Source organism: Exiguobacterium sp. s6 (assembly GCF_018618155.1).
GTDB lineage: Bacteria > Bacillota > Bacilli > Exiguobacteriales > Exiguobacteriaceae > Exiguobacterium > Exiguobacterium mexicanum_A.
In genome coordinates, this window is the sequence record NZ_JACSLN010000003.1 from 1 (window position 1) to 57,671 (window position 57,671).

At 52.4% G+C, this 57,671-nt stretch carries 59 protein-coding genes (1 of these 59 running past the window's edge); 27 read left to right on the plus strand and 32 right to left on the minus strand.

What is annotated here, in order from left to right; genetic code table 11:
- Positions 1-318: 318 nt before the first annotated feature.
- Together KNP75_RS12730 and KNP75_RS12735 are read right to left on the minus strand one after the other, a co-directional pair.
- On the minus strand, positions 319-1,419 hold the full coding sequence (locus KNP75_RS12730) for a PstS family phosphate ABC transporter substrate-binding protein (RefSeq protein ID WP_251128356.1): 1,101 nt from the start codon (positions 1,417-1,419) through the stop codon (positions 319-321).
- A 117-nt stretch (positions 1,420-1,536) separates the two neighbouring features.
- A complete protein-coding gene (locus tag KNP75_RS12735) occupies positions 1,537-2,403 on the minus strand; it encodes a nucleotidyltransferase-like protein (protein WP_214797643.1) in 867 nt (288 codons plus the stop codon).
- Between the two features lie 168 nt (positions 2,404-2,571).
- Here KNP75_RS12735 and KNP75_RS12740 point away from each other — a divergent pair, with 168 nt between their 5' ends.
- Positions 2,572-2,931, plus strand: a complete 360-nt coding sequence (locus tag KNP75_RS12740; RefSeq protein ID WP_034780966.1) for a YgzB family protein — start codon at positions 2,572-2,574, stop codon at positions 2,929-2,931.
- A 28-nt stretch (positions 2,932-2,959) separates the two neighbouring features.
- On the opposite strand, the gene perR is transcribed toward KNP75_RS12740, so the two are convergent.
- Positions 2,960-3,391 carry a peroxide-responsive transcriptional repressor PerR gene (gene perR, locus KNP75_RS12745; protein WP_029596002.1) on the minus strand — a complete coding sequence of 144 codons (432 nt, stop codon included), beginning with the start codon at positions 3,389-3,391 and terminating at the stop codon, positions 2,960-2,962.
- Positions 3,392-3,582: 191 nt separating this feature from the next.
- On the opposite strand from perR, the gene KNP75_RS12750 reads away from it, so the two are divergent.
- Complete coding sequence (locus KNP75_RS12750) at positions 3,583-4,881, plus strand: glutamate-1-semialdehyde 2,1-aminomutase (RefSeq protein ID WP_215190586.1); 1,299 nt, start codon at positions 3,583-3,585, stop codon at positions 4,879-4,881.
- 33 nt (positions 4,882-4,914) lie between these two features.
- On the opposite strand, the gene KNP75_RS12755 is transcribed toward KNP75_RS12750, so the two are convergent.
- Entirely contained in the window at positions 4,915-6,552 is a 1,638-nt protein-coding gene (locus KNP75_RS12755; RefSeq protein ID WP_215190587.1) for an ABC transporter substrate-binding protein, read from the minus strand.
- Positions 6,553-6,644: 92 nt separating this feature from the next.
- Between KNP75_RS12755 and KNP75_RS12760 the strand changes: the two genes are divergently transcribed.
- Together KNP75_RS12760 and KNP75_RS12765 are read left to right on the plus strand one after the other, a co-directional pair.
- Positions 6,645-7,877: an MFS transporter gene (locus KNP75_RS12760; protein WP_214754203.1), complete on the plus strand. Its 1,233-nt coding sequence runs from the start codon at positions 6,645-6,647 to the stop codon at positions 7,875-7,877.
- A gap of 53 nt (positions 7,878-7,930) precedes the next feature.
- Positions 7,931-8,347: a thiol-disulfide oxidoreductase DCC family protein gene (locus KNP75_RS12765; RefSeq protein ID WP_138859904.1), complete on the plus strand. Its 417-nt coding sequence runs from the start codon at positions 7,931-7,933 to the stop codon at positions 8,345-8,347.
- Between the two features lie 13 nt (positions 8,348-8,360).
- Here the strand turns inward: KNP75_RS12765 and KNP75_RS12770 are convergent, their stop codons facing one another.
- The 5 genes from KNP75_RS12770 to mutY all read right to left on the minus strand — a co-directional run bounded on the left by KNP75_RS12770 (position 8,361) and on the right by mutY (position 13,464).
- Entirely contained in the window at positions 8,361-9,509 is a 1,149-nt protein-coding gene (locus tag KNP75_RS12770; RefSeq protein WP_034780975.1) for a DUF3238 domain-containing protein, read from the minus strand.
- Between the two features lie 91 nt (positions 9,510-9,600).
- Complete coding sequence (locus KNP75_RS12775) at positions 9,601-11,349, minus strand: ABC transporter ATP-binding protein (protein WP_214797566.1); 1,749 nt, start codon at positions 11,347-11,349, stop codon at positions 9,601-9,603.
- 36 nt (positions 11,350-11,385) lie between these two features.
- Positions 11,386-11,928: a nucleoside tri-diphosphate phosphatase gene (gene ntdP, locus KNP75_RS12780; protein WP_021067741.1), complete on the minus strand. Its 543-nt coding sequence runs from the start codon at positions 11,926-11,928 to the stop codon at positions 11,386-11,388.
- 89 nt (positions 11,929-12,017) lie between these two features.
- On the minus strand, positions 12,018-12,443 hold the full coding sequence (locus tag KNP75_RS12785) for an SRPBCC family protein (RefSeq protein ID WP_034780979.1): 426 nt from the start codon (positions 12,441-12,443) through the stop codon (positions 12,018-12,020).
- A complete protein-coding gene (gene mutY / locus KNP75_RS12790; RefSeq protein WP_214797567.1) occupies positions 12,430-13,464 on the minus strand; it encodes an A/G-specific adenine glycosylase in 1,035 nt (344 codons plus the stop codon). Before mutY ends, KNP75_RS12785 begins: the two co-directional genes overlap by 14 nt.
- An 86-nt stretch (positions 13,465-13,550) precedes the next feature.
- Between mutY and KNP75_RS12795 the strand changes: the two genes are divergently transcribed.
- Entirely contained in the window at positions 13,551-14,534 is a 984-nt protein-coding gene (locus KNP75_RS12795; RefSeq protein ID WP_034780983.1) for a metal-dependent hydrolase, read from the plus strand.
- A 25-nt stretch (positions 14,535-14,559) separates the two neighbouring features.
- On the opposite strand, the gene KNP75_RS12800 is transcribed toward KNP75_RS12795, so the two are convergent.
- On the minus strand, positions 14,560-15,093 hold the full coding sequence (locus tag KNP75_RS12800) for a YceI family protein (RefSeq protein WP_034780985.1): 534 nt from the start codon (positions 15,091-15,093) through the stop codon (positions 14,560-14,562).
- Positions 15,094-15,314: 221 nt separating this feature from the next.
- Here KNP75_RS12800 and exaC point away from each other — a divergent pair, with 221 nt between their 5' ends.
- The 3 genes from exaC to KNP75_RS12815 all read left to right on the plus strand — a co-directional run bounded on the left by exaC (position 15,315) and on the right by KNP75_RS12815 (position 18,065).
- Positions 15,315-16,835 carry an acetaldehyde dehydrogenase ExaC gene (gene exaC / locus KNP75_RS12805; RefSeq protein ID WP_215190588.1) on the plus strand — a complete coding sequence of 507 codons (1,521 nt, stop codon included), beginning with the start codon at positions 15,315-15,317 and terminating at the stop codon, positions 16,833-16,835.
- Position 16,836: 1 nt separating this feature from the next.
- Positions 16,837-17,196, plus strand: a complete 360-nt coding sequence (locus tag KNP75_RS12810; RefSeq protein ID WP_214793294.1) for a DUF779 domain-containing protein — start codon at positions 16,837-16,839, stop codon at positions 17,194-17,196.
- 149 nt (positions 17,197-17,345) lie between these two features.
- Complete coding sequence (locus KNP75_RS12815) at positions 17,346-18,065, plus strand: nuclease-related domain-containing protein (protein WP_215190589.1); 720 nt, start codon at positions 17,346-17,348, stop codon at positions 18,063-18,065.
- 49 nt (positions 18,066-18,114) lie between these two features.
- Here KNP75_RS12815 and KNP75_RS12820 read toward each other — a convergent pair whose 3' ends face one another.
- From KNP75_RS12820 to recX, 12 genes are all read right to left on the minus strand, one after another.
- Positions 18,115-19,185, minus strand: coding sequence for an ABC transporter substrate-binding protein (locus KNP75_RS12820; protein ID WP_138859911.1), 1,071 nt, complete (start codon positions 19,183-19,185; stop codon positions 18,115-18,117).
- Entirely contained in the window at positions 19,182-19,982 is an 801-nt protein-coding gene (locus tag KNP75_RS12825) for an ABC transporter permease (RefSeq protein ID WP_034780992.1), read from the minus strand. Before KNP75_RS12825 ends, KNP75_RS12820 begins: the two co-directional genes overlap by 4 nt.
- Complete coding sequence (locus KNP75_RS12830) at positions 19,979-20,800, minus strand: ABC transporter permease (RefSeq protein WP_034780994.1); 822 nt, start codon at positions 20,798-20,800, stop codon at positions 19,979-19,981. The genes KNP75_RS12825 and KNP75_RS12830 overlap by 4 nt, the downstream gene beginning before the upstream one ends.
- Positions 20,787-21,893 (minus strand): ABC transporter ATP-binding protein, encoded by a 1,107-nt coding sequence (locus KNP75_RS12835; RefSeq protein ID WP_034780995.1) that lies wholly within the window; start codon positions 21,891-21,893, stop codon positions 20,787-20,789. Before KNP75_RS12835 ends, KNP75_RS12830 begins: the two co-directional genes overlap by 14 nt.
- Positions 21,894-21,906: 13 nt before the next feature.
- On the minus strand, positions 21,907-22,446 hold the full coding sequence (locus KNP75_RS12840; RefSeq protein ID WP_215190590.1) for a helix-turn-helix domain-containing protein: 540 nt from the start codon (positions 22,444-22,446) through the stop codon (positions 21,907-21,909).
- Positions 22,447-22,611: 165 nt separating this feature from the next.
- Complete coding sequence (locus tag KNP75_RS12845) at positions 22,612-22,881, minus strand: YfhJ family protein (RefSeq protein WP_034780997.1); 270 nt, start codon at positions 22,879-22,881, stop codon at positions 22,612-22,614.
- Positions 22,878-23,192, minus strand: a complete 315-nt coding sequence (locus KNP75_RS12850; RefSeq protein ID WP_034780998.1) for a YfhH family protein — start codon at positions 23,190-23,192, stop codon at positions 22,878-22,880. The genes KNP75_RS12845 and KNP75_RS12850 overlap by 4 nt, the downstream gene beginning before the upstream one ends.
- Positions 23,193-23,262: 70 nt before the next feature.
- Positions 23,263-24,441, minus strand: coding sequence for an RtcB family protein (locus KNP75_RS12855; protein WP_215190591.1), 1,179 nt, complete (start codon positions 24,439-24,441; stop codon positions 23,263-23,265).
- A 9-nt stretch (positions 24,442-24,450) separates the two neighbouring features.
- On the minus strand, positions 24,451-26,496 hold the full coding sequence (locus KNP75_RS12860) for an ABC transporter ATP-binding protein (RefSeq protein WP_215190592.1): 2,046 nt from the start codon (positions 26,494-26,496) through the stop codon (positions 24,451-24,453).
- A gap of 22 nt (positions 26,497-26,518) precedes the next feature.
- Complete coding sequence (locus tag KNP75_RS12865; protein ID WP_034781002.1) at positions 26,519-28,243, minus strand: ABC transporter ATP-binding protein; 1,725 nt, start codon at positions 28,241-28,243, stop codon at positions 26,519-26,521.
- A gap of 316 nt (positions 28,244-28,559) precedes the next feature.
- On the minus strand, positions 28,560-30,197 hold the full coding sequence (locus tag KNP75_RS12870) for an L-lactate permease (RefSeq protein WP_052090274.1): 1,638 nt from the start codon (positions 30,195-30,197) through the stop codon (positions 28,560-28,562).
- A 49-nt stretch (positions 30,198-30,246) separates the two neighbouring features.
- A complete protein-coding gene (gene recX / locus KNP75_RS12875) occupies positions 30,247-31,059 on the minus strand; it encodes a recombination regulator RecX (protein WP_034781003.1) in 813 nt (270 codons plus the stop codon).
- Between the two features lie 158 nt (positions 31,060-31,217).
- Here recX and KNP75_RS12880 point away from each other — a divergent pair, with 158 nt between their 5' ends.
- From KNP75_RS12880 to KNP75_RS12900, 5 genes are all read left to right on the plus strand, one after another.
- On the plus strand, positions 31,218-32,126 hold the full coding sequence (locus KNP75_RS12880; RefSeq protein ID WP_215190593.1) for a TIGR01777 family oxidoreductase: 909 nt from the start codon (positions 31,218-31,220) through the stop codon (positions 32,124-32,126).
- A gap of 13 nt (positions 32,127-32,139) precedes the next feature.
- A complete protein-coding gene (locus KNP75_RS12885) occupies positions 32,140-33,291 on the plus strand; it encodes an amidohydrolase (RefSeq protein WP_034781007.1) in 1,152 nt (383 codons plus the stop codon).
- Positions 33,292-33,492: 201 nt separating this feature from the next.
- On the plus strand, positions 33,493-34,059 hold the full coding sequence (locus KNP75_RS12890) for a GNAT family N-acetyltransferase (RefSeq protein ID WP_034781009.1): 567 nt from the start codon (positions 33,493-33,495) through the stop codon (positions 34,057-34,059).
- Positions 34,060-34,228: 169 nt separating this feature from the next.
- Positions 34,229-34,918 carry a response regulator transcription factor gene (locus tag KNP75_RS12895; RefSeq protein WP_021067764.1) on the plus strand — a complete coding sequence of 230 codons (690 nt, stop codon included), beginning with the start codon at positions 34,229-34,231 and terminating at the stop codon, positions 34,916-34,918.
- Positions 34,915-36,300, plus strand: a complete 1,386-nt coding sequence (locus KNP75_RS12900; RefSeq protein WP_034781011.1) for a sensor histidine kinase — start codon at positions 34,915-34,917, stop codon at positions 36,298-36,300. Before KNP75_RS12895 ends, KNP75_RS12900 begins: the two co-directional genes overlap by 4 nt.
- Positions 36,301-36,324: 24 nt before the next feature.
- On the opposite strand, the gene KNP75_RS12905 is transcribed toward KNP75_RS12900, so the two are convergent.
- Entirely contained in the window at positions 36,325-36,612 is a 288-nt protein-coding gene (locus tag KNP75_RS12905; RefSeq protein ID WP_034781013.1) for a hypothetical protein, read from the minus strand.
- A gap of 127 nt (positions 36,613-36,739) precedes the next feature.
- On the opposite strand from KNP75_RS12905, the gene KNP75_RS12910 reads away from it, so the two are divergent.
- Positions 36,740-36,949 carry a hypothetical protein gene (locus tag KNP75_RS12910; protein ID WP_034781015.1) on the plus strand — a complete coding sequence of 70 codons (210 nt, stop codon included), beginning with the start codon at positions 36,740-36,742 and terminating at the stop codon, positions 36,947-36,949.
- 27 nt (positions 36,950-36,976) lie between these two features.
- On the opposite strand, the gene KNP75_RS12915 is transcribed toward KNP75_RS12910, so the two are convergent.
- The 3 genes from KNP75_RS12915 to KNP75_RS12925 form a co-directional block, all read right to left on the minus strand.
- Positions 36,977-37,384 carry a cytidine deaminase gene (locus KNP75_RS12915; protein WP_215190594.1) on the minus strand — a complete coding sequence of 136 codons (408 nt, stop codon included), beginning with the start codon at positions 37,382-37,384 and terminating at the stop codon, positions 36,977-36,979.
- Between the two features lie 95 nt (positions 37,385-37,479).
- The gene (rlmD, locus tag KNP75_RS12920; protein WP_215190595.1) at positions 37,480-38,856 is read right to left on the minus strand and encodes a 23S rRNA (uracil(1939)-C(5))-methyltransferase RlmD; all 1,377 of its coding nucleotides are present in this window, start codon (positions 38,854-38,856) and stop codon (positions 37,480-37,482) included.
- Positions 38,853-39,062 carry a hypothetical protein gene (locus tag KNP75_RS12925; RefSeq protein ID WP_016510454.1) on the minus strand — a complete coding sequence of 70 codons (210 nt, stop codon included), beginning with the start codon at positions 39,060-39,062 and terminating at the stop codon, positions 38,853-38,855. Before KNP75_RS12925 ends, rlmD begins: the two co-directional genes overlap by 4 nt.
- 85 nt (positions 39,063-39,147) lie before the next feature.
- Between KNP75_RS12925 and yfkAB the strand changes: the two genes are divergently transcribed.
- From yfkAB to KNP75_RS12940, 3 genes are read left to right on the plus strand one after another with little or no spacing between them, the layout of a single operon-like run.
- Positions 39,148-40,254, plus strand: a complete 1,107-nt coding sequence (yfkAB, locus tag KNP75_RS12930) for a radical SAM/CxCxxxxC motif protein YfkAB (RefSeq protein ID WP_215190596.1) — start codon at positions 39,148-39,150, stop codon at positions 40,252-40,254.
- 53 nt (positions 40,255-40,307) lie between these two features.
- A complete protein-coding gene (locus KNP75_RS12935; protein WP_021067771.1) occupies positions 40,308-40,502 on the plus strand; it encodes a hypothetical protein in 195 nt (64 codons plus the stop codon).
- Between the two features lie 45 nt (positions 40,503-40,547).
- Positions 40,548-41,690 (plus strand): MFS transporter, encoded by a 1,143-nt coding sequence (locus KNP75_RS12940; RefSeq protein WP_034781020.1) that lies wholly within the window; start codon positions 40,548-40,550, stop codon positions 41,688-41,690.
- Positions 41,691-41,731: 41 nt separating this feature from the next.
- Here KNP75_RS12940 and KNP75_RS12945 read toward each other — a convergent pair whose 3' ends face one another.
- Both KNP75_RS12945 and KNP75_RS12950 read right to left on the minus strand, forming a co-directional pair.
- The gene (locus KNP75_RS12945) at positions 41,732-42,034 is read right to left on the minus strand and encodes a hypothetical protein (RefSeq protein ID WP_128123764.1); all 303 of its coding nucleotides are present in this window, start codon (positions 42,032-42,034) and stop codon (positions 41,732-41,734) included.
- A gap of 138 nt (positions 42,035-42,172) precedes the next feature.
- Positions 42,173-43,108, minus strand: coding sequence for a DMT family transporter (locus KNP75_RS12950; protein WP_034781029.1), 936 nt, complete (start codon positions 43,106-43,108; stop codon positions 42,173-42,175).
- Positions 43,109-43,307: 199 nt separating this feature from the next.
- On the opposite strand from KNP75_RS12950, the gene KNP75_RS12955 reads away from it, so the two are divergent.
- The 4 genes from KNP75_RS12955 to KNP75_RS12970 all read left to right on the plus strand — a co-directional run bounded on the left by KNP75_RS12955 (position 43,308) and on the right by KNP75_RS12970 (position 47,781).
- A complete protein-coding gene (locus tag KNP75_RS12955) occupies positions 43,308-45,215 on the plus strand; it encodes a heavy metal translocating P-type ATPase (RefSeq protein ID WP_215190597.1) in 1,908 nt (635 codons plus the stop codon).
- A gap of 119 nt (positions 45,216-45,334) precedes the next feature.
- Positions 45,335-46,261: a carbohydrate kinase family protein gene (locus tag KNP75_RS12960; RefSeq protein ID WP_034781033.1), complete on the plus strand. Its 927-nt coding sequence runs from the start codon at positions 45,335-45,337 to the stop codon at positions 46,259-46,261.
- A 66-nt stretch (positions 46,262-46,327) separates the two neighbouring features.
- The gene (locus KNP75_RS12965) at positions 46,328-46,765 is read left to right on the plus strand and encodes an NUDIX domain-containing protein (protein ID WP_034781346.1); all 438 of its coding nucleotides are present in this window, start codon (positions 46,328-46,330) and stop codon (positions 46,763-46,765) included.
- Positions 46,766-46,833: 68 nt separating this feature from the next.
- Positions 46,834-47,781, plus strand: coding sequence for a YihY/virulence factor BrkB family protein (locus tag KNP75_RS12970; RefSeq protein WP_138859927.1), 948 nt, complete (start codon positions 46,834-46,836; stop codon positions 47,779-47,781).
- Positions 47,782-47,822: 41 nt separating this feature from the next.
- Here the strand turns inward: KNP75_RS12970 and KNP75_RS12975 are convergent, their stop codons facing one another.
- Together KNP75_RS12975 and KNP75_RS12980 are read right to left on the minus strand one after the other, a co-directional pair.
- Complete coding sequence (locus KNP75_RS12975; protein WP_034781037.1) at positions 47,823-48,374, minus strand: beta-class carbonic anhydrase; 552 nt, start codon at positions 48,372-48,374, stop codon at positions 47,823-47,825.
- A gap of 19 nt (positions 48,375-48,393) precedes the next feature.
- Positions 48,394-49,293 carry a 1,4-dihydroxy-2-naphthoate polyprenyltransferase gene (locus KNP75_RS12980; RefSeq protein ID WP_138859928.1) on the minus strand — a complete coding sequence of 300 codons (900 nt, stop codon included), beginning with the start codon at positions 49,291-49,293 and terminating at the stop codon, positions 48,394-48,396.
- Between the two features lie 166 nt (positions 49,294-49,459).
- Between KNP75_RS12980 and KNP75_RS12985 the strand changes: the two genes are divergently transcribed.
- Genes KNP75_RS12985 through menC form a run of 6 tightly spaced genes read left to right on the plus strand, consistent with a single transcriptional unit; the run spans position 49,460 to position 56,563 of the window.
- Complete coding sequence (locus KNP75_RS12985; RefSeq protein ID WP_034781040.1) at positions 49,460-50,845, plus strand: isochorismate synthase; 1,386 nt, start codon at positions 49,460-49,462, stop codon at positions 50,843-50,845.
- Positions 50,842-52,491, plus strand: a complete 1,650-nt coding sequence (gene menD / locus KNP75_RS12990; protein ID WP_215190598.1) for a 2-succinyl-5-enolpyruvyl-6-hydroxy-3-cyclohexene-1-carboxylic-acid synthase — start codon at positions 50,842-50,844, stop codon at positions 52,489-52,491. Before KNP75_RS12985 ends, menD begins: the two co-directional genes overlap by 4 nt.
- Positions 52,491-53,267, plus strand: coding sequence for an alpha/beta fold hydrolase (locus tag KNP75_RS12995; RefSeq protein ID WP_215190657.1), 777 nt, complete (start codon positions 52,491-52,493; stop codon positions 53,265-53,267). The genes menD and KNP75_RS12995 overlap by 1 nt, the downstream gene beginning before the upstream one ends.
- A complete protein-coding gene (gene menB / locus KNP75_RS13000; protein WP_021067784.1) occupies positions 53,268-54,092 on the plus strand; it encodes a 1,4-dihydroxy-2-naphthoyl-CoA synthase in 825 nt (274 codons plus the stop codon).
- A 49-nt stretch (positions 54,093-54,141) separates the two neighbouring features.
- On the plus strand, positions 54,142-55,512 hold the full coding sequence (menE, locus tag KNP75_RS13005) for an o-succinylbenzoate--CoA ligase (protein WP_215190599.1): 1,371 nt from the start codon (positions 54,142-54,144) through the stop codon (positions 55,510-55,512).
- On the plus strand, positions 55,496-56,563 hold the full coding sequence (gene menC, locus KNP75_RS13010) for an o-succinylbenzoate synthase (protein WP_215190600.1): 1,068 nt from the start codon (positions 55,496-55,498) through the stop codon (positions 56,561-56,563). Before menE ends, menC begins: the two co-directional genes overlap by 17 nt.
- Before the next feature lie 49 nt (positions 56,564-56,612).
- Here menC and map read toward each other — a convergent pair whose 3' ends face one another.
- Both map and KNP75_RS13020 read right to left on the minus strand, forming a co-directional pair.
- Positions 56,613-57,362 carry a type I methionyl aminopeptidase gene (gene map / locus KNP75_RS13015; protein ID WP_215190601.1) on the minus strand — a complete coding sequence of 250 codons (750 nt, stop codon included), beginning with the start codon at positions 57,360-57,362 and terminating at the stop codon, positions 56,613-56,615.
- Between the two features lie 12 nt (positions 57,363-57,374).
- A protein-coding gene (locus KNP75_RS13020; protein ID WP_233005310.1) for an EAL-associated domain-containing protein crosses the window boundary here: on the minus strand, positions 57,375-57,671 show its 3' portion. Its footprint extends 897 nt past the window's final position; only the last 297 of its 1,194 coding nucleotides appear in the window; the start codon falls outside the window, past its right edge; it ends in the stop codon at positions 57,375-57,377.

A 57,671-nucleotide genomic window follows, 5' to 3' on the forward strand; every position in this document is an offset into this window, starting at 1 on the left:
TCCTGAGCCAGGATCAAACTCTCCAAAGAATTTGATATAGCTCTTTAAAAATGACGAAGCTTGCGCTTCATTCAAAAATTGTAAAACTTATTTTTGCCTCATCGTTCAGTTTTCAAAGTTCGTCTGCCGCTCTTGGCGACTTCATTAATTTATCACGTCGTCTATCTCCGCGTCAACAACTTTTTTCACAAATTGTTTTACTGAAATAATCTTTTGCTGTGACAACGTTTATAACTATAATCTCTATTTACCACTTCGTCAATAGAAATATCACAAAAAATAAAAAAAGGTTGATCCCCTTTAGCGAGGCTCAACTCTTCAGTCTTGCGCTAACGGAACGTAACCCGTCCGTTCTACCAATGTTTGTCCTTCTTCAGACGTCATCCAATCCAAAAACGGCTTATGCGTTTCATAGTTCTCTTCTGTCGTGATGGCATAAAATTCAGAAGTGATTGGATACGTCCCGTCAGCGATCGTCTCGACCGTCGGGGCAATCCCGTTCACTTGAAGTAATTTAATGTCATGGTCCTCTACCATCTCGGTCGCGTAATAACGGAAAGAAAAGCCAATCGCATTCTTATGATTATGGTAGGCTGCCGTCTGCTCGATAATCCCACCCATTCCTTCCGGGACATCTTCGACTGGGGCATCCATCAGTTTCTCTTCCCCCATCACCCGCTGAAGAGCAGTCTGACTCCCGCTCCCTTCTGGACGTTGAAATGCTCGAATCGTATCAGTCTCGCCTCCGACCTCACTCCAATCGTCGAGGTCTCCCGCATAAATTTGCTGTATTTCTTCTAATTTGAGAGAGTCAACCGGATTGTCTTCATGTACAAAGAAGACAAACGCTTCGCGCCCGATTGGCGTCATGTTGAACTGCACACCAGCCTTCTCGGCCGCAGCCACTTGAAGATCTGATGGTCCGGCAACAAAGATGATATCTGTCTCCCCGCGAATCAAACGATCATAGGCTTCACCTGTCGTCGTCGAGACGACAGGGCTCTCATCCCATTCTTCGATGCCGTATGGATTATATTCGCCTGATGGATAGACCGCCTCGACGAAAGACGCATAAAGTGGATAAAGGGCTGTCGCGCCATCGAGACGCGGCAACTTCGAGTCTAGTTTAAACGAAGATTCGCCATCCAGCTCCGCTAAATCTGATTTTCCCTTAAAAGGCTGATAGTCCATCAACTCGACGCCCCGTTCTTCAATCCGTAAACCTTCTGTATACACATAATAGCCTTTCACCGAACCAAAGAAGACGATCCCGAGCACCGTTCCAATTAAAGTGATTCGCTTGAGATGACCTTTTTTCAACGGTGAGAAGTCATATAGCGCCATAATGACAATCACTAACGCCACTCCATACCAAATCGTCCATACAATCGGACGTGCCCCGGCAACCGGATCGTCCATCATGAACAATCCTATGAAAACTGATATGACCCAAGCCACAAACACAATAAACACACTGCCTAATATAAACTTCATCATTTTCATCTAAATCAGCTACTCCATTCGCTTCTATAGTAGTCAGGCGATTTCATAAGCGATTGCTTCGACACCGACGCCTTTTGTCGGCCGGGCGACCGACCGGACATATCCTTTTCGAACGAGGAAGCCGACGATGCTCCCCAGGTCGACTTTCAATGCTTGCAAGTTCGGATGCTCCATCAATTCTGAGAACGGCCACGGTTCATCCCGTTGTTGCATCGTTTGTAATAGAAGAAGAGTGCCGGGCAACACTTTCGATTGAATCAAATGTTCAATGCCGATGATTACCAAATGAATCCGCTGTTCTAGCGATTCTTGTCCGCTCACCAGTTCTTCATGTAACTTATATATTTCCAAATCGAGTGTGCGCACTTGCTTCCACAATACGATTTCCGGATGAATTCCGGCCTCCAACACCGACAACCGCGCCAAATGAGTCAAGGCATGATGGATTTGGGTGAAAGCATCTTGATGCTCCTCTTGTAAAAATAAGCTTCGTCCATCTTCAAAGCGTCGCAACAACTTCGCAAAAGCAAGGGACAGTTGAAGACGTTGCTCATCATTCGAAAAATTACGAAGGCGTTGTCGCAAGTCTAATAAAAACGTATTTCGTTCAAACAAGACCATCCCATCTTCAATCCAATGAATGGCCCGGCGATTCTCGTTCATTAAAATCCAACGATCCATCATCGAGTCACTTACGAGATGAAGAATAATTTTTTCTTGCCCAACCTGATAATGTTTCACTGTCCAGAACGGTTCTTCTTTCGCTTCAATCACAATCAACAGCCGGTCCGATTGATCGGTCAAAGGATCTCTCGGCCGTTTCTTTTTCACTTCAATGATGCCAAGCGTTGTCTTCAAGGCCGCATATTCCGAATAGATCGTGCGCGTCGCATACTCCATAGTCACCTTGATACCTTCTTTCTATAATGATGAACCACAATCGTCCACCCAATAATCTGATACAAAAATGATTCGCCTTCTTTTAAAATTCTCCTGCCAGCGATTGTATGAACTTCTCACGGTCGTGCAGATGAGCTATAGTAAAGACAGACATGGAGGGATTACGAAATGAAAAAACGGGGGAATAAAATCAACCGCGCTCGAAACCTTGCGTTGTTGCTCGTCTTTGCGGGAATCGGAGTCATGTATCTCGGCCTGTTGGCGAAAAGCATCACATGGCTGATGATTATTTTCATGTTGCTCGGCTTCGTGATGGTGTTATCGAGTTCAGCGCTCTACTTTATTATTGGGATGGCATCCACGAAAGCCATCGTCGTCACTTGCCCGAATTGTGAGAAACCGACAAAGATGCTCGGCCGGGTCGACTTATGTATGCACTGCGACGAACCGCTCACGATCGATCAATCGCTCGAAGGTAAAGAGTTCGATGAAAAATATAATAAGCGTCAAACCCATTCACACGAATAAAAAAACATCCTCTGCCTGAGGATGTTTTTTAATGTTTATGCGCTTGTTCAGCTTGGCAAGCTGGGCACGTCCCGTATACTTCAAGACGGTGACGATCGACTTTGAACCCTGTCAATTGAGACGCGACCGATTCGATCTCGTCGAGGACCGGATAGTTAAAGTCGACGACTTTCCCACATGCATCACAGATGATGTGGTAGTGACGCGACGTCACAAAATCAAAGCGACTCGAAGCGTCCCCATAGTTCATCTCTTGAACGAGTCCGACTTCTTTAAAGACGCGCAAGTTATTGTAGACGGTAGCGACACTCATGTTCGGAAATCTCGCCGAAAGTGCCTTATAAATGTCATCCGCTGTCGGGTGACTGTGCTCCGTGACGAGGTACTCCAAAATGGCCTGGCGCTGAGGCGTCATTCTGACTCCATGTTCTCGGAGCGACTGAACAGCATGGTCAAGCATTTCGCTTCCCACGTCAATCCCTCATTTCTTCTATAAAATTCATGCGAAATGTCAGTTAGAATTAACCTATTTCTTACATAGTAATCTTTATAAATAGTGTACTGATTTCTTGAACGGTCGTCAAACGTTGAGCTTATGCGGTTGACGGCTATGATACAATAAGTGCGAATTTGTAAAAGGAGGCAATACATATGGCAACACCATCTACACGCAACAATTCAGACGTTTTGTATACCGACGCCTTGACGCACATCGTCGGCGGGGTCAATAGCCCTTCCCGCTCATTCAAGGCAGTCGGCGGCGGTGCACCCGTCTATATGGAACGAGGAGACGGCGCTTATTTCTATGACGTCGACGGCAATCGCTATATCGACTATTTGGCGGCGTACGGACCGATTATCACAGGCCACGCCCATCCGCATATCCATAAAGCGTTGATTGAGGCGTCGTCTAAAGGACTCCTTTACGGGACACCGCACGCGCTTGAAGTCGAGTTCGCGAAAAAACTAAAGGCGGCCATCCCGTCAATGGATAAAGTCCGTTTCACCAACTCAGGGACCGAGGCGGTCATGACGACCGTTCGTGTCGCTCGCGCCTATACTGGTCGTGAGCTCGTCGTCAAATTCAGCGGTTGCTATCACGGTCACTCGGACTTGATGCTCATCGCGGCAGGCAGTGGACCGGCCACGCTCGGCTCACCAGACTCAGCCGGCGTCACACGAGCTACGGCGAAAGAAGTCATCACCGTGCCGTTCAATGACATCGAAGCGTTTCGCGACATGATGAGCGAATGGGGAAGTCAAATCGCCTGCGTCCTCGTCGAACCGATTGTCGGGAACTTCGGGATCGTCGAGCCGAAACCAGGCTTCCTCCAGGCCGTCAATGACATCACCCATGAACATGGTGCACTCGTCATTTACGACGAAGTCATCACGGCGTTCCGTTTCACGTACGGAAGCGCCCAGCAAGTGTACGGGATTGAACCGGATATGACCGCACTCGGGAAAATCATCGGCGGAGGCTTGCCGATTGGTGCCTATGGCGGTAAAGCTGAAATCATGGAGACGGTCGCTCCGCTCGGCCCAGCCTATCAGGCCGGAACAATGGCCGGCAACCCGGCGTCGATGGCAACGGGTCTCGCTTGTCTCGAGGTTCTCGAGCAACCCGGCGTTTACGAAAAGCTCGACGCACTCGGTGCCGAGCTCGAGGCCGGGATTCGTGAAGCCGCAGAAACACATGGTGTGACCATCACGTTGAACCGTTTAAAAGGTGCCCTTACGGTTTACTTCACGGACGAGATTGTGACCGATTACGAAGGCGCCGAAAAATCAGACGGTGAAGTGTTCGGACGTTTCTTCAAATTGATGCTCGAGAACGGTGTCAATTTAGCCCCTTCGAAGTACGAGGCTTGGTTCTTGACGACTGAGCATACCGAACAAGATATCGAAGAGACGATTGCCGCTGTGAATCGCGCGTTCGCCCAACTATAAGCAAAAGGAGATGCCGCGGCATCTCTTTTTCGTTTACACCGAAGGCCGAATCCACAGCTGGTCGTAGCGGGGGTGGCCGAACACATCGACTGGAACTTCCCCTAGAAAGCTCGGGAATCGCCGCTCTCGGGCCACGTGATACAGAGGAATAACAAGTGCTGCTTCTGTCAAATAACGCTCGACATCACGATGGAGCCACGGCCACGCACTCATATCGGTCTGACGGTAACGGTCCATCATCGTCCGGAGCTCCTTTTCATGCGCGATTAACTTGCCGACGAGTGACAGTTCACTCGTCAAAAACGCGAGAAACGCCAAATCGAGATCTTCGCTCATCATCTCCCCGCATAAAATCAAATCAGCACGGCGCAGCGTCTCCTCTTGTAGTAACGAGGCAATCGTATACGTCTCGGTCTCAACGATAAAGCCGGCTACGCGCAACTGTTCCGCGACAAGCATCGCGTCTTCTGTCGCAACGTCGAACGGCAAATGCAATAGACGCAGTGGACGGCGCGAACTTCCCGTTGCTTTTGGTGCCGCCACCGGTCGACTCGCCTCCGGGAAAAAACCATGGGCCACTTGATGACGCTCTCCTCCCAAGTCGACGAACGCTTCTTTATGGATTGCCTGTTGAATGGCAAGTCGTGTGTCCATATCATCTTTGAGCCAAGAGTGCTGCAAGTTGAACATGAGATAACGCGCCCCGGCCTCAGCGATCCACTTGACGATGCTCTGATCATCACCGGCGCTCCACTTGGCATAATCCGTTTCTGAGAACGTGACAAATTCGACCACATCTAATGAAGGACGCGGTCGAAGCCCACGCTCGAACGCCCGCAACCGGACGACTTCTTCGGACCGTTTCTCCAATTTGAACGGTCCCGTCCCGACAATCCCTTCTGCCCCTTCATACGTAATGGATGCCGGCGTTTGGGCAAGTAAACGTTCGATGTAGGCCCGGTGCGCTTTCGTATGGATGTCAATGACGTAAGGCGCCGGCGATTCGACCCGTTCGATTGGCGCGAACAACCAAACTTGTTTTCCGCGAGCCAATAATCGATTCAACGAGTAAACGACATCTTTGGCGGCTAACGTCATTCCGTTGTGGAATGTGACGCCTTTTCGGATATAACACCGAAATCCGAATGTCACTTCTTCGATATGATGGGCAAGGGACGTTTGGACCGTCGTCCCATCCCATTCGAAGAGGCGATCGAAGACGTGCCGAGACAAGGACGCCTCCATCGCGATATGGATGTCGAGCGGGTCGAGTGATTCAAGCGTCCGGGTACGCGGGAACACGAATCGGTCTTCTTCCGTCTGTTCGAAACCGAATCGACTCCAAATCCGGGCTTGAATCAATTCACGTAACGCGGGTGGCCACTCCCACTCCAACCATTTGGCCGCGTCCGCCATCGAGGCCGTTGAGAATGAGGTTTCGACCCAGTCGTTCAGCGTTCGAGCAAATCCCGACTGAAAGCGGAGTATTGATTCATGACCCCGCCCTTTCCCGGCCTGATATTCCACCCAGCCTAACGTTTGCCACGCCTTGATATCACGCTTCACTTGTTTCTCACTATAGCCGACCGCTTCAACCGCTTCCCGCAACGTCACTTCCCTTTTGCCCGTCTCTATCGTGTGGCGATAAATCGCCACTAGTTTCGCATTCATGACCTTCCCCCTAAAAGTGGACATGTCCAAATATTTTGTCTCTTTTTACCAAGTGTAGTCCACGTTTAAAGTAGTGACAAGGAGGTGCTCACATGAAATTCAAAGATTTTCCAACCAACGTTCGGCTTCGACTCGTCTGCGGCTTTTTCATCCGCATCGTCGGCTCGGCCATCTTTCCATTCATGGCTTTATACTTTTCAGAAGAACTCGGCAAAATCGCTGCCGGGATCATCATGACGTCATTCGTCATCGTCGGGTATGTCACCGGCTTGTTCGGTGGGTACTTCTCGGATCGCTTCAATCGCAAGCACGTCTTACAAATCGGCCAACTCGTTCAAATCCTTTGCTTCATCGGAATGACGGTGGCGATTCACCCATCAAACAATTGGGCACTCGCCGTGGCCATTCTCTACTTCGGTCACGCGGTCGCCAACGGGTTGAACTATCCGGCCTTGGAGGCAATCGTCATCGATTCGATGGAAGAATCGAATCGGAAAGCGATTTATGTATATGATTATTGGCTCGTCAACTTGGCTATCGCCGGCGGTGTCATGCTCGGCGGTGCCTTCTATCGTGACTACCGCTTCGGCTTGTTCGTCGGGATGACGCTCGTATTGACCATCACAACGGTCGTCTTGCAACGCTATCTCGTCGATTCGCATCAAGGTAACCGGTCGACGCCGGCCAATCCGATTGTCGGCGTGATTCAAAACTACCGGATCGCCCTCAATGACCGACGCTGGATGTTGTTCGTGCTCGGCAGCATGCTCGTCTTCTCGACCGAGTTCCATATGGCGAACTATATCGGTGTTCATTTGGCGGAATCGTTTCAACAGCGCTCGATCGTCGGTGTTCCGTTCGATGGTGTCCGAATGATGGCATTCATGCAACTCGAGAATACACTACTCGTCGTCGCCATCACGTTCGCCGTCACTGCGTTTGTGAAACGGTACCGTGAGAAATACGTGTTCTTCATCGGCTTGTCGTTATACATCACGGCGTACGCTGCCATCACGTCGATGAACTCGTTCCTGATTCTCGCCGTCTTGGCCGTTGTCTTCACAGTCGGCGAATTGCTGTACTCGCCGATCCGCCAAGTGAAACAAGTCGATTTGCTCGACCCGGAGCGTCGCGCCTCGTACCTTGCTTTCGGTGGACTCACATTCCACGGGGCCAAACTCGTGGCCGCGGCCGGGATTGTCGTCGGAGCATTCATCGGACCCGTGTTCATGAGTGGCTACATCTTCTTGTTCGGAGCGCTCGGTGCCTACCTCTACTACGTCTCGTTATATAGGATGGAATCGGTGCGCCAGCTCGCCGCATGACGTTTGAAGTGACACCGGAACGGAAACAGGCAAGAGTGAAGGAGGCGAGTGGTATGCCAGCCATTGTATTATTTGATGGAGACTGTAACTTTTGCGACGCGAGCGTCCAGTTCATCTTGAACCGTGACGCGACGGGGAACTTTCATTTCGCCTCGCTTCAAGGCGAGGCCGGTCAAGCTTTGCGTAAACGTCATCGTATCAACGACTCGGTCGACAGCATCGTGTTGATTCGCGATGGTGTCCCGTACATTAAATCCGACGCGGCGGTCCGCATCGCTGAAGGATTGGATGGGAAGTGGCGTTGGCTCAGGTTTGTGAGATTCGTCCCAAAACCGATTCGTGATTTCGGCTATGATGTGATCGCTAAACATCGTTATCAGTGGTTCGGACAAAAACAGACGTGCAAACTGCCGACGCCGGAAGAACGGAGCCGATTTCTCGACCAACAACCAAAACCGCCGACTCGATGAGTCGACGGTTTTTTTAGTCCATACAGGTCAAGTACGTCCAGTGGCACTCCGGCATCGGATTGCCCATGAAACTGACACCGAGGTCGTCCGCCCGGTGAATCGTCGTCCATGGGGCATCACCGACCTGAAGATACACTTCATGATGTGGCGATTGCGTATGACTTCCGGACAGCTTGAACGTAGCATTGTCCTTTAATTGCGCGACGATCGTATATTTGATGTCCGGCGCGATAACGAGCGGGTTGCCAACGGAATGTTGCAACCGATACGCCGCCCGCCCGCGGTCGATATCGACATCTTCAAGATACACTTGGTCGACAGAGGCGATATCTTCACCCGTCAAACGGTGATGTTTCGTATAGCCACGCGTCACATTCGCATCTTTTTTGATGGAGACGATCGGAATATCACTCAGCCCTTCGGCCTTCACTTCCGTCCGCGTGCGATAGTCGGTCGCATGAACGTTATAAGGGCGACCGTCTCCTTCAAAATACGGATGAGGCGACAACAAGTTCGGGTTTTTAATCATCGGCGGGCGGATGAACGTCTGGACGCGAAGCTGAATCTGGTCCACCGTCTCCAAATCAGGTCGAATCGGACTGACGAGAAAATACATGACGTACAATTCCTTGTCCCGTCTCGTGTCCGTCTTCAATTCTTTGGCGAGTGACATCGCTTTGCCGACGGCGTGAATGAGACTCGTCCCCGGTTTCTCATCTCGCTTCACAGAGCGGAGCGCCCGCACTTCATACATTGTCGGCTCATGGAGCGGCGTCTCGTCCAAATAAGCATGGCCGACGACTTCGGCAATGCGTCGTCCTTGCCGGTAAATCGCATACGTTTCGACGTCAGCAATCGGGTCCCATTGGAGATGGGTGCCGTTCGAGGCGACGACTGCCGACGTGAGATGACGATTCCAGTACAAGTCGTCAGTTGGGTCGACGGCGGCCGTATACACTTTCGCCACTTCCCCCTGTTCGTCCGTGATGCGATAAGCGACTTGTTCTCCCACACCGGTCTCGTGATCGACATAGTGTTGATCGGTTCCTTCATACACATACTTCCCGTTCCGCGTGAGCCGGACCGTCCCTTCGACTGACCACGTCAGCTCGAGCGCGTCTTTTAGCGGTTTTACCGTAATTAATCCTTCCCCGTTCATCATTGGTTCATCCCCCTTTTGGCATGTCGTTTCTTCATTCCCGTCTCACTGTCACGGAAAACAAAAAGACCTCGAGTTTCCTCGAGGTCCCGTCTCATTCGACGACTGCTAAATCTTGAATCATATACAAATCGTAATAGGCGCCGCGGCGACGCATCAGTTCTTCATGCGTCCCGGTCTCCATGATTTGTCCGTTATCGACGACGACGATTTTATCGGCGTCGGTGATGGTCGACAATCGGTGCGCGACGATGAGCGTCGTTCTGCCTCTCGTCAATCGCGCGAGCGAATCCTGAATCATCGCCTCACTCTCAAGGTCAAGCGCACTCGTCGCTTCGTCGAGAATGATGATCGGTGGATGTTTCAAGAAGACCCGGGCGATGGCGAGCCGTTGCTTTTGCCCACCTGACAGTTTAACCCCTTTCTCCCCGACCGGCGTATTATAGCCGTCCGGCAAGTTTGAAATGAACTCATGGGCGTTCGCTGCTTTCGCGGCGGCGATCACATCTTCGTCACTCGCTTCCGGATTCCCCATCCGGATATTCATCGCGACCGATTCACTGAAGAGGACCGAGTCTTGCATGACCATCCCGATTTGGTCACGGAGGGCCCGCAGTTTAAAATCGCGGACGTCGGTACCGTCAATTTTAATGCTGCCTGACGTGACGTCATAAAACCGTGGAATCAGGCTGACGAGCGTCGATTTCCCGCCGCCAGACATGCCGACGAACGCGACCCGCTCTCCAGAACGGATGTGCAAGCTGACATCGTGGAGAGCCCGGGCTCCGTCTTTCTCATAAGCGAAGCTGACCCGGTCGAGTTCGATATCGCCAGCCGTTTGTACAGGTACGAATGCGCTATGCTTCTCTTCGATGTCGTACGGCTCATCGAGGAATTCAAACACACGGTCCATCGAAGCGACTGATTGCGTGAGCGTCGTCGCCGAGTTAACGAGACGACCGAGCGGTGCATAGAGACGGTCGATATAGGCGATAAAGGCGACGAGCGTCCCGAGCGAGACGTCCCCTTGCAAGACGAGCCATGAGGCCGTCGTGAAAATCAAAATTGGAGCGATGTCGGTGATCGTCGAGACGACGACGTACGTCTTCGCGTTCCACCCCGTATGGCGGAGTGCAGCCTTCAAGAAACCGCCGTTTTGTTCTTCGAACGCTTTGTTCTCATACGGTTCGAGCGCGAAGCTGCGGATGACGGCCATCCCGTTGACGCGTTCGGTCAAATGACCTTGAAGGTCCGCAAGGGCGGCCGAGCGTTCCCGCGTGAGCCGGCGCAATCGTCCATAGAAGTAACGGACGGCGATGGCGTAGAACGGGAGCGGCAAGACGGCGATGAGCGTCAGCTGCGGGTCAATCGTGTACATGATGGCGATGGCAATCAAAATCGTGACCATATCGAGCCAGATGTTCATCAGACCGGTGATGACGAAATCTTTCGTCTGCTCGACATCGTTGATGATGCGCGAGATGATTTGTCCCGTCTTATTGTTCGAATAGTAGCGGAGCGACAACTTTTGGACGTGGTCGAACAATCGGTTCCGGACGTCGAACAAAATCCGCGTCGCCGCCCATTGCGCCAAATATTGGCGTAAGTATTCAATCGGTGGCTTCAAGACGAGGAAGACGAAGAAGACGATGCTGAACAGCCAGACGAGCTCCGTGTAGTCGGCAGCCGGAGCATCTTCCGTCAAATAGTTATCGATGACATATTTATAAAGGAGCGGCAACCCGAGCGGGATGGAGAATTTCAAAATCCCGACGAAGATGGTCAGCGCGATTTGTTTTTTATACGGTTTAACGAACTTTAAATAACGTTTAATACTACCCATTAGTTCCTCCTTCAAGAAAAAAGCGGAGATGAGCAATCATCTCCGGTAACGTGCTTCGTATTCGCGATACCATTCATCGACGAATGTTGGGTTGAACGGCCCTTTCCGTCCTCGAATCCAGTTAATAAGTTCTTGAACGTTCTGTTTCAAGATTCGATCAATCGCTTTCGGATAATTCATCTCGCGACGATGCCGCTCATATTCATCCTCATCTAAAATCGTGTACGACATATCCGGGAACACCTTGATGTCCAAATCGTAATCGATGTACTTGATGGCACGTTCTGCCCCATCGAACGTTGTCGGCGAACCTAGATTACAGTAGTAGTAAATCCCATCTTCGCGAATCATGCAGATGACATTGAACCAAAACTCAGATGAAAAGTAGCAAATTGCCGGCTCACGAGTTCTCCATTGCCGGCCGTCTGACTCACTGACCATGATGCGGTCATTGAATCCGATCATATCCGTTTTTGACGACTGAAGGACGAGCGTTTCTTCCCAAACGCGATGCAAAGTTCCGTTGTGCTTGTAGCTCTGTATCTCGATCTTGCTACCTGCTTTGGGAAATAAGCTCATAAGCTCCTCCTTTCCGCTATGATGCTATACAATTCTCATATTTAATTATAGCGACTTTCAGAACCAATGAAAAAGGAAATCTCTTATTTTCACGAATTTAGTGTTTTTTGGAATGCTTTGGCTCGCGCTTTGAACATCGGTCGAAGCACGAAGTATTCGACAAGGACGGTCGGTACGTAACTATCGAATGTGACCTCATCGACCATGACAGCCTGTCCTCCGACTTGTTCGACCCGATGGACATGGCTGAAGCGACGGAACGGAAACGGCAACTTCACACCTTGGTCACAAAAAGCGTAATTCCCGGTCAAGGTGATGGCACTGTTCCACGGTAATGAAACTGGACCGACACCAACCCGCAATTGAACGAGATTCCCCTCGACCGATGCCCCATCCCCAAGGAGCGTCACTTTCGGGAACGATGTCAGTGTTGATAAGAGCGAAGCATCTTGAAGCAGCGTCCAAAGCGTGTCAACGGATGTGTCATATGGTGTTCGTACGTCAAACTGTCTCATCTTTTGCACCTGCCATCTGCTCTAATTTTTGTTGGGCGACCGATACGGTCACCACGTCCCGTGCCTCTTCGTCGAGCCAAGTCCATTCCCCTGCCGGTAACGTCTCGACTTCGTATAAGTCGATGTACCAGACAATGTGGGAAAACACATGTTTCACTTGTCCAACATAGGTTCCGTTTAACTGTTCCCCCGTTCCCCGGTCTGTAAGCGGATATTGCCACATTCCAGCGAGAAGACCTGTTTCCGGTCGCTTCATATACGCTGCGCGGCCCTCTTGTCGACAATAAAGCGCATCATACATTTCAATCCGAGCCGCCCCTTTTTTCGTCTTGACCGGGAGTTCATCTTGAACGTTATGGGTATAAGCATAACAATCGTCTTGAACGGGACAAAGCGAACACATCGGGTTTTTCGGCGTACATACCGTCGCCCCAAGTTCCATGATGCCTTCGTTAAAGTCCGAGGCATGCGCCGGGTCCATCAGTCGACGCACGACTTGCTCAAACAATTTCCGCGTTTTTGGGATGGCGATGTCGTCATAAATCCCGAATTGACGGGACATGACGCGCATGACGTTGCCATCGACGGCCGGTTCCGGCTGATTGTAGGCAATCGAGAGCACGGCCCCGGTCGTATACGGCCCGACGCCTTTTAGTTTTTCGAACCGCTCTTTTTCCTCGGGGACGATGCCATCGTACACGGCAACGACTTCCCGGACGGCTTGATGAAGGTTTCGGACCCGTGAGTAATAACCGAGTCCTTCCCAATATTTGACGACCTCATCGGGTTCGGCCGCTGCCAATGCCTCAATCGTCGGGAAGCGCTCCATGAAACGGTTATAGTATGGGATGACGGTATCGACGCGCGTCTGTTGGAGCATGACCTCACTCACCCAGACGCGATACGGATTTTTCCCGTGACGCCACGGCAAATCTCGCTTTTCGCGATTGAACCACGTCACTAAATTTGTGTTAAATTCTTGAATATTATAATTTGTGAACAATTTATCAACATCGAGCATTTCGTTTCCCCTCGTTTTAAAAATATTGTATGATGAAATGGATCAAATAACGCCGTTTTTTCTACTTATGGAGGTGCTGAAGCACATTGGATACTGCTACTCACATTGGGATGGGACTTGGTTTAAGTGCAATCGCGACCCTCAGCCCAGAGGTGTCAGGCGACGCACAAATGTTTCTAGCCATGACAGCGACGGCTCTCGTCGGCTCGCATGCTCCGGACTTTGACACGGTCTTCAAACTAAAAGGAAATAGCACGTATTTACGCCAGCACCGCGGTCGTTCACATGGAATCACCGCACTCCTCGCCTGGCCAATCATCGTCAGCGCCGTCATCGGACTCGCGCTTGGCGTCAACCCTGCCTCATTATGGGTCATGGCACAAATCGCCGTGTTGCTGCACGTCACGGTCGACTTGTTCAACGCCTACGGGACGCAAGCCCTCCAACCATTTTCGAAGAAATGGATTGGCTGGGGCGTCATCGGGACGTTCGATCCGTATTTGTTCTCTGCCTATTACGGCGCATATGTATTATGGCTTATCACAGGGGCGACTGTCCCGATTTTTGCACTGCTCATTGCGCTCGTCATCAGCTATTACGCCATCCAGTTCAAATTGCGTAATCGCGCCCTCGCCACGGTCGCCCGTCACTTCGCCGGCGCCCACGAGCTGTTCATCTCGCCGGGTATCGGCTGGGATGACTGGCACGTCGCCGTTCGATTCCGCAACGGTTTAGGAGCAGTCAAAGTAAAAAAAGGGACGGTCATCGAATGTGGTCGTTTCCGTGACAAGCCGATGCCTGGGGAAGATGACCTTCACTTCGTGGAGGCCCGTAAAAATGCGGATCTTCAATCGTTCCTTGAGTTTTCGAAGATTCACACGTATACGGTCACACGCCACAATGGCATGATTGAATATCGCTTCACGAACTTGCGCTACTTTTCGAAAGACATTTATCCGTTCGTCGCCGTCGTCATCGTCGATGAAGTGTCAAACGAAGTGTTGTCTTCGTTCACCGGTTGGGTGTTCAGCGAAGAGAGCTTACAAAAGAAATTGGCCTACGAACAGTAAAAGTCGCTCGCGAGAGCGACTTTTTTTATGCCTCCGACTCCGTGAACTGGAGCTCAAAGTCAAACTTCACTTTTTTATCGACGAGGACGCCGCCCGCTTCGAGCGCCTGGTTCCACGTCAATCCGTAATCTTCCCGGTTGATCGACCCGTCCCCGGTGAAGGCGTGCTTCATGTTACCCCATGGATCTTTTGCACTTCCCTCATATTCGACTTCGAACGTCTCTTCCCGGGTCGTCCCGCGAATTGTCAAATTCCCGGTCAGTTCGAATTCACCGCCGCCTTTTGAGCGGAACGATGTCGACTCGAACACGATGTCCTCGTGTTGCTCCACATCGAAGAAGTCTCCGGACCGTAAATGGTTGTCGCGATCGCTGTTATTCGTATCGATCGATGCCGCCTTGATCGTCACGTTCACGCGGGCGTTCGCGAGATCGTCCGGTTGTCCGTTCGCTTCGACGTGAAAATCTTTAAACTCCCCTTTTACTTTCGAGATCATCATATGCTTGACCGTAAATGTAATCGAACTGTGTGCCGGGTCGACTTGATATGTTTTTGCCATTATTACGTCCACTCCTTCGATTTAAAATTGATGCTAATATGATGTTTACCACAAATCTTGACTTCAAAACATTTCCGTTTAAATGTGACAAATTATTGTCGAAAAATTTTGACTTTTATCACACCCACCCGTTACGATGAAAAAAGGGAGCTGTTGACTTACAGTAAAATGTAAGCGCATACATAGAATCCCTATACTTTACGGAAAAGGGAGGAACGACCATGATTTATGAAGTCCCAAACTCGACAGGCACGAAAGTTCATTTTAAAGACCGCTATGAGAACTACATCAACGGAAAGTGGACCGCGCCTGCAGGGGGAGAATATTTTGAGAACACCTCTCCGGTAAATGGTAAAGTTTTATGTGAAGTCGCCCGCTCGACGAAAGAAGATGTTGAACTCGCCTTAGATTCGGCCCATGCCGCCAAAGACGCCTGGGGCAAAACGTCGGTCACCGAACGTTCTGTCATTTTAAATAAGATCGCCGATCGTATGGAAGAGAACCTTGAGATGCTCGCCTACGCTGAGACGTGGGAGAACGGGAAAGCCGTCCGCGAGACGCTCAACGCCGACCTCCCGCTCGCCATCGATCACTTCCGCTATTTTGCGGGCGTCATCCGGTCACAGGAAGGCGGTATCAGTGAACTCGACAACGACACGGTCGCTTATCATTTCAATGAACCGCTCGGTGTCGTCGCCCAAATCATCCCATGGAACTTCCCGATTTTGATGGCGGTCTGGAAAGTCGCGCCGGCTCTTGCTGCCGGAAACTGTATCGTGTTGAAACCAGCTGAACAGACGCCTGCTTCCATCATGGTGCTCATGGAATTGATTGAAGACTTGCTCCCGCCAGGCGTGTTGAATATCGTCAACGGGTTCGGACTCGAGGCCGGCAAACCGCTCGCGTCGAGCGACCGCGTCGATAAGGTCGCGTTCACGGGTGAGACGACGACAGGTCGACTCATCATGCAGTATGCCTCACAAAACATCATCCCGGTCACGCTCGAACTCGGCGGCAAATCGCCGAACATCTTCTTTGCCGACATCATGGACGCCGATGATGATTTCTTTGACAAGTCGATCGAAGGACTCGTCATGTTCGCCTTGAACCAAGGCGAGGTATGCACGTGCCCATCACGCGCGCTCATCCACGAGTCGATTTATGAGCCATTCATGGAACGCGTCCTCGAACGGGTCAAAGCGATCAAACTCGGAAATCCGCTCGACCCTGACGTCATGATGGGTGCCCAAGCCTCAAATGAGCAGATGGAAAAAATCTTGTCGTACTTGGAGATCGGAAAGTCGGAGGGTGCGGAATGCCTCATCGGCGGTGAACGCAACATGATGGACGGCGAACTCGCTGACGGTTATTATGTGCAGCCGACCATCTTCAAAGGCCATAACAAGATGCGTATCTTCCAAGAAGAGATTTTCGGACCGGTCTTGTCGGTGACGACGTTCAAGGACGATGCCGAGGCGCTCGCCATCGCGAATGACACGTTATATGGACTCGGCGCCGGCGTTTGGACCCGTGACATGAATCGGGCTTACCGGTTCGGTCGCGAGATTCAAGCGGGTCGCGTCTGGATCAACTGCTATCACCAATATCCGGCCCATGCCGCGTTCGGCGGATACAAGATGTCTGGGATTGGCCGCGAGAACCATAAGATGATGCTCAACCATTATCAACGGACGAAAAACATGCTCGTCAGCTATAGCGAACAAAAACTCGGGTTCTTCTGAGATGGTGAATCGCGTCGAGGCCACCCCCGCCACGCTTGCGCTCCTCGAACAGCTGAAACGAAAACATGGACCGCTCTTGTTTCACCAGTCGGGCGGTTGTTGTGACGGGAGCTCCCCGATGTGTTTCCCCCAAGATGAGTTCATGATCGGGGATCATGACGTCCTGCTCGGTGAGATTGGTGGGTGTCCGTTCTATATGCACGAGAAGCAATACGATTATTGGAAACACACCCAGCTCATCATCGACGTCGTCGAGGGCCGGGGCGGCATGTTCTCGGTCGAGGGCGTGGAAGGAAAACGATTTTTAAGTCGTTCCCGCGTGTTCACGGACGAAGAACGGGCCGAGTTGCATCAAAGCTGAATGTAGAAGACCAGTCATCTCGATGGCTGGTCTTTTTTCAATCAATAGACATCTTTTTCTTAAAATCACATTTCCAATTATCCCCAAAAATCAACCTAAAAATCCTCTCTGTTCGATATAGTTAAGAGAGACACGAAAGGAGGCAGCCTATGTCCGAGCTTCTAACGAGCATGTTCAACGGAATGTTGATTTCATTGGTCAGTCTATTCGGTCCTTTGTTCCTGGTGCTTGGCGGTATGTTGTATACGAAGGTCAAGCGCTATAAACGGAGCCGCTATTACGCCCAGACCGGACACAGCTATTTCAAAGTCGTTCAAGACACCGGCTTATACGGCGAGTATTTATGTGTCGCCGCCATCGAGGAGCGCGTCCCGAACCCCTTCATCTTGACGAATCTATATTTGCCCCATCCAAAGAGCCGAGAGCGTACGACTGAAATCGATGTGGTGTTCATCAACCAGAGTGGTGTCCACGTGATTGAATCGAAAAATTATAGCGGCTGGATTTTTGGACATGAACAAGAACGGCACTGGACGCAGTCGATGCCGAATCGAAAGAAGTTCCGCTTTTTCAATCCGATTAAACAAAACGAGTTGCATATGAAAGCGATGGAACAAACGCTTGCTGTGGAGCGGAGTCTGCTCCACTCTTGGATCGTCTTCAGCGACCGGTCGACCTTGAAGCGCATCGACGTGGCGGACGTTCCCGTATTGAACCGGAAGACATGGAAACAGCAGATTGCCTTGCCAGGTGAGGCCCGGTTGACGTTGGCGGAACAGACGGCCATCTACGAGCACCTGCTCCAATTCGCATCTGCGGACGAAGCCGTCAAGGAGGCCCATATTGCGGCCAAGCAACGGGTGACGTGATTCCCCGCCCCATCCAAAAAAGTCCCGCTCACGGTGAGAGGGACTCTTTTTATTTACTTTGCATTTTAAAGCGCAAGTAGAGTTCGTTGTAGTACGCGTTCATGCGCTTGCCTAAGTTCTCATACACTTCGAGCTCATCTGTCACGTCTTTTGACGGATAAAAACGTTCGTCTGACGTCACTTCTTCATCTAAGAATTCAAGTGCCGCTTCGTTCGGTGTCGAATAGCCGACATAGTCGGTATTGCGGGCCGCGATTTCCGCGTCAAGCATGAAGTCGATGAACTGGTGCGCGCCTTCGACGTTTTTCGATGTGTTCGGGATGACGAGGTTGTCGAACCAGAGATTCGTCCCTTCCTCTGGGATCACGTACGTCAACTCTTCGTTCTCGTACATGATTTCGGAGGCGTCACCTGACCAGACGACGGCCGCGGCCGCTTCGCGATTGGCCATGAGCATCTTGATTTCATCGCCGACGATCGCTTTGATGTTCGGCCAGAGCGTCTCGAGCTTTTTCTCCGCCTCGAGCAACTCGTCTTTGTCCGTCGTGTTGAGCGAGTAACCGAGCGAGTTCAGACCGAAGCCCATCACCTCACGAGTCCCGTCTGCGAGCAAGATGTCATTCTCGAGCGGCATGTCCCATAGGTCGTTCCATGACGTAATCTCACCGTCGACGAGCTCAGGGTTGTACACGATACCGACCGTTCCCCAGAAGTAAGGGACCGAGTACGTGTTACCCGGATCGAACGACTTGTCGAGGAAACGTGGGTCAATGTTATCGAAGTTCTCGAGCTTGTCATAATCGATCGGCAAGAGCAGGTCCTCTTCGATCATTTTACTGATGGCGTAATCCGACGGGACCGCAATGTCGAACGCCGTACCGCCTTGCTCGATTTTCGTGAGCATCGCCTCGTTCGAATCGAACGTCTGATAGATGACTTTCAAACCCGTCTCTTCCTCGAACTCGCCAATCAAGTCTTCATCGATGTAATCGCCCCAGTTGTAGACGACAAGCGTGTTATCGCCGCCAAACCCTTGCGCCATATTGATTTGATACACCCAGAGCAAAAGAGCGGCACTGACGAGGACCGGCACCGTCAACATGATGACCAATTTTTTCATCGTCTTACCTCCTTCGCTTTACCACCGCGTTGGGCAAGCACATAATACCCAAGGACGAGAATGAGTGTGAACAAGAACAAGATGGCTGATAAAGCGTTAATTTCGAGCGAGATGCCTTGGCGAGCCCGTGAGTAGACTTCGACGGCAAGTGTCGTAAAGCCGTTGCCGGTCACGAAGAACGTGACGGCAAAGTCATCGAGCGAATACGTGAGCGCCGTGAAGAACCCGGCGAAGATGCCCGGTGTGATATACGGCAAGATGACTTTCGTCAACACGTCCCACGTGCTCGCGCCGAGGTCACGCGACGCATCGATGAGCGTCGGGCTCATCTCTTGCAGCTTCGGCAAGACCAAGATGACGACGATCGGCACCGAGAAAGCGATATGCGCCAATAGCACCGAGTAGAAACCGAGCTGAATCCCGAGCATCGTGAACAGGATGAGGAACGACGCCCCGATGATGACGTCCGGACTGACGATCAACACGTTGTTGAGCGACAAGAGCGACGTCTTCGTGAAGCGTTGCCGCGCCGTATAGATGGCGAGCGCGCCGATGACGCCGAGCACGGTCGAGATCGTCGCCGACAGCAGAGCGATGACAATCGTGTTCAAGACGATGACGAGCAAGCGGGTGTCGGTAAAGAGCGACTTGTACCAGTCGAGCGTGAAGCCTTCAAAGTTACTCATCGTCCCGCCACTGTTGAACGAGTAGACGACCAAGTAGATGATTGGTGCGTAGAGGATGAAGAACACCGCCATCAAATAGAGGTTGGCTAATTTAAATTTTTTCGGTTTCATCGACGCACCGCTCCTTTCGCGCCCCAGTCACGCGTGATGACCATGACGAGGACCATCGCCAAAATCAAGAACACGGCAATCGTCGAGCCCATGCCCCAGTTCTGCGTGACGAGGAATTGTTGTTCAATCGCCGTCCCGAGCGTGATGACTCGGTTTCCGGCGATGAGTCGGGTGATCATGAACAGTGACAATGCCGGGATAAAGACGATTTGAATCCCTGACTTCACGCCGTCGAGCGTGAGCGGGAAGATGACCCGGCGGAATGTCGTCCAGTTCGAGGCCCCGAGGTCACGCGACGCATAGACGAGCGACGGCGGGAGCTTTTCAATGGCGTTATAAATCGGCAAGATCATGAACGGGATGAAGATATAGACCGACACGAACACGAAACTAAAATCCGTGAACAAAATCTGTTGTGTCCCGATGCCAATCGCCTCTAAAAATTGGTTCGTGATGCCGTACGTCCCGAAGATTCCGAGGAATGCATAGGCTTTAAGCAATAAGTTGATCCATGATGGCAAAATGATGAGCAAAAGCCAAAGTTGCTTATGCTTTGTCTTCGTCAATAAATAGGCGGTCGGATACCCGATCAACAGCGAGAAGAACGTGATCAAGAACGCATACCAGAAGGAAGACAACGTCATCGTCAAATACGTCGACGTGAAGAACATCTGATAGTTCTCTAAACTCAAGTTCCCTTCGATATCAAAAAACGAGTAATAGACGACGAGCAGGAGCGGCGCGATGACGAACAGCGCGATCCATAACCAATAGGTCGTCAAATAGACCGTCTTCGCGGTTTGACTAGTTTGATTCATGAGCGACCTCCTCATAGGACTCGAGACGACGGTCGAACTCTTCCTCCGTCTCCCCTAAGCGCATGACGTGAATCGCCTCGTCATCGAACGTGAGGCCGATTTTTGAGCCGACGACCGATTTTTTCGTCGAATGGACGAGCCATTCGTTCCCTTCTTGGTCATAGCAGCAAATCTCATAGTGGACGCCGCGGAACAGTTGCGAGTCAACATCGACGACGAGTTTCGCCGAGTCGACCGACGTCATCTCCAAATCTTCCGGACGGATGATGACTTCGACTTTTTCATTGCGATCAAACCCTTGGTCGACACAATCGAACGTCTTCCCGGCGAACGTGACAATGTTATCTTCTGGCATGACGCCCGGTACGATATTCGACTCTCCGATAAAATCAGCGACGAAACGGTTGATTGGCTCGTCGTAAATGTCGGTCGGTGTCCCGCTTTGGACGATCTTTCCGTTATTCATGACGAAAATCTCATCCGACATGGCGAGCGCTTCTTCTTGGTCGTGCGTGACAAAGATGAACGTGATGCCGAGACGCTGTTGCAATTCACGAAGCTCATATTGCATCTCCGTCCGGAGCTTCAAATCGAGCGCCGAGAGCGGCTCATCGAGCAAGATGACTTCCGGTTCGTTGACGATGGCACGGGCGATGGCGACACGCTGTCGTTGCCCGCCTGACATCTCATCGATTTCACGTGACTCGTACCCTTTCAAGTTGACGAATTTGAGCGCTTGTTCGACTTTCGTCTTCACGTCCGCTTCTTTCATCTTTTTGATGCGCAGACCGAATGCGACATTCTCGAACACGTTCAAGTGCGGGAAGAGCGCATAGTCTTGAAACACAGTGTTCACTTGACGTTTGTTCGCTGGGACGTCGTTAATGCGCTTCCCGTTGAACTGGATATCGCCTTCTGTCGCATCCGTGAAACCTGCGATCAGACGCAAAATCGTCGTCTTCCCACATCCAGACGGTCCGAGCAACGTATAGAACTTCCCTCGTTCAATCTCAAAGCTAATGTTTTCCAAGACGACGGTGTCATCGTAACGCTTCGACACGTTGTCAAAGCGGATAATCGTTTCTGGGTTCATTTCGGTTCCTCCCTTATAAATATGAATGGGTCGCGACGATTAAACATTCACTCTCGCCGTCGTAGTCATTGACGAGTTGATGCGAATCGGAGGCGACGTAATAGAGTGTTTCTCCGGTCTTGGCGAAGTACGTATGATTGCCAAGTTTTAGCGCGATGTGCCCCGATAGGACATAGACAAACGTCTCCGATCGCGACGGCTCATATCGTTTGAACTCGCCCTGCTTCGAGAACGTTAGTAAAATGGGTTCCATCTCTTTTTCGTTCGATTCCGGGATGAGCCATTCGGTCCGGTATTTTCGTTCCTCATCCACATACACGGTCCGGTCGTCTTCGCTATAACTTACCTTTTGAAAGATCTCTTCATCGAAAAATTCTTTCGGTGAGCAACCTAGTACTTCTAACAAGTCGAATAATGTCTCAAGCGAAGGTGAACTCAAATCACGCTCGATTTGAGAGATATACCCTTTACTCAAATCCGTGCGTTCGGCCAGCTCTTCTTGCGTCAAGCCCTTCTTGACGCGGAGCCGTTTGATTTTTTGACCGACGTCCAAGTCACATTCCCTCCTTTCGGCCTCGTCTCAAGTTTAGTGAAAGATGATTCCAACTAAAGAAAGTTTATAAATACTTAACTATGAAACGAACTAATAGCGACCTTTATTATAACGGATTGTGAGTTGTTTGCAAGCAAAAAATCACGCCGATTATGGCGTGATTTTTCAATGAAGGTCGCGCTTGGACATCAAGTGCTTGAACTTCTCATTTTTCGTTTGAAACAAGTGGAGTTGCGGTCCGTACGCATCAATCTGTTGCACGACATACTGGAACGATTTTGCTTCTCCCGGATATGGTTCTCCGGCCCGGGCGAGTGTCGTCTCAAAGTCCTCCCACAGCACTTCGACCCACGTCAACGCCTCCACGTCGCTTAAGACATCATTTTTCTGTTTCAAGATGTGTGCCAAGCGCTCGTATTGTTCGGTCCGGGTCATGCGTTCACCTCCGACAACTCCGAGAGCGGAATCGCATGTTCAGCCGTCTCCCCTTCGAACGTCCCCCAGCCCATGACGCCGTTCACGAACTTCAAGCGGAACGGGCGGTCATTATAGTTGACGATGTACGTCGCCCCCGGTTTGAACGACTTCGGGTCAATCAAATAACTCTCAGCAATCGCGATCCGTCGCAAGACGACCTCGATCTCACTGACCATGCCCATCTGCTCGGCTTTCCGCTTCCGTTCATGGAGCGCCCGAATCTCTTGTTCGAGTTCATATTTTGATAAATCACTCAATCGTTTTTCCATTTCGCTCACCTCTCTTGTAGCGTATCAGATTTTTCGCGGAAAAGAAAAAGGCGAAACTGAATTCGCCCTTTCAGTTCGCCTTGAAGTTATACAGTGGTTTGATGACTTGATCAATCGTGACGGCCGGTTCGATATAGCGGACGATTTCCTTCATCGACTTATAGACGAACGGTGATTCGTCAATCGTCGACGGCCGGACCGAGCTCGACCAAACCCCTTCCATTGATCGTTTGAACTCTTTGAAGTCAACCCGTTTCCGCGCTGCCGAGCGTGACATGACCCGACCGGCGCCATGTGGACCCGAGTAGTTCCAATCCGGGTTGCCTTTCCCGGTACAGATGAGCGAGCCGTCGCGCATGTTCATCGGGATGATGACCCGCTCCCCGTTCCGCGCCGAGATGGCCCCTTTCCGAAGCATCATCGCGTCGTGATCGATATAATTGTGGACCGTATCGAATTGGTCGACGACGTTCCAGTTCATCGCCTCAACGATAACGTCGGTCATGGCGAGACGGTTGGCGGCCGCATATTGCTGTGCGATGCGCACGTCGTGCATGTAGTCTTCCATCGCTTCCCCTTCGACGTAGGCGAGGTCGCGGAAACGTTTCCGTGCCTCGCGCTCCGTCTCGAGATAGGCCGAGATGTCTTGCTGCCGCCCCGTTGCCTTCCTCCGTTCAATCTCGTCTCGAATGTCGACCGTCTTCATCATGTGCTCGACCGCCAACTGTTGATAATGGTCAGCGATTTGGACACCGAGGTGGCGTGAGCCGGAGTGGATGACGAGAAACGTGCGTCCGGCTTCGTCCCGGTTCACTTCGATGAAATGATTGCCCGAACCGAGCGTGCCGACCGAGCGGAGGGCCCGGTCGAGCTTATACGGCGCCCGCACATCTTCGAGCGGGAGCTCAGACGCGTAAGAGTGTGCTGTATCCCGGATGTTCATCCCGCTCGGTACAAATTGGCGGATGACGTCGTCGAGCCGTTGAAAGTCGATGCGCTTTACCTTGATTTCCGTACAGAGCATGCCACACCCAAGGTCGACGCCGACGAGGTTCGGCACGACCTTGTCGTGAATCGTCATCGTCGTCCCGACGACCGATCCTTTGCCGGCATGCATGTCCGGCATGATTCGAATCGAGGCGCCTCGCGTGAACGGTTGATCGACAAGTGTTTGGATTTGGGCCCGCGTCGTATCGTCAATCCGTTCATTGAACACTTTGGCCCGGTTATGCTTTCCGATAATCTCCATAAGACCTCCTCAACTGATGGCTTGTTGTTTACTTTGCAACTCATGCATCCGGGCGTAGACCCCGCCATCAGCGATGAGTGATTGATGGTTGCCTCGCTCGATGATGTGACCGTGATCGAGGACGAGGATTTGGTCCGCTTCCCGTATCGTCGAGAGACGGTGCGCGATGACGAACGTCGTCCGCCCGTATGTGAGCGTCTTGAGCGCGTCTTGGATGAGCGCTTCTGTCTCCGAATCGACACTTGCCGTCGCCTCATCTAAGACGAGGATGGCTGGGTCGAAGACGAGGGCACGGGCGAAACTGATCAACTGGCGCTCTCCGCTCGAAAGCGAGGCGCCGCGTTCGATGACCGGCTCGTCTATTCCGTGTGGCAACTGTTTGACGAAACGATCGGCTCCGACCGCCGTCAACGCTTGCCAAATCCGGTCGTCCGAGATCGTCTCGTCACCGAGCGTCACGTTCGTCCGAATCGAGCCCGTGAACAGGAACGGGTCTTGGAGCACGATACCGAGATGGGCGCGGACGGCTTGCGTCGGCAGTTTCGTCACGTCCATGCCATCAATGTTGAGCGTTCCTTCTGACGGGTCATAGAAGCGCATGAGCAGGTTCATGATTGAACTCTTGCCGCTGCCCGTATGACCGACGAGCGCCACCGTCTCACCCGGTTCCGCATGGATATCGATGTGTTGAAGCACCGGTTTCCCGGCCTCATAGCTGAACGACACATCCTCGAAGGCGACCTCGCCTTTAAAGCGTGCAATCCGTTCCGTGGACACGTCTTCCCCTTTCTCGTCGAGCAGTTGGAACATCCGGTCTGCCGAGACGAGCGCTTGTTGGAGCGGGGACAGTTGGTTCATGATTTGTGTGACCGGCTCAAAGATCCGTGACACGTAATCGATATAGGCGTATAAAATCCCGAGCGTGAGCACGCTGCCCGTTCCAAGCGTCTGCGCACCGACGACCCAGATGAGTAAGGCGAGCGCCATGTTGCGGAAGAAGTTGACCAAGTTGTGCGACATGAGCGCATCCAGTTTGAGCAGTTTCCGTCTCGTTTGGAAGTTGTCGCTGTTTTTCTCGTTGAACTCGTCATAGACGAGATCTTCTTTGACGTACGATTGAATGATCGGCATCGTCTGGATGCTCTCATTCAATTGGGCGTTCATATCCGCGACGAGGGCGCGGACACGGAAGTTGTTTCGGGTCGACAGGCGTTGGAATAGCTTAATCCAGACGATGACGACCGGGATGATGATGAGCGAGACGAGACCGAGGCGCACGTCCAAGAAGAACATGGCAATCAGGACACCAATCATCATGACGACGCTTTGGAAGACGCGTGCGAGCACGCCCAAATATAGGTCGCGAATCGTCTCAGTGTCATTCGTGACGCGGCTGACGATTTTCCCGATCGGTGTCTGGTCAAAGTAGCGGACCGGAATCGTCTGCAAATGCCGCATGACGTCGAGTCGCATCGTTTTGACAATCTTATGGGCCGATCGCTGGAGGAGCATCTGTTGCCCCCAGTTCAAACCGGCCGCGATAAGAAGCAAGACGACGTACAAGGCAGATAACATAAGCACGGCCTGAAGATCCGTCTCATAAAATTGAAACACATCGGTCGAGGAGAGCGGCACGATATTGTCGTACGTCGCTGATTCCTCGCTCCGTGTGATGGTGAGGACGCCGTCTTCGACTTCACGTACCCCACCACTCATGACAGCGTCTGGGACGAGATAGTATCCGTCCGTCGTCTGAACGATCGAGACAGGTCGGACGACGGTCTCTCCGTCGAGCCGTGTCTCTTTTTCATAGGAGTTGCCGTCAAAGTCGACACTCCCGCCTGACTCGACTTGAACCCAATCGCGCTCGATGGCGACGATATGGTCGTCGATGATAATTTTGGCGATATACGGTCCGGCTAGTTCGGCGCCGACCGCTAAAAATAGTAAGGTCAAACCGAGGAAAATCGAGCGTCTCACTTGTTTGGCATAGCCGACGAGTGAACGGATCGTTTTTTTCCTGCGGACTGGATCTAATTCGTATTGATCGATCATGAGAGATTCCCCCTTTCCCGGATTACTCCGACTCTCCTTGTCGAACGTATTGTTCATAATACCAACCGCGTCGTTCCATCAGTTGGTCATGTGTGCCCCGCTCTGTGACGCGACCGTCTTGCAGCACAAGAATCTGGTCGGCATGGGCGACAGCGGACAGGCGGTGCGCGACGATAAACGTCGTCTGTTCGGCCCGGCTCGTCCGGACCGAATCGATGATGCGTGCTTCCGTCTTGGCGTCGACCGCTGAAAGCGAATCGTCGAGCAAGAGGATCTCTGGGTCTTTCAAGAGAGCGCGGGCAATCGAGAGCCGTTGTTTCTGGCCACCCGAGAGCATGACCCCTTGTTCCCCGACGACCGTGTCGAGACCGTTCTCTAAATGCTCGATATCGGTATCGAACGCCGCAAGTCGAATCGCCGTTTCAAGGTCTTGTTCCGTCGCATCGTTTGAGCCGAACAAGATATTGTCACGGACCGTTTTCGAGAACAGCAAATGTTCTTGCGAGACGTAACCGCTCCAACCGCGCACGGTATCGAGTTTGATGTCGTGAATCGGGACCCCGTTGACGAGTAGCGAGTCATCGATCGGATACTCGCGGAGCATTTGACGCAATAGCGTCGTCTTCCCGGCCCCGGTCGGTCCGACGATGCCGATCGTCTCGCCACGCGACACGTGCAAGACGATGTCTTCAAGCGAGGCTCGGGTCGATCCTGGATATTGGAACGATAGTGATTTGAACGTGATTTTCTCCGGGACGCCGACTTCGACCGTGCCGGTCGAGACGACGTCCGGTGTCTCGTTCATCGTCGCCTCGATTCGTTCAAGGCTGGCCGTCCCCCGTTGCACGACGTTGATCAGTTCCCCGAACGCGTACATCGGCCAAATGAGCATCCCGAGATAGATGTTGAACGAGACGAGCTGTCCGAGTGTGATGTCGTTCGTGAACACGAGATACGTTCCGAACGACAAACCGATCAAATAGCTCAAGCCGACGAGCAGTTTAATGACCGGTTCGAACAAGACGTCGATTTTCGCGACGTGCATGTTTTTCGCCATCACGTCGTCGGTGATCGTGTCGAATTTCTTCGTGTCCGCCTCTTCTTGGACGAACGAACGGACGACCCGAAGGCCTGAAATCGATTCGACGACTTGGTCGTTCATCACGCCGAACGCGTCCTGTGCCGCTGTGAAGCGAGCATGGATTTGGCGTCCGAGCTTATTCATCGACCAGGCGAGAAGCGGCATCGGCAAGAGTGCGGCGAGCGTCAACTTCCAATCGATGAACACGCCCATGATCGTGAGGGCGATGAGCGTCATATTGAACGAGTCGACGAGCGTCATGACGCCGAACCCGGCCGTCCGTTCCACTGCCTTCAAATCGTTCGTCGCGAGCGCCATCAAATCCCCGGTGCGGTGCTGTTGATAGAAGCGCGGTGTCTGCCGGAGCAAGTGGCCGAAGAAACGGGCCCGCAATTTTTTCTCGAGCAGGAACGCCGTCCCAAACAGACGGGCGATCCATACATACGAAAGGACGTATGATAAAACCATGATACTGAGCAATGATCCGACGATCATGACGAGACGTTCCGTCGTCAAGCTCCCTTCGCGGATGGCATCGATCGCCTGTCCGATAATCCATGGCGGCAGCATATCGACGACGCCGGTGATGATGAGCAGGATGATGGCGACGATATACGTCCGCTTCTGTCTTTTAATAAACCAATCTAGTTGTTTAATCAGTTTCATGACTGATTCCCCCTTCCGTCCTTTCCGCGCACGCAAAAAAAGCGCACGTCACCTGATTGTGCAACCAATCGGATGAAGTACGCTTCTGAGTCTTCAGTCTTTTGCATGGTCAGGGAAAGGACACTACCCCTATCCAGCTGCCAAATTACGCAGTCAAATACGAGTAGCCATATGATGTTGTGTGTGTGCGTTGTAGTGTTGGGATGTACTTCATCATGCTGGCTCCTCTCTGTTCATAGTTTGAAAATCTACTAAAACCTTAGCAGACTGTTCAGAAAATTGTCAATATTATTGTCGTAAATAATTTGTAACTTTTTTACAAGAAGAAGGTGGCGAGCATCAAGCCAACAAGACCTGTCGCCGTCACGTAGTAAATCATCGGCATGAGCGTATAGCGAATGATCGTTCCTTCTTTCCCAAGAAGACCTGCGACCGAGGCGACCGCGACGACGTTCAAGACACAAATCATGTTACCAGCGTTGGCTCCTGCCATCTGCATCGATAACGCGAGCGTCTCGTTCAAACCAACGGATTCGGCAACATTCGTCGTCAAACTTGAGAACATCATGTTTGAGAACGTGGCCGATCCGGAAACGAAGGCGCCGAGCGCCCCAATCCATGGTGCGACGAGCGGCCAGACACCGCCGAACGTATCGGCTGCAGCCGTGGCGAGTTCGACCGGCATCGAAGCCAGGCCAGCTCCACCATTTTCTGAGTGAATGAAGATTCGAACCATCGGCACTGACGCAGCGAGCGTGATGGCCGTCCCGACGACACCGAGCGTCGTCGCTTTAAAGACCGAAGTCACTTGTGACCAGCTCATGTTGTGGAGGAAGAATGTCGCAATCATCGTCAAGATGAACATGAACCCTGGCGAATAGAACGGTTCCCACGACGTCGAGATTCCTTCGACCCCGATGATGTTTGGCAAGTCAATGCGGACGCTACGTGCCAATTCATTCAAGAATGGCACGGTCCGTGTCAACACGAGGAAAATCGTCAAAATCAAATATGGTGCCCACGCCTTCCACTGCGGAAGTTCACGTTTGCCTTTACCGACAGACGGCTTCTCAAGCGGCTGCTCGATCTCATCGGCATAACCATCGAACGTCCACACCCGTTTTGGCATGAGGATCCCTTTGCGTGCCATTGCGACGAGGATGACGAGACCCGTCAACCCGCCGAGCATGCCCCCGAATTCAAATCCGAGGATGAGTGTCCAAATGTAGGCCGGGATACTGTAAACGAGTGCCGCGATAATGGCAATCGGGAACACTTCGAGCGCCGGCTTGATTGACTTCTCTTTGCTGAAGAATCGGGTCAGCATCAAAATCAAGATAAACGGAATCAACAAACCGACGAACATGTCGATGAGTACCGTCTGTAAGACGACGCTTGTCAAAAACTCGATCGTTTCCGGTTGATTGACGTCAAGCGACAGCCCGTTCCCAATTCCGATTAAAGCTGGTGTGCCGACCGCACCGAACGTGACCGCCGAGACGTCGGCCGATAAAGCGATGACGACCGCTGCAATCGGCGGAAAGCCGAGGGCGATCAACAGTGGCGCCGCAACCGTAGCTGGTGTCCCGAAGCCCGAAGCACCTTCGATGAATGAGACGAACAACCAGCCGACGATGAGCACTTGAATCCGGGGATCCGGTGTGATGTTAACGAATCCAGAGCGAATCGCGTTCATACCGCCGCCCTCTTTCATCGTATTCATCATCCCAATCGCACCGTACACAATCCAGACCGTCGTGACGGCGATCACGAGTCCTTGTAACGTCGCCGCCATAATCCGTGTCGCATCGAGTTGCCAGACGAAGAACGCCAGTCCTGCCGTCAATACGAGCGAGAGCGGCATCGCGACCGACGCCGGTAAACGCATAATGACCAATAATACGAGCACTGCCACAATCGGCATGAGTGCTGTAATCCATTCAAAAATCGTCAATGTAGACCCACCTTTTCAGATTTTTCCCCTACCGTAAATGAATCTCCCGTTATGACTCTTGTTCAGCGAGTCGATCTAAAGCCCGATCAATCACCTCATATGGAAAACCTTTGCGTCGAAGCTGCATCTTCATCCGCTGTTTCCGCTCATATGGGGCATATCCACTGAACTTCCGATTTAATTTTTCCGCCTGTGTCAAACAAGCCGAAAGTTCAACGTCCTCATCCTCGTTCTCCCAAAACGTGAGAATCGCCTCTGAAATGATATCAAACGTAAATCCCCTTTGCATTAGGGTTTGTTGAATTCTTTGTTGCACTTCTGTGGCAGAACGGCGATTTGTTTCCATTTGTTTCCTATTTACGAATTTTCCGGCCTTTTCAAGCTGGTCTTCGTGCGAAATTGCGCCGATGACTTCTTCAATGATGTCAGCGTCGATTCGGAGCTGGGTGAGTTCTCGTTTGATTTTGACCGGTCCGCTCGGACTCGTATTGAACTTCGTCTGGGTGTAGGCTTTGGCAAATTCAGCATCGTTCAAGTAGCGCTGTTCGATTAATCGCTCGATGACGCGCTTGATGGCCGCCTCATCTATCTCTTTCTTCACGAGGTAGTCACGCACCTCTGAAACGGCACGCATTCGGTACGATAAATAATTGACGGCCGCTTTATATGCTTTTTGTTCTTCTTCGGCTTGAAGAACGTCACGGACGAAGTCGTCTTCGAGCTCCATCCCTTTCGTCAATTCATATTTGATGAAGACGTCGAGGTCGATGGCGAACGCAAACTCCTCACGCCCGTCCTTTTCGACGTACACGTTGAGCCGGTCTTTATTTTTCTTCTGGGTCGTAAACTTGGCAATTTTCACGAAATCCCTCCATTTCCTGCTTCTAACATATCACGTTCCCCTTTCGAGCAGGATTTTTGATAAGTTAGAAGAAAGGGTATTCACAATACGAACGGTCCGCTTTCTTTATGGAACTCATACCCGTTTTGAAATCGCTTCAATATACTGGAGGGAGACTTATGAAAATTGCAATCACCGGCGGAACCGGACTAATCGGTCGCCCGCTCGTCCGCGCGCTCGCCGAGGCCGGACATCAAGTCGTCGTATTGACGCGCCGCCCGCGCCCGCGACAAGGAGGGATCTCGTTCGTTGAATGGTTGACTCCTGACAGCCATCCTGAGTCCGAGTTGCAAGACGTCGACGCCTTCATCCATTTGGCTGGCGCCTCCATCAACGATGGACGCTGGACACATAAACAGAAACAAGCCATTCTTCAAAGCCGAATCGACGGGACGAAAGAAGTCGTTCGGATCATTAAAAATATGAAACGCAAGCCGAGCGTCGTCATCAGCGGATCCGCCATCGGAATTTACGGGGAAGACCGTTCCATCACGTATTCCGAAGCGACCCCACTCCCGGACCGGACCAACTTCTTAGGCAACGTCTGTGTGTTGTGGGAGAAAGAGGCGGCCCCGGTCAAAGACATGGGAATTCGCCTCGTCACGATGCGGACCGGTGTCGTCTTATCGAATGACGGCGGTGCCTTCCCGCTCATGAAACTGCCGTACACGCTCGGTGTCGGAGGACGGCTCGGCTCAGGACAGCAATGGGTACCGTGGATTCATTTGGACGACCTCGTTCGCCTGTTTGTCCATGTCATTGAGACGACTTCCATCGAAGGCCCCGTCAACGGCACGGCACCGACGCCCGTCACGATGAATGAGTTTGGAAAAACGCTCGGACGCGTGATGCATCGCCCGCATTGGGCACCTGCCCCAGCACCGCTCCTCAAGCTCGCGCTCGGAGAGAAGAGTGTCATCGTCCTTGAAGGGGCGAAAGTCGTCCCGACGAAAGCACTCAATCACGGTTTCCGCTTCCGTTACGAAACGTTAGAACCCGCTTTGAAACAACTACTTCATTTGATTTGAAAGGAGCTAGCACGTGAGTAATTTGTTAATTCGTAACGCCCACATTTATCCAATCACTGCCCCACATTTTTACGGAGATTTGCGCGTCAAAGACGGCAAAATCATCGAAATGGCAGACTTGCTGGACCCGCTCGACGGAGAAACGGTCATCGAAGCCGAAGGCAACTTCTTATTCCCAGGGTTTATCGATGCCCATACCCACCTCGGACTGTATGACGAAGGGACAGGTTCAGTCGGAAACGATGCAAACGAGACCGTCGAGGCGATGACGCCGCACGCTCGGGCCATCGACGGCGTCTATCCGCTCGATGAAGGGTTTCAAGAGGCGCTCATGGCCGGAGTCACTGCCGTTCAAGTCATGCCCGGCAGTATGAACGTCATCGGCGGGGTGACGAGTGTCATTAAAACGCACGGCCGCTTCATCGAGGACATGGTACTTCGGCGTTATGCCGGTCTCAAGCTTGCGCTCGGAGAGAACCCGAAGCGTGTCCACAGTATGGGAAGATCCGGTGAGTTGACCCGCATGGGGATCATGGGATTATTGCGTGAAGCGTTCCGGACCGTCGACTCGACGAAGACGATCGGCACGTTCGGCAGCCAGATGATTCAACTCGCCCTCGACCGCAAGATGCCAATCCGGGTCCACGCCCACCGCGCCGACGATATTTTATCGGTCGTCCGCTTCGCGCAAGAGTTCGACCTCGATTATCGGATCGAGCACTGTACGGAAGGACATCTCGTCGCTGAAAAGTTACGCGAACTCGGTGTCAAACATGTCACCGTCGGTCCGACGTTCACACGTAAATCGAAAATTGAGCTCCAGAACAAAACATGGGAGACGTACCGAATTTTACATGAACACGATATGATCGTCTCGATCACGACGGACCATCCTTATACGCCCGTTCAATATTTAAATCTTTGCGCCGGTCTTGCTGCCCGCGAAGGACTTCCGGTCGACGTCGCACTCCGCGCCATCACGATCCATCCGGCCGAATCGCTTGGAGTAGACGACCGCATCGGCTCGCTCGAAATCGGCAAAGATGCCGACCTTGTCTTGTGGAGTCACTTCCCGCTCGACTACATGTCAAAGCCGATTATGACCATCGTCGATGGCCACATCGTTTACTCGACGAGCCGATCGAAAACACATCATGAGATGTGAGTGAGGCCAGTCGTGAAAGCGCTCTTATTATTTTTTTGTGAAGTTGCATTTTATTTACTTGCTTTTTCAAAAAAACTATATAAAATAATCTTGTAACTTCATAAAAGGGAGCAGCCAAGGCAAGTTCGAACAACGAAGCCAGAAGTATGCTTTCGTTACAACTATTCTTCAGCGGTCTGAAATAGGAGGAGGAATGTAAAGGTGCTCAAATTTCGTGAGCTTACCGACTGCGCGGAGTTGTTCGAACTGATGCAACACCCAGATGTCTTTCCGTATGTCCGTCAAAAGACGGTCCACTTTGACGAGTTTTTATTTAGCACGAAGCAAATCATCGAGCTAGAAGAGCAAGGAAACATCATCTCACGTACCATCACGAACGAGTTCGGTACCCCGATTGGGACGATCAGCTTGTTCGATGTGGAATCGGGCTATGGATTCCTCGGGACGTGGCTTGGCAAACCGTATCACGGCAAAGGTTACAATCAAGTCGCGAAAGAAGCGTTCTTCTCTGAACTTTTCTTCGAGCTTGATATGGAAAGTGTATTTTTAAAAATCCGTCAATCGAATGAGCGTTCGATCGCGGCGGCTGAGAAACTACCGTACGCTTTCTGCGCTAACGAGATCCGGTCTGAACTATTGACTGAAATCAACCAAGGGGACGTCGAATACGTCTTGTATGAAGTGTCGAAGTCGAGTTTCCAACTCTACTTGCACTCACTCCATGCGCCTGAATTCGACCATACCTATGAAGCACAGCTCGAAGCGTAAGCCAATTCTGACAAAGAATTGGCTTTTTTGTGGCGTTTTTGTGTGGATTTCATGAGGACAACTTTACGGCAATGAATATTTCTGTTCTAATTCGGAGAGATAGGTATGATAGAGGTATGAGGGAATTATCACACATCCTCGTTAACCGTTTTGTAAAGGAGAATGCCCAATGTCAGAACCAACGTTTCGCATCTTAGTGACCGATGATGAAGAACAAATGCGGGATTTACTCGTTTCGAACTTAGAGAAGGAAGGATATGAGACCGTCACAGCCACGAACGGCCTCGAGGCAATCGACTTATTGAAAGAACAGTCGTTCCACCTCGTCCTGCTCGACGTGATGATGCCTGAACTCGATGGCCTCACGGCGTGCATGCGCATCCGCGAGTTCTCGAACGTCCCGATTATCATGCTCACGGCCCGGTCAGAAGAACTCGACCGTATCCATGGCTTGAAGATCGGCGCGGATGACTATATCACGAAGCCGTTCAGTCCGCGCGAGCTGCTTGCCCGCATCGAAGCAACGCTTCGTCGGACGCATAACTTCTCAAAAGAACAAGAAGCAACGTTCGATACCGGAGTCCTGTCCATCGATATCGACGGCCGCGCAGTCAGCGTGAAAGGGAAAACGGTCAACTTGACCCGTAAAGAGTTCGATTTGCTCTACTTGTTCATCACGAATGAAGAGAAAGTATTCTCACGTGAACAGTTGCTCGATCAAATTTGGGGCACCGAGTACCACGGTAACCTTCGGACGGTCGACACGCATATCAAGACGCTTCGCCTCAAGCTCGGTGAAGCAGGTGGCTACATTCAAACCGTCTGGGGGATCGGCTACAAGTTCGAGGCAACCGTATGAAGCAATACACGATCCGGAAGCGGATTTGGATCACCATCTGGACAGCTAGCCTCTTCTCCGCGTTCGTGTTCATCATCATGACGTTTTACTTATACGACAAGTTCTATATTCAGACGCAGGAAGAACTGCTCATCAACCGCGGAGAGAAGCTCGTCACCATCTACAAGGCGGACGGCTTCTCTGACGCGTTTTCGGACAGTATGACGTACACGAACGAACTGACCGAGACGAAAGTGTTCCTCTCGTCGGTCAGGGAAGACAGTCTCGGCTCAGGCAAGACGTTTTTACGGGAACAAGACCTCGCCAAACTGCAAGACGGCTACGCGATCTCCGTCACCCGTAAACACCCGACCGAGGATGTGGATATCCTGATGTCCGCCTTCCCGCTCATCCGAGACGGCGAGCTCGATAATGCGCTCATCCTATATATGGAGTTAAGTAAAATCAGTGAGCCGTTCCAACCGATTCGGCTTATGATCACGTTCTTGCTCATCTTGATGATCGTGAACTTGCTCATCTTCGGGACGCAAATTATCGATACGATCATTCAGCCACTCATACAAATGAAACGAGCCTCGCAAGTATATGCCAAAGGCGACTTCTCGCACCGTATCCCGATTTATTACGATGACGAGATTGGCGAGCTCGCCGAGACGCTGAACCGGATGGCCGAGTCACTCGGTCTTGTCGAAGAGCAACGGAAAGAATTTTTGGCGAACGTCAGTCATGAATTGCGGACACCGTTGTCATATATTCGAGGCTATACGGAAATGCTCCAAGACCCGTCGCTCGACGAGAAAACGAAAAACCAATATTACGAGATCATCGAGAATGAGACGGAGCGCTTGCAACGCCTCGTCAACGACTTGCTCGACTTGGCCCAACTCGAACGCGACTCATATCCGATGACGAAAGAACCGGTCGTCTATTCGCAAGTGCTCGAAGATGTGCTGTACCGTTTCGAGCCGATTGCCGGGGCGAAAGGCGTCACGATTGAGACGGACCTCGATTTCGACTTGATCATTCTTGGGGACCACGACCGGCTCGAGCAAGTCGTTGGAAACTTGCTCGATAACGCCCTTCGCTACACCGAAGCCGGGAAATCGATCCATGTGAAGACATATGCGACCGCCGACAATGCCGTCACCGAGATTCGGGACGAAGGTCGGGGGATCCCGAAAGAGGATCTCGATCAATTGACGAAGCGATTTTATCGTGTCAATAAGTCACGCACACGCGAAGATGGCGGGACCGGGCTCGGCCTCGCCATCGCCAAACACATCATGGAACGCCACGGCGGCTCGATGCACTTCACTTCAGAAGTTGGCAACGGAACGACCGTCACGCTCACATTGCCGCTCTTGCCGGACGAAGACATATAAAAAAGACAGCCGCGGCTGTCTTTTTTATATGTCTTTGCCTTTATAGGCGTCATCTGATTCATTCATGAGACGTTCCCGCTCGGCGTGCGTCTGTGGATAACCATTCGCTTGCCACTCGGCCCGATAGTTCGAATCGAGTTGAGTGAGGCCTTCCTCCGCCTCATCCTTATCCGAATCGACACTTTCCATCTTGTCCATCTTGCTCCATGTATCGTCATCTCGGTCCTGAGTCAAGAGTGCCGCTACTTTTGGTGCGACGAGCGCGGCCCCAGCTACCCCGAGTACGATTCCCATCAATACTTTCTTATCCATCCGAATACCCCTCCTTAGTCACTATGTACGGATAATTCCACTGTTCTGCGAAATCGAAACCCATTTTCTAAAGCGTTTACACCCATTCAGGAAGTGGAATAATAGTCAAGACAAGGAGGCGATGAAGATGAAACAGTCAAAAGATACGTCCAAGCGACCGTTTGATAATCCGGATGCCGTCGATACGGACAAGGAGAGCATCTTCGACCAGGAAGGGATGGAAACGGTCGACCCGATCCCGGTAGAAGAGCTGAACCAGAAAGTGAAAGATGAGAAACAAAAGCGGCACTCGAAGGATGACTCGGTCAGCGAGAAAAAATATGAGGGCAATAAATAAAAATGCGGACGAAATTCGTCCGCATTTTTATGTTAAATCGCTTGGCGAGAAGCCGTAAGGCAACATCTCTTCTTTCGTCATCACTTTCGTCTCCCCGGCCATGTTCGCGAGAATCAATGTAAAGTCGTCACTGGCAAACTCGGCGATGACTTGACGGCAAGCGCCGCATGGCGAGATTGGTCCGTCCGTGTCGCCGACGACGACGACGGTCTCGATTGCCTTGCTGCCTTCCGATACCGCTTTGAAGATGGCAGTCCGTTCTGCACACATCGACAACCCGTACGAAGCGTTCTCGACGTTGCAACCCGAGATCTCTTTGCCGATCTCGTCGATGACGACAGCCCCGACATTGAACTTCGAATAAGGAGTATAGGCGCGCGACCGTGCATCAATCGCTTTATGGACAAGCTCGTTCACTTTTTCTCGTGGGATCATCTGATGTTCCTCCGCTTCTTAACGTTTATCAAAGAAGTCTGACATCTGAACTATAACGTGAAAACGTCATTCTTGCAAGCGTTTTCACAACCCCGTCAATACTTTTTCTTTTTCTTCTTCTCGAAGACGACAATTGACTCGACGTGCGCCGTCTGCGGGAACATATCATACGGCTGGATATAGTTGATCTTATAGTCGGCTTTCATGAGTTGATCCGCGTCACGCGCGAGCGTCTGCGGGTTACATGACACGTACACGATGCGTTTCGCTTTCGATGAAATCATCGCATTCAACAGTTGATGATCGACCCCTGTGCGCGGCGGGTCGACGACGATGACGTCTGGAATCCATCCGTCTTTCACCCAGCGCGGGATCCAATGTTCGGCCCGGCCTTCGACATAAGTCGCATGGCTGAAGCCGTTCTCACGCATGTGCGCGTTCGCATCTTCGACCGCTTCCGGGACGACTTCCATCCCACGGATCTCTTTTGCGTGCGGCGCGAGCCATAGCCCGATCGAACCGACACCGGCGTACGCATCGATGACGCGTTCTTCGCCCGTAAGTCCAGCCGCCTCGACGACTTCACGATACATGATTTCTGTCTGAGCCGGGTTGAGCTGGAAGAACGCGCGCGGTGACAAGTGGTAATGGACGTCATCGAGTTGCTCGTCCATCTTGTCTTGACCGGCGATATGGACCGTACGGAAACCGAAGATGACACCCGAACGGTTCGAGTTGATATTAATGTGGAACGATACGACGTTCGGTAACGCCATGATGCGATCGCTCAATTCATCTAAACGCGGGACGTCCTCGTTCCCGACGACGAGCACGACTTGGACATCATCTGTCTTGTAGCCTGAGCGGACGATGACGGTACGGGCGAAACCGACGTCACGGCGCGCATCGTATACCGGGATGTCGAGCTCGTTCAAAATACGGACGATGGCGTTGTTAATGTTCGTCGTGTCGCGCTGCTGTACCATGCAATGCTCGATTGGCACGAGTTCGTTTGTGTTCGGTTTGTAGAGACCCGACACGATCTCGCCGCGACGCGTCGAGAGCGGGAATTGCGACTTGTTGCGGTAGTACCAAGGGTTGTCCATCCCTTTCGTCGCACGGATATCCGATTTGTCGACGTTCAATTTCGTCTTTTGACGGAAGGCGTTGCGGACGATTTCTTCTTTATAGTCCATCTGCAGGCGCGGACTCATATGTTGAATCTGGCAACCGCCACACTCGTCATAAATCGGACACGGCGGTTTGACCCGGTCCGGTGAATCATTATCGCGCTTGATGACGCGCGCCTCGGCGTAGTTCCGCTCGACGCGCGTAATTTCGACTTTCGCCTTCTCTCCCGGCAATAAGTTCGGAATGAAGATGACCATGCGATCAATCGTCGCGATGCCCTCTCCGTTAATGCCTAGCCGCTCGGCTTGGGCGCTAGTGTATTCTCCTACGATCAGTTTCAATGTGTTTCATCCTTTCGAGATACTTGTTCTAAATCTTTGGCGTAACGTACGACTTTCGCACGTAAGGAATCAATATCAGCTAACAATCGATGCAAATCCTCTGGCGTCGTGAATTCGTCCAACGTATTGACTGATAAGCACAGTAATTCCGTTCTCGATTTTAACACGTTCATTTTTCCTGCCGTATCTGTTCGTGATTTACCCATCTCGTGATCGCTCCTTTGGTTCGTGACAAAGAGTTGTTATTATAGCATACTATTTCGTGTGACTTGATGAAAAGGTGGAATTGATATGCAAAACATCTCGACAACGTTTGATCCATGGGAAGCCTACCTCGATCAAACCGAGTTCGGTCGCCTCGTCCTTTCGAACATCGAAGTGACGACGACCAAGCTATGCAATATGCGCTGCGAACATTGCGCGGTCGGCTATATGCTCGATCAGACGGAAGAACCTGAAGTCCCGCTCGACCTATTGATTTCGCGCCTTGATGAGATCGAGCATTTACGGGCGTTCTCCATCACAGGCGGCGAGCCGATGCTGTCGATGAAGTCGGTGCGGAACTACGTCGTCCCGCTCTTGCGTTATGCGAAAGAGCGTGGCGCCCGGACGCAAATCAACTCGAACTTGACGCTCCCACTCTCTCGCTACCATCTTATTACCCCTTACCTCGACGTTTTGCACATTTCGCATAACTGGGGCACAGACGCCGATTTCTTAGAGGGCGGTTTCGCGATGATGGACCGGAAACCGAGCGCGGAGGCACGTTTGAAGATGCTTCAGACGATGAAAGACAATGCCCGGGCGCTCACCTCCGAAGGCATCATCGTATCCGCCGAGACGATGATCAACAAACGGACGATCCCGCACTTGAAAGAAATCCATGAAGAGATCGTCGCACTCGGCTGTCAGCGTCATGAAGTGCACCCGATGTACCCCGCAGACTGGGCTAGCGCGCTCGAGTCGGCATCGCTTGCCGACACCCGTCAGGCGATTCATGACCTGCTCGACGTCCGGGACGAGAACGTCTGGATGTTGTTCGGGACGTTGCCGTTTTATGCCTGCTCCGGCGCACCAGAGGACCGCGCCTTGTTGAAACGACTCCACGAGGCGAAGAACGTAACCGTTCGGAACGACCCAGATGGCCGCTCACGCCTCAACACGAATATCTTCGATGGCCAGATTATCGTCACCGACTTCGGAGACGAGCTCGGCACGCTCGGCACACTGTATGACACCTCGTTCCAGGATGCATACGAAACGTGGACGAACAGCAGTCTGAACGCCACACTGTCATGCCACTGCCCGGCCGTCAAATGTCTCGGGCCGAACGCGCTCGTCAAGCAAGCGTATTACCCGGACGTGAACTTTCAAGAACGTGTCGCTGAGCCGTTTTAATTGTTTCGTTTCGGGAAATGTTCAGTATATAAACTGAATCGAGGTGTTTAAAGATGACAGCCATCTATGTATTCATGATCACCGTCATGGCCATCATCATTTTCGGTGGTGTGCTCAGCATCTTATTGACAGCCGCATTCGTTTCAGACAAAGTAGACCGTGATGAAGTATTCAGTCAAGGCAGTTGGGATGATGAACTCTTACACTTGAATCATGTACCTCAACCGATTGACGAACCAAAAAGCTGAGACCCTTCTCAGCTTTTTACTATGTAATGAATAATGAGGTGAACTATGCAACGGTTTCGGTTTTCGATTTTATTACTCGTCGTCTTTATTTCTGGTTTGATTCAAGGCGCGCTCATCCCGCTCTTGTCGACGCTCATCGAACGGGACGGCAACCCGGCCTGGTTGAACGGGTTGAATGCGACGATGCTCTACTTAGGCGTCATCGTCTCTGCGCCGCTACTCGAACGGTTCGTCCGCAAGTACGGGTTTCGGCCGACAATCGTCCTCGGCATCGTCTTGACGGCGCTTGCCACGTTCTTCTTGCCGCTCTGGCCGTCACTGCTCATGTGGGCACTCATGCGTTTCGTCATCGGGTTCGGGGATTCGGCGCTCCATTACGGATCCCAAGTGTGGGTCACGTCTGCGAGCGAGAAGCGAAGTCTTGGCCGGGCGATGGCGTATTACGGGATGGCGTTCAGCCTCGGATTCGCGGTCGGCCCGCTCATCGCCCCGCTCGTCGACCTCCACTTTTGGCTGCCGTTCCTCGTCTTGATCGTCTTTTGTCTCGCATCCTTGTTCTTGATCTTCAAGGTCGACAACGAGTACCCTGAGGCTGAGAAAGTGAAGACCGACTCGAAAGGACGCATCCGCCTCGTCCTCATCGGCGGCGGATATACGCTCTTACCTGCTTTTACATACGGGTTCCTTGAGGCGAGCTTGAATGCCAACTTACCGATTTTCACGGTCCGCAACGACATCGGGCTGACACAGACGAGTACGCTCATCACGACGTTCATCGTCGCCTCGATCATCGTCCAGTTACCGCTCGGTCGCCTCGCCGATCACTTCGGGAAGAAACGCATCCTGCAAATCGTGTTGACGCTCGGAACGCTCGTCTTCGCCGTCGCCAACCTCGCCGTCGAGCATTACGCCTGGCTGCTCGTCTTGTTCGCTCTTGCCGGGGCCGGTCTCGGCTCCACGTATTCTCTCGGTTTGGCTCATATGACAGAAGTGTTGCCACGTTCGTTGTTACCGACCGGCAATATGCTCTATAGCATCTCGTTTAGCGTCGGTTCGATCAGCGGACCGATGATTGGCGCGTTTTGGATTGCGTTACCGAAAGAAGTGTATTTCTTGATGTACACACTTATTCTCGGCATCTTGGCTGTGAGTCTGTTCACAGCGAAAGCGAAGCCGATTGATGCATAAAAGGGTGAGTCTCAACGGAGACTCACCCTTTTTCGTATCACTCATTCCTTGATTGGACCGAGACGAACGTCGTTCCGTTCGAACGCGCGCATGAACACTTCATCGAGCGCGAACGGTTCTGTCTCTAGTGAGGCCAGCACGTCCGACTTGATTGTGACTTCAATGACGCGATCATTGATATGCCACTTCGTCTGGATGTCCTCTCCTTGCCTCGTTGCACGCGCGTCCACTTGGTCGTGATGCTCTTTCAATCCGCGACTTACGCACTTCATCACGTATTTGACGTACTCGTCCCGTGGTTGACGCGAGATGAGTATATTTCGGACAATCGGATTTCTTGCCATGGCACAATCCTCCCTTCTATCAGATTCGCACGCAAGTCTTTACAACGAAGACCGATTTTCAACTGAAAGAATTCAGAATTTTTAATATATTTTGCCATGGGAACAAGATTCCGTCAACCGTGCGTCAGCTTTGTTTGATCAACGGGCCGAACGGTTGACTCGCCCCTGGAAATAAGTCGAGAGATAGATGCCCGCGATGACGAACAATAATCCGACAAGCGCGTTCCACGGGATCGTCTCACCGAGTAAAACGCTCGATAAGACGACACCGAATAAGGGAACAAAAAACATATAAAGTGATACCCGGCTGACCGGATTATATTTCATGAGTGTGTTCCATAACGTGAACCCGATTGCAGACAAGAGCGCGAGATACAGCAAGAAGAAAAGCGTCGTGACCGTGTAAGGAAGGAACACATCCCCTGGCGCGAGCACATAGCCGACGACGAGAAGACCGAGCGAGCCGAATACCATCGCCCAAGCCGTCATCGGGGCGACATCATGTGCGCGTGAGTAGTCTTTCGCAATCAAGTTCCCGAACGCCCCTGAGATCATCGCCATAATGAGCAAGATCTCGCCAATCCCAAATCCTATCTCTGCGTGCGCTGTCGGCCAGTTGGCGATGACGATCCCAGAGAACCCGAGTGTGAGGGCAATCCCCTTCAACCGGTTGAGACGATCATCCTCATAACGGAAATGGGCAAGCGCCATTTGGAAGAATGAGGTCGATCCCGCGATAATCGAACCTTGCACCCCGGTCGAGATGGAAAGCCCAATATAAAAGAACAAATATTGTAAGAATGTCAAAAATGCCCCTAAATGTGCATACGCCTTCAACTTTTCCGCGTTTAATCGAATCGGCCGTTTGAAGACGAGGCGGCTAATCACGAGCAAGAGCAGTCCGGACAATAAAAAACGTTCGCCGGCAAAAAACAACTGCTGGCCGTACTCGTGTTCTTGAATATCGAGCGCCTCGTAGCTCAGTTTAATGAACGGGAACGCGCTCCCCCATAAAAACGTGTTGAATAGCGCGAGGAACGTGACCGTCCAAGGGCGTTGAAATACATTCTGCATGACACAAAAACTCCTTAATCTTTTAGTTTGTGAGTTATTACGATTGGTGCTAAAATAGACTTACATGATAATCATTATAAATAAGATTATGAGCCGAAACTAGTATTAAATCCAATCATATCAACAATAGATAATGATAATCATCCTCAATCATTATCATTTAACTGATATATATTCTCATTTAGAAAGAGGTGCTCACATGAACACATCAACCGTCACACAGGAAAAAAGCCACGTCTTCAAACGGGCCAACTGGTTCGAACATATCGAGCTCATCATGGCGCTCATCAGTGGTGTATTGATTGTACTCGCATATATCGCGGAAAGACAAGACGGAGCTCCTGCGCTCTACGTCACCCTCTATTTGACCGCCTTTTTAATCGGCGGATATGCCAAAGCGAAAGAAGGTCTGACCGATACGTGGGAAACCCGTTCGTTGAACGTCGAACTGCTCATGATCATCGCGGCCATCGGCGCCGCAGCCATCGGCTATTGGATGGAAGGTGCCATCCTCATCTTCATTTTCGCTTTGTCCGGTGCACTCGAGACGTACACGATGAACAAAAACGAACGCGCTCTTGAGTCATTAATGGAACTGCAACCTGAACAAGCGACGCGATTGAACGCTTCGGGCGGCCTCGAGGTCGTCCATATCGACGACCTTCGCGTCGGAGACCACATCTACGTAAGACCCGGCGAACGCATCCCGGTCGACGGTCGGATTTTGAAAGGCAGTGCCTCGATCGAGGAAGCCGCCATCACCGGTGAATCGATTCCAGTCGACCGAAACGTCGGCGACGAGGTATACGGCTCAAGCGTTAACTTGAACGGTGTCTTGACGTTAGAAGTGACAAAGCTCGCCACGGAAACGTTGTTCCAAAAAATCATTCAAATGGTACAGCAAGCGCAAGAAGAAAAATCACCGTCCGCCCAGTTCATCGACCGGTACGAGGGACGCTACGTTCAAGTCGTGCTCGTCTCCGTCACCGCAATCATCTTGCTCGGACCTGTGTTGACGCCGTGGTCGCTTGAGACGAGTATTTACCGCGGTATGATTTTACTCGTCGTCGCTTCGCCGTGCGCCCTCGTCGCAGCCATCACTCCGGCCGCACTCGCCGCCATCGCTTCGTCCGCCAAACATGGAATTTTGTTCAAAGGCGGCGTTCACATCGAGAACATGGGCCGTTTGAAAGCAATCGCCTTCGATAAGACCGGCACGCTTACAATCGGTAAACCAGAAGTCCAATCGGCATTGATCCATCCAACCGTTGAGAAAGAGCACGTCTATCGCATCGTCAGCTTGATTGAAGAACATTCGATGCACCCGCTCGCCGAAGCGCTCGTCCAATTCACAGGGAACTACACAGGAACGATGGAACACTTCAAAGACGTGACCGGGTCCGGGATTGAAGCGACGATCGATGGTGTCGCCTATCGGGTCGGCAAACAAAAATTCGCCGATCTGAGCGGAGATTTCTTCCGCGACGATGTCGAACGTTTAAAAGCTGCCGGCCATACGCTCGTGTTCGTCAGCGATGAAGAGAAGACGATTGGAGCGTTCGCGCTCCGGGACACACTGCGCCCTGAAGCCAAACAAGCGATCGAACGACTCAACCATCTCGGTATCGCGACGATCATGATCACGGGCGATAACGAGGCGACAGCCCGCGCCATCGCCACTGAGGCCGGGTTGACCCGTTACATCGCCGAATGTCTCCCAGAAGAGAAGGTCGAGCAGATTAAACAATTAAAACAAGAATACGGTAGCATCGGCATGATTGGCGACGGCATCAACGACGCCCCTGCCCTCGCGACAGCCGATGTCGGGATCGCCATGGGTGAAGGGACAGACGCCGCCCTCGAGACGGCCGACGTCGTCTTAATGAAAAACGACCTCCGTCGGTTGAGCTCGGCCATCAAACAGTCCCGTAAATTGAATCGCGTCGTCCTCCAAAACGTCGTGTTCGCCTTAGGTGTCATCCTCGTGTTGATTGCGACGAACATCTTCGAACTGCTCGTCATGCCGTTCGCGGTCGTCGGCCATGAAGGATCGACCATCCTCGTCATCTTGAACGGGCTTCGTTTGCTCAGCACCTCGTGGGAATGACAAAATTCGACACTCATTCAAACCGTCGTTGAAAGCCGTTAGTAATTTCGCTATAATTGAAACAATGTGTCTAATGAGACCGGAACTGATAGGAAGATTGGCTAAAGGTGGTACAGTATATGAATACGATTGCAGTAATCGGCAAGGTGTTTGTCGATATTAAAGGAACCTCGTTCGCCCCGCTTCATAAAGATGCCAAGAACGTCGGTGACATCGCGTTCTCGAACGGTGGGACCGGCCGAAACGTCGCCCAAAACTTAGGTGTTCTCGGGAATGACGTCCGTTTCGTGTCGACCGTGACGAACGATCAAATCGGGATGGGTGTTCTCGAAGAACTCCGCGGTTTGAACGTCAACGTCGATCACGTCGATTTGCTCGATGACAATGGGATGGGCATGTGGCTTGCCGTCATGGATAACAACGGTGACCTGCAAACGTCAATCTCGAAGCAACCGGACGAAGCGATGATGGAAGAATGTATCCTCCGTCGCATCGATACAGTGTTCGCTGAAAGTGAGGCGGTCGCGATTGACCTCGACTTGTCGGTCAATGTATTGAACGAGACCATTGAACTGTGCCGCGAAATGAAGCTTCCGCTGTATGGCGTGTGCGGTCATCTGTCGGTGATTGAACGGAACCGTCATTTACTCCAAGGTTTCACCGGCTTCATCTGTAGCCGCGAAGAAGCGGAGATTTTGTCTGATATGTCCATCGTCACAGTGGACGATGCGTTACGCGTCGCCGAAGTGCTCGCGATGAAAGGAGCTCCGCTCACAATCGTCACGATGAGTGAGCTCGGCGCCGTCTATGTCGACTTACGCACGAATGAACAAGGTCACGTCCCGACGACGAAAGTGAAAGTTGCCGACTCGACCGGTGCGGGTGACTCATTCTTCTCCGCTGTCATCTCTGAGTTGATGAAACGTCACCCGATTGAAGATGCGCTCCGACTCGGGATGCGCGTCGCTGGGAAAGTCATCGCCTCGCACGATAACGGCCTGACACCTGACATGTACGCCTCACTTGAACAACCAGCAACAGATTAACCAAAACGCATCGGCCGCGAGTCGATGCGTTTTGTTCACGATACGAAATCGAAAGGAACGATTCCATTGGTCAGAACGAAATTACGCAGTGCCATCATCCTCGTGAATGAACATGACGAAGTCGCGCTCATTCGCCGAGAGAAAGAAAACCTTTTGTATTATGTATTTCCGGGCGGTGGTGTCGAATTCGGGCATACGGCTGAAGAGACGGCCGTCCGTGAAGCGTTCGAAGAGCTCGGCGTCCACGTCGAACTTGAAGGCGTAGCCGCACATGTCGCCTTCAATGGAGAGTTGAACCCATACTACTGGGCCCGGATGACCGGTGGTGAGTTCGGGACCGGGACAGGTGAAGAATTTCAAGCAGAGCAAACGAACGGATCGTATACGCCGATGTGGGTGAAGCGAAGCGCGCTCAGCCATTTACCGGTACGACCACCGTCACTCGCCGACTTGCTGTCGAACGAAGCCGAGCGATTTTTCAATAAAACGCTGGCCGAAGACTGATTTCATGTGTAGCCTCCTGACATTTCGGGAAAGAAAGTTTCTAACGATAACGTTCAGGAGGCACATATATGGATACTACAGAAGTAAAAGAAAAAAAGAATTGGTTCGCCTTCGGGAAAGAGTTGCTTCGTCGCTTCAAAGAACATGATGTTCAAGATTACGGCGCGACACTCGCTTTTTTTTGGTTCTTATCGATTTTCCCGGGTATCATCTTCATTCTCGCGTTGCTGTCGTTCTTTGACATTTCTCAGGCGTCGTTCCAAGAGCAGTTGAACAACTTGGCGCCCGGGGCGGCCGCGACTGAATTTTTGACCGGTATCTTCGACGCCATCGGCGAACCGCGCGGCGGACTTCTTTCGATCGGTGCGATTTTAGCCATTTGGTCGGCGGCTAAAGGGGTTGAACGCTTGATCAATATGGCGATTCACGCGTACGGGGAAGATAACGAACGTAATTTCTTCGTCAGCAAAGGCATCGCCCTTGGGTTGACGTTATTACTCGGTGTTGGCATGTTACTGCTCATCGTCTCGAACGTATTCGGTTCGCAAATCATCGATTTCGTGGCCCGTTTCATCCCGATTTCGGGGGCCGACGTCATCTTGATCAACGTGTTCCGCTACGTGTTGACGACCGTCATCTTGATTTTCACGCTGTCAATTTTCTATAAAATCGCCCCGCAGCAACACGTGTTCTGGAAGAGCACGATTCCAGGTGCGATCTTTGGCGTCATCGCCTGGCAGCTCGTCTCCCTCGGCTTCAGCCTGTACGTTTCGAACTTCGGCAATTACGATTCGACGTACGGCTCACTCGGAGGAATCATCGTCACGTTGCTTTGGTTACAATTGACCGGCATGATCATTTTGATCGGCTCAGAAATCAACGCTACTTGGCAACGTTTCTTCAAAACGCCGAGCGAACGTGAGTACGAGAAAAACTATAAGAAAAATAAAAAGTCCAAATCAAAAGATTCGGACGAAGACGACTATAAAGATATCCCCGTCAACACATACGGGTAACGAAAGAAAGGCGGTCTCTCCAGAAGAGACCGCCTTTTGCATTATGCTTCGACGACGTCAAGACGACCGGTCGCAGGGTCGATGACAAACCCATGGACGTTCGTGCCCGGCGGCAAGAGCGGGTGGTTTTTGACGAGGTTGACCGAGTTGACGACGTTCGCTTCGACCGAGTCAAACCCGTGCAACCACTTCTCCAAATCCATCCCTGACGACTTGAGTGTTTGAAGTGTCTGCGGTTCAATGCCGCGACGTTCCATTTCTGCGATGACCGCATTCGGATCGATCGCCGCCATGCCGCAATCATAATGACCGATGACGATGACCTCTTCGGCCCCGAGCGCATACAACGCGACGAGGATCGAACGCATAACCGATCCGAACGGATGTGACAATACGGCTCCCGCATTTTTTATGATTTTAGCATCCCCGTTTTTTAGTCCGAGGGCTTGAGGCAACAACGCCGTCAGACGCGTATCCATACACGTTAAAATGACGATTTTTTTATCGGGAAACTTATCCGAGACAAATTGCTCATATTGTTTCTCTGTTACGAATTTTTCATTGAACGCTAGCATTTCTTGAACGACTGACATGTGGTTCCCTCCTCTTAATTCACGCGATTAGCCGCGCGACCATTAACCCGATGACCATCCAAGCGCCAAACAACGTGTTCACTTTTGCGGTCATCGCCATCGCCGGCATGAGTTCAGCCGGTTCACGCTTGACCCAAAAACGCTTCACTGCCCGTACCATGATTGGAATTGTCAGCAATGACAACAGCACCCACGGCGTCACGCCAAACCCGAATACGGCGACGAGGATGCCGACCAATGCCGCGATAAAGAATCCGGCCAAGACGAGAACGGCACGACGATGTCCGACGAGACAGGCGATTGTTTTGCGCCCATTCACTTTATCATTATCCAAATCACGAATGTTGTTCGCGAGCAAGATAGCCCCGATCAAAAGCGCCATCGGAAACGATACGAGCAACAGTTCTGTCGTCACCGTCCCGATTTGGATATATCCCGAGATGCCGATGATGACATAACCCATGAATAGGCCAGCGACGATTTCCCCGAACGGCGTGTAGGCGATCGGGAGCGGACCTCCCGTGTACAGGAATCCGACGACCATCGACAGCACACCGATCCAAATTAAATGCCAACTCGTTGAAGCCGCAATATAGAGCCCAAGCACAGCCGCCACCCCATACATACCGAGCGCGATCCCGAGCACTTGTCCGGGTGTGAACCCATCACGTACGATCGAGCCACCGATTCCAATGGAACCTTCGTGGTCGAGTCCACGCTTGTAATCATAATATTCATTAAATAAATTCGTCGCGATTTGAATCAAGACCGAGGCGATGAGCATCGCTAAGAACAATCCCCACTTCAACTCGACTTGCCCGAGGACGATGAACGTCCCTAACAGCACCGGTATGAAGCTCGCTGTCAACGTATGCGGGCGAATCATGCGCCAATACGCACCTTTCTCTCTCTTCTTCATGCACTTCCCTCCCTTCGTTAGTTTACGTCTCTTTGAAAAAACCTGTCAATGCCCGCCGCTCGGACGGCTCCCTTCACTTTCTCGAGCATTTGACGGCCAGTTCTGTTGTGAAGTCATGATACACTAAAGAATGAGAATTCCATTGGATTGAGGAGGCTTTTCTTTCATGCCAGATACTCAAACACACATTAAACAACGAATCGAACAAGCCCATAAACGGGCACGTGCTTGGCAACGACCGGTACTTGCCTCGTACACGTGGGAAATCCCTTCGTTCGACGCGTTCCATATTATTCAAAACACTGAAACGTCCCACTACTATTTTTCGACGCCAGACCGCTCCCTCGAGATGCTCGGATGTGCCGATGCGCTCGTGTTGACGGCTTCTGGTCCCGAACGTTTCCAACGTCTACAGTACGATTGGAGCCTGCACCGCCGGGACGTCGACGCGGTCATTTATGCGTTCTCGGGCTTTTCGTTCGACACGTTCGTGCGGCCCCAAAAAAATATGTGGGAAGCGTTCGGTGAAGCATCGTTGGTCGTGCCGAAATTTCTATATCGCCGCTCGGGCGACAAGCACACGTTGACCGTTTCGACGCTCGTCTCGGCCAAACGTTCGGTCGAACAATATTTGATTCAATTGGCCGATCAACTCGCCCAGTTCAACGCGCTACATGCGCCCGACGAACAAACACCGACTTACTCGCAAGTCAAAGACGGCGTCGACCATTTCAAGTCGAGTTTCCAACAAGCTAAACTGAACATCACTGAAGAACGAGTCGAAAAGATTGTCATCGCCCGGGAAGAAATCTACCAGACCTCGGAAGAGGCGTTCCCGTTCGCGACGACACTGCGCCACTTGTCAGAACATCAGACGGGCAGTTACGTGTTCTTGTATCAGCCGAAGCGGGAAATCGGATTTTTCGGAGCGACGCCGGAACGGCTCGTCAAGAAACAAGGACCGTACATTGAAACGGCCGCCATCGCCGGCACCATCAAGCGACCAGACACCGAGATCGAATCGGATGTAGCCAAACAGACGTTACTCCACGACGCCAAAAACCTCGAGGAACACCAAATCGTCGTGAAGGACATCAAGAACGCCCTCACACCATACGCGGCTACCATCAAGGCACCGGAGTCGCCGCGCATCTTGGAGAACCGGTCGGTTTTCCATCTGCACACACCGATTCAAGCAACGCTCGATACGAACGCATCCTTGCTGTCGATCATCGAGTCGCTCCACCCGACCCCGGCGCTCGGTGGATCTCCGAAACGGACGTCTGTCCGCTTGTTGCGCGAGATTGAACGGTTCGACCGCGGCTGGTACGGGTCACCGTTCGGTTGGCTGAACACGGACGGTGAAGGAGAGTTCGTCGTCTCGATCCGGTCGGCTCTTGTCCACCATCAATTCGTGGCGCTATACGCAGGCTGTGGAATCGTCCAAGAGTCTGAACTCGAAGCGGAGCTCGCCGAGACAGAAATCAAGCTCAGTCCAATCAAGCAAGCTCTCGGATTGGACAAAGTACGCGCAGGAGGCAATGAAGCATGAATGAACCGTTAACGGAGTGGGTCGCCGGTATGATGAACCGGCTCGTCGAACAAGGGGTCGAGGACGTCGTCATCAGTCCCGGCTCTCGCTCGACACCGCTCGCCATGGCCGCCTATCTTCATCCGAGCGTCCGACATCATATCATCGTCGACGAACGGTCGGCCGCCTTTTTCGCACTCGGGTTGACTCGTTCGCAATCATCGTTGCGCCCGGTCGCGCTCATCTGCACGAGCGGTACTGCCGCCACCAACTACTTTTCGGCGGTGGCCGAGGCAAATATCTCACAACTGCCGCTCGTTGTGTTGACGACCGATCGGCCGCACGAACTTCGGAACGTCGGGGCGCCTCAAGCGATCGACCAAGTTCGACTGTACGGCGAACACGTGAAAGCGAGCGTCGACCTCCCCGTTCCTGAAGCAGCGAGTCAGCGCTACATGGAACAGACATTCGCCCGGCTCGTCCGGACGAGTATGCATGCGCCGTTCGGTCCGGTCCATGTGAACATCCCGTTCCGTGAACCGTTGTTGCCGGATATCGAGCGCTTGACATCACTCCTGGGCGGTGAAGCCGAATCCTCTGAGCCGACCTATCTTAAACCGACAAGTCTCGACTTGAAACGGTTCAAACAAGAGATTGACGTCAATCGTCTCGCCTTCATCGTCGGACCAGGTACTCCGACATCATGGCTTGAGCCTCTCTACACGTCGGCGCTGGCCCATCGTATTCCGGTCTTCGCCGACCCATTGAGCGGGATGCGCCGGTTTGACCATGTCTTGACGAACTATGACGCGTGGCTCGCGAGCGAGCATCGCACGGAATGGACACCTGACGCGGTCGTCCGGTTCGGGGCTGCCCCCGTCTCGAAACGGCTGAATCAGTGGCTTCACGACGTGCCATACGTCTTGATCGAGCAACCGGGATCGTTCCGCGACCCGTCGAACAGCGCCACGGTCGTGTACGGCGATGCGATTGATTATGTCGCCACCATCAACAAAGACTATGACGCCGACTTATTCGATCGTTTCGCATTGTTCGAACGCGTCGCCGAATCCGCAAAACCTGCTTTGAGCGGAGAAAGCGCATTGACGCGTCATTTGCTGGCGTCTCGTCTTGATCGCATCTTCGTCAGCAATAGCATGCCGATCCGTGATATCGATACAACACTTTCAGCCGGTCAGTCAATCGACGTCCTCGCCAATCGCGGGGCGAACGGGATTGACGGCATCATATCGAGCGCGCTCGGTGCCTGTCACGATACAGACAAGGCCGCTCTCTTGATCGGCGACTTGGCATTCTATCACGACAGTAACGCCCTGCAACTCGTCAAATCGCATCCTGGCATGTTCTCGATTGTCGTCGTCAACAATGATGGCGGTGGCATCTTCTCTTTCTTACCACAAGCCTCGATTGCACCGCAAATGTTCGAGGACTTGTTCGGGACACCGCTCCACTTGAACTTGCGCGGATTTGCTGAGACATACGGACTCAGCTATCGCTTGCTCGAGCAGCCTGAAGATGTCATGACGGCGATTGAAGCAGGCGTTCAGCTGATCGAATTTCCGTCTGATCGCGCTAGGAACGTGGCCGAGCATCGTCGTTGGACCGCTTCGCTCACGGACCGTTTGACGACGGAGAACGAATCGTGATGCGTTCCGTGCGTGGCGTCTCCTATGAGGTGCTCGAACGTGGGAGCGGCCGTCCCGTTCTGCTTCTTCATGGATTCACTGGGAGTGCGGCTTGGATCTCCCAGTTCCCTGAGCTCCCCGTCCGGCTCGTCGCCCCGTCGCTATTGCAACACGGCGGCACCGGGCAGCAAGCGGTCGGGCGTGCCAAAATGAGTCAACAGGTGAGGGACTTATCGACGCTACTCGATACGGACGAAGGTCCGTGGACGGTCGTCGGTTACTCGCTCGGCGGACGTATCGGGATGACACTCGCCGCCTATGATGATCGGGTCACCCATTTCATCGGCATTAGCACGACGCCCGGGCTCGACATAGCGGCTGAACGTCGACAACGCCGGCTTCAAGACGAAAAGCTCGCCGAATTCATCGAGCGAGCAGGACTTGAGGCGTTCGTTGACCGTTGGGAACGTCTTCCGCTCTGGCATCAAACCGACGAGATGCGCGCCGCCCTCCGTCCTGAGCGGTTGGCCCAACATCCAGCCGCACTCGCGGACAGCCTCCGTGCCATCGGGACGGGTAGCATGCCGTCGCTCTGGCCGCTACTCGACCGTTTACCTCGCACCGATTTGATCGTCGGGGAACACGATGTGAAGTTTCAACAGATTGCTCGGAATATGCAGTTGATCCGTCCCGATATTGAAATTCATGAAATTTCGGACGCATCTCATGCTCCACATGTCGAGAATGCCCAACAATTTGGTACAATGATAGAGAAATTGATTTTAGGGGGAATTTAAATGGAATCAGTAGCAAACTGGACATCGGTCCGCACGTACGAAGATATCAAGTACGAGAAGTGGAACGGTATCGCCAAAATCACCATCAACCGCCCGGAAGTACGGAACGCGTTCCGTCCACTCACGGTCAACGAGCTCATCGACGCGTTCGCACGCGCCCGTGACGATAAAGAAGTCGGTGCCATCATCTTGACTGGTGAAGGCGATCAAGCCTTCTGCTCAGGCGGCGACCAAAAAGTACGCGGCCACGGCGGCTACGTGGGTGACGACGAGATTCCACGCTTGAACGTCCTCGACCTTCAACGTTTGATTCGCGTCATCCCGAAACCAGTCATCGCCATGGTAGCCGGTTATGCGATCGGTGGCGGACACGTCTTGCACGTTGTCTGTGACTTGACGATTGCAGCCGACAACGCCCGTTTCGGTCAAACCGGACCAAAAGTGGGCTCGTTCGATGCCGGTTACGGTTCAGGTTACTTGGCCCGCATCATCGGCCACAAGAAAGCACGCGAAATCTGGTACCTCTGCCGTCAATACGACGCCCAGCAAGCGCTTGACATGGGACTCGTCAACACGGTCGTTCCACTCGAGCAACTTGAAGCCGAGACGATCCAATGGTGCCAAGAGATCTTGCAACACTCTCCGACGGCCCTTCGCTTCTTGAAAGCAGCGATGAACGCCGACACGGACGGACTCGCAGGACTTCAACAGCTTGCCGGCGACGCGACGCTTCTCTACTACACGACAGACGAAGCGAAAGAAGGACGCGACGCTTTCAAAGAAAAACGCGACCCAGACTTCGGTCAGTTCCCGCGTTTCCCGTAAATCGACAAAGAGTAGCGACTTCGCTACTCTTTTTTTGGAGGTCCTGATGATGAATCGTTATGTGACACAACATCGACGTGACGCCATGGCACTCGTCACCGCGTCCGTCAGTTTGACCTGGGCCGAGTTAAGCGCGGAGAGCGCCCGTTTGGCCCACTTCTTGGAACGGGTCGCACCCGAAGCCCGCCATATCGGATTACGCGCTGTGAACAGCGCTGATTATGTCATCGCTGTCCATGCCATCCAGTTACTCGGAAAAGTGCTCGTTCCGCTCAACACGCGGTTGACGATGAGCGAACTGGAAGGACAAATCGAGACGGCCGATATCGATGTATTGCTCGTCGATAAACCGATTGACCTGTCAATCACCCAATTCGAGTTGACGTCCCGAGATGAGGCGTCACTCGCCACACCGCACGAATGGGCAGACGATGAAGTCATGTCGCTCATGTTCACCTCGGGCACGACCGGTCGAGCCAAGGCCGTAAAGCAGACGTTCGGCAATCACATCGCGAGCGCCGAGGCGGCCAAGACGCGCCTCGGTTACGGGACAAGTGACCGGATGCTCATCGTCACGCCACTCTTCCATATGAGCGGACTCGCCCAAGTGTATCGGAGCGCCCGTTTCGGTTCGACATTATACGTCGAACCGAAGTTCGATGTCGCTCGTACACTCGAGTTGATTGCGACGGCAAGAATCACCCACATCTCGCTCGTTGCGGTCATGCTTAAGCGGCTCCTCGACGCAGGTCTCTCCCGCCATCAGTTGCAACTTCTGCTCGTCGGCGGCGGTCCCGTACCTCGTCCGTTGCTCGAAGAAGCCGAGCGACGGCAGTTACCGGTCGCCCAGACGTACGGGATGACGGAGACGTGTTCGCAAGTCGCGACGCTCTTGCCATCCGAGGCGCTCGCCCACATCGGTTCGAGTGGTCAAGCAATCGCGCCGACCCAACTCCGCATCAATGTGGATGGGGAGATTGAAGTGAACGGACCGACGGTGACCCCGGGTTACTATAAACAGCCAGAGGCCGACGCCCGGACACCCGACGGCTATTGGCAGACCGGTGACCTCGGCACAATCAAGGACGGTTACTTGTACGTCCATGACCGTCGCAGTGACTTGATTATCTCTGGCGGCGAGAACATTTATCCGGCCGAAATCGAGAGCGTGTTATTACGTTGCCCGGGCATTCAAGACGTAGGGGTCGTCGGTCGTCCCGACCCGACTTGGGGAGCGATACCTGTCGCCTTCACGGTCGGTACGTTCGATTTCGATGAGGCAATTCAGCTGTTGCACGACCATCTGGCGTCTTATAAACATCCGAAAGCATGGATTGCCGTCGACGAGTTGCCTCGTAACGCCAACGGTAAATTGATGCGTCATCGCTTAAAGGAGGCTGACCATGATTCGTCGCGCTGAACTGTATATCGTCCCCCTCACGTTCAAACATCCGATTGTCACCGCCCACGCCGTGTTGACGACGAGACGGACGGTCATTCTCCGGCTGGAGACGGTCGACGGTGTTGTCGGCTACGGGGAAGGTGTCGCGTTCGAGACGCCATGGTATACGGCTGAGACCGTCCGCTCCGTCATCGATACGTCCGCTTTGATTATCCAACTGTTGAAAGGGATGACGTTGTCCGCCGCCTCGTTCGGCACCCATGTCAGCTCCATCATCGGCCACCCGATGGCGAAAGCGATGTGGGAGAGCGCTCTCTGGGAAGTGGAAGCGGCCCGCGCGAATCAGACATTAAAACAATACGTCCAAGCCGGCGATGCCGTGGCATGCGGCCGGACGATTGGCATCGGTCTGCTCAGTCAGACGTTGAACGCCATCGAGGCTGCGCTCGCGTCCGGATTCGACCGGATCAAGTTAAAAGCGTCCCCGCATGAACTGCTTCCTGCGCTCGGCGAGATTCGCAGCGTTTTTCCGGACGCCCCGCTCATGATTGATTTGAACGGAAGTGGCTCCGAGCAATCGCTTGACTGGTTCGAGGCGTTAGATACCTATCGTCTCTTGATGATCGAACAGCCTTATCCGAGCACATATTGGGTCGAGACAGCGGACTTGCAGGCACGGCTCGCCACACCGATTTGTCTCGATGAATCGATCAGTTCGGCTCAAGACGTGGCGACGATGCATCGACTTCAAGCCGGTCGCATCGTCAATATCAAACCGACCCGCGTCGGCGGCTGGAGCGAGGCGCTCGCGATTCGCGATAGCGGCACCCCCTACTGGGTCGGTGGTATGTATGAGTCCTCCATCGGCCGTTATCACACGCTCTTATTCGCCTCATTGAGCGGAGCCTCCTATCCGGCCGATATGGCCGGGACGAGCGCTTACTTCGAGACCGATTTGCTCGATACCCCGCTCGAGGTCGAGAACGGACAATTGATGCTTCCCGACCAGGTCGCACCGGATTGGACGATGATCGAGCAACTGAGCGAACAGACGATTCGACTCCTGTAAAAACTCCGCAAAAAAGGCGGCAGACCTCGTGTCTGCCGCCTTTTCATCGTTAACGGAATGTGCCCGTCAATACTTCATAGCCGTCTTTCGTGACGACGACCGTGTGCTCGAACTGGGAGACGAGGCTGTTGTTCGGGGTGAACAACGACCAACCGTCCTCTTCTGATTGATAGACGATTTCATCTTTCGTCGAGATGAACGTCTCGACGGCAATGACTTGTCCTTCTTTCAAGATGTCGTTCTCTTCACGGCTATAGTAGTTCGAAATCGTCTCCGGCTCACCGTGAAGCGTGCGACCGAGGCCATGGCCCGCCAAGTTACGGATGACCGTGAAGCCGTTCTTACGGGCATCGGCATAAATCGCTTTCCCGATTTGGTTGACCTTGACGCCGGCCTTCACTTTGCTGAGACCCGCTTCGAGCGATGTCAATGACACTTCGACCAAACGCTCGTGTTTAGCCGATTTCGGTTTGCCCGCGATGACCGTACGTCCTGTGTCCGCATAGTAGCCGTCCTTCACGGCCGATACGTCGACGTTGACCACGTCGCCGTCTTGGATGACGAGGTCACCTGGAATCCCATGGGCTGCGACGTCATTGATGGAAATACACGTATAACCCGGGAACTCATACATCGTGATCGGGGCCGAGGCGGCCCCTTCCGCTTCCAAAATACGCTGCCCAATCTCATCCAACTGTTTCGTCGTCATGCCCGGTTTGACCGCTTTCGCCATCTCATCGCGCGCCAAGGCGACGATCCGCCCAATCTCACGCAATGCATCGTAATCATAATCTAACATTCGTTTTCCCTCTCAATCTAATAATCGATTTTGATATAAGAACTCTTCAGATAAATCGGCAAACAAGAACATGCCGTCCGGTAACGGATAACTGAACGTCCGCGTCACTTCGTTCGAACTGAAGTCGCGATAATCCTCGGACAAGTAGCCCCGTCCGCGCACGTCCATCGCCGCCATCGTCCGAATAAAGTACGGACGGAAACTCCAATTATAGCCGCGATACGTGTTATCGACCGTCCAAGCGGACTGTGCCTGATAGACGTTCGCGCTCGTCTGGAACCCGGTTTGGTCCGTCAAATAGTAACGGAC

Coding starts and splice junctions, on each gene's coding strand:
- KNP75_RS12860 (WP_215190592.1), bottom strand. CDS start 26,496: ATGATCGATCAATACGAATTAGATCCAGTCCGCAGGAAAAAAACGATC.
- exaC (WP_215190588.1), top strand. CDS start 15,315: ATGATTTATGAAGTCCCAAACTCGACAGGCACGAAAGTTCATTTTAAA.
- menE (WP_215190599.1), top strand. CDS start 54,142: ATGAATCGTTATGTGACACAACATCGACGTGACGCCATGGCACTCGTC.
- KNP75_RS12985 (WP_034781040.1), top strand. CDS start 49,460: ATGCCAGATACTCAAACACACATTAAACAACGAATCGAACAAGCCCAT.
- KNP75_RS12880 (WP_215190593.1), top strand. CDS start 31,218: ATGAAAATTGCAATCACCGGCGGAACCGGACTAATCGGTCGCCCGCTC.
- map (WP_215190601.1), bottom strand. CDS start 57,362: ATGTTAGATTATGATTACGATGCATTGCGTGAGATTGGGCGGATCGTC.
- KNP75_RS12770 (WP_034780975.1), bottom strand. CDS start 9,509: ATGATGAACGGGGAAGGATTAATTACGGTAAAACCGCTAAAAGACGCG.
- KNP75_RS12960 (WP_034781033.1), top strand. CDS start 45,335: ATGAATACGATTGCAGTAATCGGCAAGGTGTTTGTCGATATTAAAGGA.
- KNP75_RS12905 (WP_034781013.1), bottom strand. CDS start 36,612: ATGGATAAGAAAGTATTGATGGGAATCGTACTCGGGGTAGCTGGGGCC.
- KNP75_RS12895 (WP_021067764.1), top strand. CDS start 34,229: ATGTCAGAACCAACGTTTCGCATCTTAGTGACCGATGATGAAGAACAA.
- KNP75_RS12740 (WP_034780966.1), top strand. CDS start 2,572: ATGAAAAAACGGGGGAATAAAATCAACCGCGCTCGAAACCTTGCGTTG.
- KNP75_RS12835 (WP_034780995.1), bottom strand. CDS start 21,893: ATGAACCCAGAAACGATTATCCGCTTTGACAACGTGTCGAAGCGTTAC.
- menB (WP_021067784.1), top strand. CDS start 53,268: ATGGAATCAGTAGCAAACTGGACATCGGTCCGCACGTACGAAGATATC.
- KNP75_RS12935 (WP_021067771.1), top strand. CDS start 40,308: ATGACAGCCATCTATGTATTCATGATCACCGTCATGGCCATCATCATT.
- KNP75_RS12940 (WP_034781020.1), top strand. CDS start 40,548: ATGCAACGGTTTCGGTTTTCGATTTTATTACTCGTCGTCTTTATTTCT.
- KNP75_RS12865 (WP_034781002.1), bottom strand. CDS start 28,243: ATGAAACTGATTAAACAACTAGATTGGTTTATTAAAAGACAGAAGCGG.
- KNP75_RS12750 (WP_215190586.1), top strand. CDS start 3,583: ATGGCAACACCATCTACACGCAACAATTCAGACGTTTTGTATACCGAC.
- KNP75_RS12915 (WP_215190594.1), bottom strand. CDS start 37,384: ATGATCCCACGAGAAAAAGTGAACGAGCTTGTCCATAAAGCGATTGAT.
- KNP75_RS12955 (WP_215190597.1), top strand. CDS start 43,308: ATGAACACATCAACCGTCACACAGGAAAAAAGCCACGTCTTCAAACGG.
- KNP75_RS12950 (WP_034781029.1), bottom strand. CDS start 43,108: ATGCAGAATGTATTTCAACGCCCTTGGACGGTCACGTTCCTCGCGCTA.
- KNP75_RS12820 (WP_138859911.1), bottom strand. CDS start 19,185: ATGAAAAAATTGGTCATCATGTTGACGGTGCCGGTCCTCGTCAGTGCC.
- KNP75_RS12900 (WP_034781011.1), top strand. CDS start 34,915: ATGAAGCAATACACGATCCGGAAGCGGATTTGGATCACCATCTGGACA.
- KNP75_RS12845 (WP_034780997.1), bottom strand. CDS start 22,881: ATGACCCGGACCGAACAATACGAGCGCTTGGCACACATCTTGAAACAG.
- KNP75_RS12755 (WP_215190587.1), bottom strand. CDS start 6,552: ATGAATGCGAAACTAGTGGCGATTTATCGCCACACGATAGAGACGGGC.
- KNP75_RS12775 (WP_214797566.1), bottom strand. CDS start 11,349: ATGGGTAGTATTAAACGTTATTTAAAGTTCGTTAAACCGTATAAAAAA.
- KNP75_RS12800 (WP_034780985.1), bottom strand. CDS start 15,093: ATGGCAAAAACATATCAAGTCGACCCGGCACACAGTTCGATTACATTT.
- perR (WP_029596002.1), bottom strand. CDS start 3,391: ATGCTTGACCATGCTGTTCAGTCGCTCCGAGAACATGGAGTCAGAATG.
- KNP75_RS12810 (WP_214793294.1), top strand. CDS start 16,837: ATGGTGAATCGCGTCGAGGCCACCCCCGCCACGCTTGCGCTCCTCGAA.
- KNP75_RS12760 (WP_214754203.1), top strand. CDS start 6,645: ATGAAATTCAAAGATTTTCCAACCAACGTTCGGCTTCGACTCGTCTGC.
- KNP75_RS12850 (WP_034780998.1), bottom strand. CDS start 23,192: ATGGAAAAACGATTGAGTGATTTATCAAAATATGAACTCGAACAAGAG.
- KNP75_RS12995 (WP_215190657.1), top strand. CDS start 52,491: ATGCGTTCCGTGCGTGGCGTCTCCTATGAGGTGCTCGAACGTGGGAGC.
- KNP75_RS12735 (WP_214797643.1), bottom strand. CDS start 2,403: ATGGAGTATGCGACGCGCACGATCTATTCGGAATATGCGGCCTTGAAG.
- KNP75_RS12945 (WP_128123764.1), bottom strand. CDS start 42,034: ATGGCAAGAAATCCGATTGTCCGAAATATACTCATCTCGCGTCAACCA.
- menC (WP_215190600.1), top strand. CDS start 55,496: ATGATTCGTCGCGCTGAACTGTATATCGTCCCCCTCACGTTCAAACAT.
- mutY (WP_214797567.1), bottom strand. CDS start 13,464: ATGCTCGATGTTGATAAATTGTTCACAAATTATAATATTCAAGAATTT.
- menD (WP_215190598.1), top strand. CDS start 50,842: ATGAATGAACCGTTAACGGAGTGGGTCGCCGGTATGATGAACCGGCTC.
- KNP75_RS12730 (WP_251128356.1), bottom strand. CDS start 1,419: ATGGACGATCCGGTTGCCGGGGCACGTCCGATTGTATGGACGATTTGG.
- KNP75_RS12785 (WP_034780979.1), bottom strand. CDS start 12,443: ATGAGACAGTTTGACGTACGAACACCATATGACACATCCGTTGACACG.
- KNP75_RS12975 (WP_034781037.1), bottom strand. CDS start 48,374: ATGTCAGTCGTTCAAGAAATGCTAGCGTTCAATGAAAAATTCGTAACA.
- KNP75_RS12925 (WP_016510454.1), bottom strand. CDS start 39,062: ATGGGTAAATCACGAACAGATACGGCAGGAAAAATGAACGTGTTAAAA.
- KNP75_RS12825 (WP_034780992.1), bottom strand. CDS start 19,982: ATGAAACCGAAAAAATTTAAATTAGCCAACCTCTATTTGATGGCGGTG.
- KNP75_RS12830 (WP_034780994.1), bottom strand. CDS start 20,800: ATGAATCAAACTAGTCAAACCGCGAAGACGGTCTATTTGACGACCTAT.
- yfkAB (WP_215190596.1), top strand. CDS start 39,148: ATGCAAAACATCTCGACAACGTTTGATCCATGGGAAGCCTACCTCGAT.
- KNP75_RS12855 (WP_215190591.1), bottom strand. CDS start 24,441: ATGGAGATTATCGGAAAGCATAACCGGGCCAAAGTGTTCAATGAACGG.
- ntdP (WP_021067741.1), bottom strand. CDS start 11,928: ATGAGCTTATTTCCCAAAGCAGGTAGCAAGATCGAGATACAGAGCTAC.
- KNP75_RS12910 (WP_034781015.1), top strand. CDS start 36,740: ATGAAACAGTCAAAAGATACGTCCAAGCGACCGTTTGATAATCCGGAT.
- KNP75_RS12815 (WP_215190589.1), top strand. CDS start 17,346: ATGTCCGAGCTTCTAACGAGCATGTTCAACGGAATGTTGATTTCATTG.
- KNP75_RS12970 (WP_138859927.1), top strand. CDS start 46,834: ATGGATACTACAGAAGTAAAAGAAAAAAAGAATTGGTTCGCCTTCGGG.
- KNP75_RS12980 (WP_138859928.1), bottom strand. CDS start 49,293: ATGAAGAAGAGAGAGAAAGGTGCGTATTGGCGCATGATTCGCCCGCAT.
- KNP75_RS12765 (WP_138859904.1), top strand. CDS start 7,931: ATGCCAGCCATTGTATTATTTGATGGAGACTGTAACTTTTGCGACGCG.